This window comes from Acinetobacter sp. S40, from assembly GCF_016624705.1.
Lineage (GTDB): Bacteria > Pseudomonadota > Gammaproteobacteria > Pseudomonadales > Moraxellaceae > Acinetobacter.
In genome coordinates this window covers 346029-403699 of sequence record NZ_JACVTU010000003.1, presented here as the reverse complement: position 1 = coordinate 403699, position 57671 = coordinate 346029, and the positions used below count along the sequence as shown (strand labels likewise).

Genomic DNA, 57671 nt, shown 5'->3' with positions numbered 1-57671 from the left:
GCAAAGTCAATCCGCCGCAATTCATAGAACAATAAACAATTGGTTATTCTATCAGCATTTTCGATAAAAAATTAGGTCTCATCAGCAGGATTTTCAATCTTATATTTGCTGTTATAATGGTTGCACCTCGATTAAGCATAGATTTGTGCAAGTATGAATAAGAAACTTTTAATTTGTGGCGTAATTGCTACGGGTCTGCTTTTAACTGCATGTGTTAAAAAAGAGCCTCCCAAAGAAGAAGAGCAAGAAAAGGTTGAGACCACGACCCAAGAGCAAACTCAGCAACCTACCGAATTTAAATCTCTCGATAGCGCAGAAACTCAGCAGGAAATTCCAGCTCAAGTTGAAGTAGAACGCGAAGAAACGCCGCATACTACAACTGAAGTGCGTCGTGAAATTCCTTCTTCTACTCCTGCTGAAACCAAGAAAGAAGAACCAAAGAAGGAAGAAACTAAAACAGAATCGGTTAAATCAAATACCGAACAAACATCATCAGCTAAAGCAAGTAGTAGCAATAGTAGTGAGCAAAGTGAAGATGATGCTGTTGCCGCTGCAATTGCCGCTGCCACACCTGCTTTGAAGAACTAAATTTCTACACAAAAATGCCCCAATAAACTCGTTTTATTTGGGCATTTATTAAACCTTCTTTTATTATAAAATTCATTTATCTCTTTATTTCTTATTTTCAGGGTTTCGCAGTCTATCATTTCAGGACACTCTGTTTTTAATCATTCAAAAATTATTGACTCTTCATTTATCTAATTATAGCGTTCAAATTAAGTTCCTTTTTAGAACTAAAACCAAAGATGAGTGAAGCACAGAAATGAAAACAGCAAAAAACCGTAGTATTTTCAGTTTTTACATTGTGTTTAATTTTGATTGCTGGTTTTTCAAGCATTTATCAAATTGTGCTGATGAAATGCGACAAGCAACTTACTAAGTTTAAATTATGGAAAATATTTTTTAATTTTGTAGGCAAAGAATATAAGTCACTAATTCCTAAACTTCTTGAATATTCTCGTTTTGACTTTCATCCCCACCAGTCAGATGAAAGAAATTTGATGGCGGCAACCAAACAAAAGCGGGGAATTACGGACAATACAGCACTCTTTTCTTAAGAGCATATAAATAAAGCCCAATCGTCTGGGCTTTATTTATAAATCAGAAAATTAATCATGATCCATTTTTGTCTTTAATCAAAAAATAATTAGACATCAGACGTGCTGCCCATGACGTACTACGCCAACCTTCGTAAAAACCACAATGGCTGCCCTTTTTTGTTGTTATCACTGCAATATTATCCATTTGTTGAATCACCTCTTTATAGGGTTCAAGATTTTTGATCGAACAAACAGGATCATCCTCAGCATTTAAAATGATCAGTGGAATTTTCACATTCTCAAATACATAAATCGGATTGATCGCTTGGCAATAACTTTGATAATCCTGAAAACCAGCCATTTCAAAATATTCTTTTTCAAACTCTTCAAGGTTAGTAGTTGCCAAAACCTTTCCGAGTGAAGCTGTTTGGCTCCACGTATTTTGATAGGGATAAATAAAGTACTTAAACAATTTTTTGGTCATCATTTTGCTATAAAAAGGATGAACATTTTTAAAACCAATTTCTGTGTTATAACCGGGACACATTGCAAAAGCAGCTTTGAATGGCGTATCTGTGCCTTGTTCTCCCAGATAACGTACCAAAAGTCCTGTTCCTGCCGATGAACCTACAGCATATAAATCAGAGTGTGGAAATAAATTCTGGATATGCGTAAGTTGCTCTTTTAAATCATGAGTCGAACCAAAAAGTGAAATCTGTGGTACAGGCATTGGCAAACCTGCATGTCCTCGACGCAGACACAGTGCAATCCGCCAACCTGTATATTCGTTTAAGTCTTTCACCAATTCTCGCATACTTTCAGGAGTTCCTGTAATTGTATGCATAATAACCACGGTTGGAGTTTCTGGCGGCAGATCATAGCCATACCATGCGATAGCAGTTACTCCACCATCCTGCATTTTAAGCTGTTCAATACGATCATACTCAAGTTTGACAGTTTTTTTACGAATAATATCGAAATAAAGCAGATGAACATGAGTATTGCTAAGCCAAGGTGTTGGCCGATATTTCTGCTTTAACTGAGGCAGCTTTTCCAGAACCTCTTTAATTTTTCCTTTCGGATCATAATAGATTTTGGGCTGTTCAGCGCCCAGAACCGAATCAAACAATTCAGAGCCCAAAACCTTTATTCTGTTTAAACTGGGTATGCCCATATCCAATAACGACCTCTGACTATGAGTTAAATATTTGTCGCCTCAATGCGACGACCTATTCGTTCCCCAACGAGAAAAGATCAATAGCTAAAATTCTTTGTTTGAATAGAAACTATTACTAAACATCTCGAAAAATATCACCTAAGAAATTTTAATACCGTATTGAATCAATCAAAAAATATTGACGTCATTTTCTATCTATTAGTTTGGTTGATACTTTGCAAATCTTGCACCCATTTTTTCAGCTAAAGCAGCCAAACCACTCATTGGACGGATCATGACTTCAAAATCGATAATTTTACCTTGCTCATTAAAACGGATCATATCAATACCTTTCAACGATTTTTCGCCTACATTCGCAGCAAATTCAAGTACAACATTTTCTCCATCTTCTGTATAGAACTCACGATGGTAAGTAAAATTTTCAAAAATTTGTACCACATTGGTCAATATAAAATAGACAACATGTTTTCCCTCATAAGGCTTAAAAGCAACAGGTGAGCGAAAAACTACATCTTCAGCCAATAAATCATTTAGATCTGTCAAATTCCCTGATTTGACCATGTCATGCCATTTTTCTAACGATTGTTTTGTAGTTGCAAATGCCATTATATTTTCCTTACTTATTTAATTTATGAAATAAGGGTATCTTCTTTGAGAAAAATACCCCATTTTGTTTATAAAGTTGCAGCTAATTCAGCACCTTGACGAATCGCACGCTTGGCGTCCAACTCCCCTGCTTCTTTGGCTCCACCAATCAAGTGAACATTTTTACCATCAGCTTTTAATTGATCGTACATTGCAGTATAAGACTCCTGACCTGCACAGATCACGACATGATCGACTTCCAAAATCCGGGTTTGACCATCGACCGTAATATGCAAACCTTGATCATCCACTTTGTCATAGCTTGCACCCGCAATCATCTTCACATCACGATGCTTCAAGCCTGTGCGGTGAATCCAGCCAGTGGTTTTACCTAAACCTGCACCGACCGCCGCCGTTTTGCGCTGCAATAAATAGATTTCACGCTCTGACTTTTCAAGTTCAGGCTGTTTTAAACCGCCCACATGCGCATAAGTTGTATCAATACCCCATTCTGCATAGAATTTTTCAGGATTTAAGCTACCACTTTCACCCTCATGACTTAGATATTCAGCCGTATCAAATCCAATACCACCAGCCCCAATAATTGCAACCTTCTGACCGACAGGTACATGCTCTTTTAATACTTGGATATAGCTCAAAACTTTCGGGTGATCGATACCTTCAAATTGTAATTGACGTGGTGTTACGCCCGTTGCAACTACAATTTCATCATAATTGGCTTGGCTTAGCTCGTCATAAGTTACGGTATGATTTAGAACCAGCTCAATATTCGGTTGCAATTCAATTTTACGTTTGAAATAGCGTAAAGTTTCATAGAACTCTTCTTTGCCAGGAATTGTTTTAGCAATATTAAACTGCCCGCCAATTTGATTACTTGAGTCAAATATTTTAACTTGATGACCACGACTTGCAGCATAAGTTGCAAAGCTTAAACCTGCTGGACCAGCACCAATTACCGCAATATTTTTGCTTGCAGTGGTTTCTTTAAAAATCAATTCGGTTTCATAACATGCACGAGGATTAACCAAACATGTTGCAATTTTCATCGAAAAGATATGATCTAAACATGCCTGATTACAACCAATACATGTATTGATTTCATCACTACGACCTTCGCTGGCTTTTAATACAAAATCTGCATCCGCCAACATAGGACGAGCCATAGAAATCATATCTGCCTGACCTTGAGCCAAAACACGTTCTGCCATTTCGGGAGTGTTGATACGGTTAGACGTAATTAATGGAACTGAAACTTCACCTTTTAATTTTTCAGTCACCCATGTAAATGCAGCACGTGGTACTTTGGTTGCAATCGTTGGAATACGTGCCTCGTGCCAGCCAATCCCTGTATTAATAATCGTTGCACCCGCTTTTTCAATGGCTTTAGCAAGTTGAATCACTTCGTCTAGCGTTGAGCCGCCTTCGACCAAGTCCAACATAGATAAACGATAAATAATAATAAAATTTTCACCGACTAAAGCACGAGTACGCTTCACAATCTCAATCGGGAATCGAATACGATTTTCATAACTCCCGCCCCATTCATCATCACGATGATTGGTACGCGCAGCAATGAATTCATTGATCAAATAGCCTTCTGACCCCATGATTTCAACACCATCGTAACCCGCATATTGAGCCAATTTGGCGCAATTGGCAAAGTCATCAATCGTTTGTTGAACTTCACTTGAACTAAGTGCTTTAGGCTTAATTGGGTTAATCGGGGCTTGAATTGCAGATGGAGCGACATTATTTGCCTGATAAGAATAACGTCCAGTGTGCAAAATTTGCATTGCAATTTTACCACCAGCTTCGTGTACAGCTTGGGTAATGACTTTGTGCTTTTCCGCTTCTTCAATCGTATCTAGCTTGGTACCATGAGAAAACACTACACCATCATCATTGGGAGAGACACCGCCAGTCACGATTAATCCAACATCACCTTTTGCGCGTTCAGCATAAAAAGCAGCCATACGTTCATAGCCTTTCGGTGCTTCTTCCAAACCAATATGCATAGATCCCATAAGCACACGGTTTTTTAAAGTCGTAAAACCCAAATCAAGTGGTTTTAATAAATGTGGATAAGCTGACATATTTTCTCCTTTGGCTCGCATCTGCTTGCTTAATGCAACTTGTTGCATAAATATATAATCAAATTTTATTTTTTATGCAACATATTGCATAATCTGATCAGTCACAAAATGTTTTGGATTGCCATGTCACTGTCTCACGTTTTACTCACCAGCTTATTGGAAAAACCAAGTACAGGTTTTGAGTTGGCACGCCGTTTTGATCGTTCCATGGGTTTTTTCTGGAATGCAAGTCATCAGCAAATTTATCGTGAACTTAATAATATGTTAGGGAAAGGCTGGATTTCGACTATCGAAGAAGAAAACGAACAAAGCCGTAAAAAAACGTATCAGGTTGAACAACCCGGACGTATTGAGCTTGCGGACTGGCTGATCCAAAAAAGCGAACCTGCTCAATTACGCGAAGATTTAATGGTCCGACTACGTGCTGAAGCACAATTGGGAGGAAATCAAATCATCTTGGAATTAGAAAGACATCTATCCTTGCATAAAAATAAACTGGAAATTTACCAAAATATGTATGATAAGGACTTCAAAGCGTCTAACAAACCAGATCGAGTGTTATTTATTCACAAAAAAATTCTTGAACTTGGTATAAACTTAGAAAAAGGCTGGATTGACTGGCTAAAAGATGTAATTCCACAACTTAAACAATTTGAAAATACTTAAATCTGGTTTTTCACTACGAGGAATATGACATGCCTTTTTATACCATGCCTGATCAGGAACAATTATTTGTACGTCGTATCGGACGTGGTGAACCTGTTTTAGTTTTATCAGGACTTGGCATGGTGAGCTGGCAATGGTTGCCTTTTATCTTTACCCATTTAAATAAATACGAATTTATTATTCCTGATTGGCGTGGCTTCGGTCATTCTAAAAACTGCGCTATTCCTCAGGATTTAGATGCCATTTCGAGTCACTGGCGTGATATCGAAACCTTAATTGAGCAATTGAATCTTCAAAATTTTATCCTAATGGGTTATTCCATGGGCGCAACAACAGCAATGCATGGGATGCAACATGGCCATTTGGCACAACAATTAAAAGCTTATTTGCATATTGATCAAACACCTAAAATTACCGTTGACGAATCTTGGCAATTTGGCCTTTTTGGCTCTAAGCATGATGCTTTTAAAACCCTATTAACAGATTTAGATGATTTATTAAATGGCTATCCAAATGCGGTTTATCTAAGTGATTTACCTTTTGCAGACCGTCAACAATTAGTCCAACTCTGGGCAGAGTTTATTGAGCTTCAAAGTAGTAACAAGTATAGTTCGATTGTTTTTAAAGTTGCTTTAAATAAACCACCACTACAAAAATATCTACTCCCCATTCAGCGTATTGATTATCTACACTGGTATGTAAAAAACTATTTAAATCATCAGGAAGATTATCGTCAGGCATTAACTCAACTTGAGTGTCCAACTACATTTTTTATTGGTCAAAACTCCACGCTTTATCCTGAAACGGGTCAAACCATTGTAGCGAAAAGTGTTAAAAGATCACGCCCCATTTATTTTAAACGTTCAGGACATACCCCTTTACTAACCGAACCCAAGAAATTTAGTCAGGAAATTCGAAAATTTCTTCATCGGCTTAAAATATCTTAAAAACTGATAAAACAAAATATTTCGTTTGCATTTTTTATTGAAATTTATTTTTCATTACCTAAACCTTTAGCGAATTTTGATTTCAACTATCAAAATGATGTTTTATTATTCAAACAATTTTACATTAAACTAAAGGTGCATGAAAAAATTTAATACATTGTTATTTAAGGATTATTTTTACAACTATTTCTATAATTTTTTCAACTCGCGCCTAAACTGTAACTAATTACTATAGATTGTGACTCTGTAACAGGAGTATTCTTAATAACGGCTTATAATTTTTTTGTTTTTTAGGGCAAAGGCTTTGGTAACAAGGCAAATGATATTAGGAATAAATGGACATAGGATATTTATATGAGCGAAGTCGTTTATACCAAAGAAGAGAAGAAAAAACGTGTATTGGGCATTGTAGGTGCATCCTCTGGTAACTTAGTTGAATGGTTCGATTTTTATATCTATGCTGTATTTGCCATGTATTTCCAGCATGCATTAACAGCACCAGATATGAATTCTACTGCTCAGGGAGTTTATGTATGGGGTGTATTCGCAGCAAGTTTCTTTATGCGACCTATTGGTAGCTGGTTGTTTGGTCGAATTGCTGATAAACATGGTCGTAAACAATCAATGGTTATTTCGATTGCTTTGATGGCCATCAGTTCATTTCTTTTTGCACTCTTACCAACTTATGATCAGGTAGGCATGATTGCCCCATTCCTGTTATTACTGGTTCGACTTTTACAAGGTCTATCGGTAGGCGGTGAATATGGCGCTGTCGCAACCTACATGAGTGAAATTGCACTCAAAGGTCAACGCGGTTTTTATGCATCTTTTCAATATGTCACGCTATCTGGTGGTCAGTTATTAGCCAGCTTGGTCGGGGTAATTTTGCTAGCGTTCATGAGTGAACAACAATTGATGGATGGCGGTTGGCGTATTCCGTTTGTCATTGGTGGTATCGCAGCGATTGTCTCTTTATTAGCTCGAAGCAAACTAGAAGAAACGCTTTCACATGAAGACAGTGAGAAGAAAGAATCTGGTTCATTGCGTGAGCTATTTAAAAAGCACTGGGGAACTTTCTTACTGGTTGTAGGCTATACTTCAGCGGGTTCACTGACTTTTTACGTTCTTACGGTTTATTCAAAAACCTATATCACTAGTTTAGGGATTGATGGAAAGACCGTTGGTTATATGATGACCTGTGCGCTCTTTGTTTACATGATTGCTCAGCCTCTATTTGGTATGATTTCGGATCGAATTGGTCGTCGTGCATCAATGTTAGCCTTTAGTGCAGGCAGTGCTATCCTGATCTACCCGATCATGGTAATTGCGATGCGTCATTTTAGTTATTCACCTGTGATTATAACTTTACTCCTCATCTTCTTAATGATGTTTCTAAGTTTCTACACTTCAATCAGCGGTTTGATTAAGGCTGAAATGTTCCCGCCTCATGTTCGTGCACTCGGTGTAGGTTTCTCATATGCTGTTGCTAATGCGATCTTTGGAGGTTCAGCACCTGCTGTTGCATTACAATTTAAACAAGCAGGCATTGAAAATGAGTTCTTCATATATGTCATTGTCATGTTGATTATCTGTTTCTTCTGTAGTTTTAGACTGCCGAAAGAGCCAGAATATTTACATCACGATAAATAAGTGATTAAACAAATCTTTAAAAGTCCGCCCAATTGGCGGATTTTTTACACCCAACCATACTTGTAGATCAATTCATTTCTTTATACCTTTATATAGCTAAAATATGATCTTAAAACTAAAGGTTAAGTGGGCATGAAAAATTTGGTGATTTTCTCTGGCGCAGGCATGAGTGCAGAAAGTGGCATTAGCACTTTTCGTGACAGCAATGGATTATGGGAAAATTATCAAATCGAGGATGTCGCAACACCTGAAGCATGGCAACGCAATCCAGAACTCGTACAACGATTTTATAATGAACGGCGCCAAAATATTATTTCTGCCGAACCTAATATTGCACATCAATATATTGCAGACCTTGAACAATATTATAATGTCCAAGTTATTACACAAAATATAGACGATTTACATGAACGGGCTGGCTCCAGCAATGTATTACATTTACATGGCAACATTCGTTTAGCTAAAAGCTCGGGCCCTTCGGCTCAATTTACCCAGCAATTTTATCAAATTGAAGGAAGTGAACTCCATCTACAACATGATAAATGCCCTGAAGGTTTTCCATTGCGTCCACATGTAGTCTGGTTTGGTGAAGCGGTTCCCGCCTATGACGATGCAATTCATCTTCTAAACGATGCTGATATTTTTATCGTAATTGGTTCCACTTTAAGTGTATATCCTGTGGCTGGATTAATTCATGAGATCCCATCCTATTGTGAAGCATTTTATATTGATCCTAAAGCAGATTACTCTAGAGTTCCTTCTCAATATTACTTAATCAAAAAAACTGCATCTGAAGGCATGAAACAGCTTTTTGAAAAGTTGATAAAGCACTTATGATGATTTTAAATGACTAACCGTTTATTCTTTCATCAATATAAAATAACAATACCGCTTATATTTTAATCATATTGCTGAACAATTATTCTATTTTTGTTTAATTGATCAGCTATTCTAACAATAAATTCAAGTGAATATTTCTAATTGATTGAAATATAAAAGATATTAAATAATTATTTTAAACAAGATTTTTTTACATAAATTTACATTATATATACTTAAAATTAACAGTTAATGCTTTCGCATCCGTGTTTGAATCAACGCCTTATTTTTAGGCAACCAAATTTTTTTGGACTGGTTGATTACTCGCGTAAATGCACATAAGGATAGGTCCCACACATGAATTCTATCAATCCAACCATTATCACGTTTTTATTCTACATCGTGGCAATGGTCTGTATTGGTCTCTACGCTTACAGAGCTACTAGAGACTTTTCAGATTATATTTTAGGTGGACGAAGCCTCGGAAGTTTCGTTACTGCATTGTCAGCTGGTGCATCAGACATGAGTGGGTGGTTACTCATGGGCTTACCCGGCGCCATTTATTTATCCGGGCTTTCAGAAGCATGGATCGCTATTGGCTTGATTATTGGTGCATGGCTCAACTGGTTATTTGTTGCGGGTCGCCTGCGTGTACATACCGAAGTTCAGTCAAACTCACTGACCCTTCCCGATTATTTTACCAATCGCTTTAATGACACCAAGAAGTTATTACGTGTTTCTTCTGCCCTTATCATTTTGATATTCTTCTCAATTTATTGTGCTTCTGGCATGGTTGCGGGTGCGCGGTTATTTGAAACGATTTTTGGTATGGAATATCACACTGCTTTATGGGTTAGTGCGATTGCTACCATTAGTTACGTCTGTATTGGTGGTTTCCTTGCTATTAGTTGGACAGATACTTTTCAGGCAGGCATGATGTTTTTTGCCTTGATGCTCACTCCTATCTTTGCTTATCTAGCAATAGGTGACGGTCAACAACAATTTACCCAATTGATTGATACTGCTCGCCCTCATGCATTTAATATGCTTTCAGGAGTAAGTTTTATTGCCATTATTTCTGCAACCGCATGGGGTTTAGGTTATTTTGGTCAGCCGCATATTTTGGTGCGTTTTATGGCTGCCGATTCAGTTAAATCGATTCCTGCTGCGCGTCGTATCGGCATGTCGTGGATGATTTTATGTCTGGGTGGCGCGGTTGGTGCGGGCTTCTTTGGTATCGCATTTTTCCAATTGCATCCTGAACTTGCAGGAAATGTGGGCAGAAACTCTGAGCTGGTCTTTATGGAGTTGGCACAGATTTTATTTAATCCGTGGGTAGCGGGAATTATTATGGCAGGTATTTTATCTGCGGTTATGAGTACTTTAAGCTGCCAACTTCTAGTTTGTTCAAGCACATTGACTGAAGATTTTTATAAATCTTTCTTGCGTAAAAATGCCTCTCAAAAAGAATTAGTCTGGGTCGGTCGTTTGATGGTACTGGCAATTTCAGTATTTGCGATCTGGTTAGCCAGTAATCCTGAAAGTAAAGTTTTAGGTTTAGTTGCCTACGCATGGGCAGGTTTTGGTGCGGCTTTTGGTCCTCTGATTATTCTATCTTTGTTCTGGAAACGCATGACTTTAAACGGCGCTTTAACAGGAATGATTGTGGGTGCAGTTGTAGTCATTGGCTGGAAAAACTTATTTGCATCAACCGGTATTTACGAAATTATTCCAGGCTTCGTTTTAGCAACTATTACGATTGTCATTGTTAGCCTGTTAGGTAAACAGCCAGGTAGAGAAGTGACCGATCGTTTTGAAGAAGCTGATCGTATATATCATGAATCAAAATAATTTCTAGAGTTTTTTATTTTAAAATTAGGGACTTTAAGGAGTCCCTTTTTTTATATTTCGCTTTGGTAGTTTAATTTTAGAAGTTTCTTTAACCACTTGCATCACAGGATAACTGCGCGTTTCTTTAACGCCAGGTAATTGCCATAGCGTTTCTCCTGCAAACTTACGATATTCTTCCATGTTGGCGCTACGAACTTTCATTAGAAAATCAAAACCGCCACTGGTCATATGACATTCTACTATTTCAGGATATTCCAATACTGCTTCAATAAATTCATTTAAGCCATTAGAGGTAGTTTTATCCAGCAAAACTTCTACAAATACCAGAAAACTGGCGTTAAGCTTCTCTGGATTTAGCTTTGCCTCATAACCGATTATAAATTCTTCCTTAGTCAGTTTTTGCACTCGCGCCATTACTGCGGTTGCAGAAAGATTAACGGTTTCAGCCAATTTTGTATTAGAAATCTTTCCATCTTCTTGAAGAATATCAAGAATTTTTAAATCTACGCGATCCAGCGACATAAACCACCCTCAAGACAAAATATTTCACTAAAAAATACCGATATTATAGTGAGTTATTCGGTAATTATTTTGTAATGATAAATTATCTAAACCTATCTCACAATATTGGAGTGAGATCGTCACTGGAATTTGACATGAACATGATGGATACCGACCCAAATATGGACACTGCAAAACCTCATTTCGGATATATCACTGAGTTTAAAGAAAAAAGTGAACTGGAAGAGCGAATAAATACTGCATGGCGTCGTCCAGAACCCGAAACCGTCGAAACGCTGCTTAAAGCCGCCTCGATTTCAGACGAACTTGACCATAAAATATATGAACTGGCGTTTGATCTTGCCAATGCTTTACGTGAACGCAAAGTATCTTCCGGCAAAGCGGGTATTGTTCAAGGGTTATTACAAGAGTTTTCGCTTTCTTCTCAGGAAGGCATAGCGCTTATGTGTCTGGCTGAGGCGCTGCTACGTATTCCAGATGCAGCAACACGTGACCTTCTCATTCGAGACAAGATTAATCAGGGTAACTGGAAAGACCATCTCGGTCAAAGCAGCTTGATGTTTGTCAATGCTGCGGCATGGGGTTTAATGTTGACTGGCAAACTTATGGAAACCCCAAAACAAGGTAGCTTATCTGGTTTATTAACATCAATTCTTGCGCGTAGCGGCCGTGGTGTGATCCGCAAAGCGGTTGATGTCGCCATGCGTATGATGGGTGAGCAATTTGTCACAGGTGAAACCATCGAAGAAGCCTTAAATCATGCCAAGTCTCTCGAAAACAAAGGCTTCAGTTACTCGTACGATATGTTAGGCGAAGCGGCTCTAACAGAGCATGATGCCGAACGTTATTTCAATGACTATACTCAGGCGATTCATGCTATTGGACAAGCATCCAATGGCAAAGGTGTTTATGATGGTCCGGGTATTTCCATTAAGCTATCCGCTTTACATCCACGATATCAACGTTCGCAAATTGCCCGTGTTCATGACGAATTGTATGGCAAGGTGTTTGAACTAGCGCAGCTTGCAAAAAAATATGACATTGGCTTAAACATTGATGCCGAAGAAACGGATCGTCTGGAAATTTCACTTGAATTATTAGAACGACTTTGTTTTGAGCCTGCACTTTCAAACTGGAAAGGTATCGGTTTTGTCATTCAGGCTTATCAGAAACGTTGTTTTTACGTGGTGGATTATGTTGTAGATCTGGCTAAACGCAGTCAAAAACGCTTGATGATTCGTCTAGTGAAAGGCGCATATTGGGATAGTGAAATTAAAAAAGCCCAAATCGATGGTATGGATGACTACCCGGTCTTTACCCGTAAAGTACATACCGATTTATCCTATATTGCATGCGCTAAAAAGCTTCTTGCTGCTCCAGAACAGATTTACCCACAATTTGCCACCCATAATGCGCAATCACTTGCGACAATTTATCAATTGGCAGATCCGGAAAAATATTATATAGGGCAATACGAATTTCAATGTTTACACGGCATGGGTGAACCTTTATATGAACAAGTGGTCGGCTCACGTGATGACAAAAAACTGGGTGTTCCATGTCGTATCTATGCGCCTGTAGGAAACCACGAAACTTTACTCGCCTATCTGGTACGTCGTCTGCTGGAAAATGGTGCCAATACTTCATTTGTTAATCGTATTGCAGATCAAAATTTAAAAATTGAAGATCTAATTCAATCACCATTTAAAGACATCTACAGTATCGCTGCCCGTGAAGGTCAGGTTGGCTTAAAACATCCTGCCATTCCTTTGCCTCATGATTTGTACGGCGACTTGCGTCAAAATTCTGTAGGTTTTGATCTTGCCAATGACGCAACATTGTCACAATTAAATGAAACTGCTCAACAGCTTGAAAATAAAGTTTGGGAAAGTAAATCGCTACTTGCTGATAATGTTCATCAGGTTGATGTCAGCCCACAAGCGCTCCTAAATCCCGCAATGCATCAGGACATTGTCGGCTATGTTCAAGAAGCAACCCTAGAGCATGTAGAAGTAGCACTCAACTCAGCCACTCAAGCACAACAGCTCTGGGCAAATACTGCAAAAATTCAACGTGCAGCTGCACTTAAAAAAGCAGCTGATTTGATGGAATCACGGATGCAAGAACTACTGGTTTTGCTCTGCCGTGAAGCAGGAAAAACCTATGCCAATGCCATTGCCGAAGTTCGTGAAGCTGTTGATTTTCTACGTTACTATGCAACTCAGATTGAAAGCCTAAATTCAACGACTCTCATTCAACCTTTGGGCACAGTACTCTGTATTAGTCCGTGGAACTTCCCTTTAGCAATTTTTACAGGCCAAATTGCAGCGGCTTTAGCCGCAGGAAACTGTGTGATTGCCAAACCTGCAGAACAAACACCATTAATTGCAGCACAAGCAGTTCACCTGCTTCATGAAGCAGGTGTTCCAGGCGAGGTATTACAATTATTACCAGGTCGTGGTGAAATTATTGGCGCAAAACTAAGTTCTGATGATCGGATTCAGGGCATTATGTTTACTGGTTCAACCGAAGTTGCAAAAATTTTGCAAAAAGCAGTTGCCAAACGCCTATCACCTTCTGGCCAGTCCATTCCGCTGATTGCTGAAACAGGCGGTCAAAACGCCATGATCGTAGATTCATCTGCATTGACTGAACAAGTCGTAATCGATGTGGTCAACTCGGCTTTTGACAGTGCAGGTCAACGCTGTTCTGCACTGCGCATTTTATGTGTACAGGAAGACAATGCAAAAACACTGGTGACTATGCTTAAAGGCGCGATGCAGCAACTGATCATGGGTAATCCATTTATCCTAAAAACAGATATTGGACCTGTGATTGATGCTGAAGCAAAACAAACGATTGATCAGCATATCCAGAAAATGCGCAGTAAAGGCTATCCAGTACATCAATTGATATTTAATGATGATGCCTCGCAACATACCGAATTCAATCAAGGGACATTTGTTCGACCAACGCTGATTGAACTTCCAAACCTCGATGATCTTGAACGTGAAGTATTTGGCCCTGTTTTGCATGTGATTACTTATAAACACGGCGAAGTCCAGCAATTACTTGAACGCATTAATGCTAAAGGTTATGGCCTGACGATGGGCCTACATACTCGTATCGATGAAACTATCAATACTGTGGTGCAACATGCTGAAGTTGGTAATCTTTACATTAATCGTAATATCGTTGGTGCAGTAGTAGGCGTACAACCCTTTGGCGGTGAAGGTTTATCAGGTACAGGGCCTAAAGCGGGTGGTCCGCTTTATCTTTATCGTTTAATGGCGGATTGTTCAGAAAAAATGTTACAGCTTCCTTTTGGAGTTAAAGCAGAAAAAATTTCTGAGCCATTCCCGCAATTAACCCTATTCCGTGAATTCTTTGCGTGGGTTAAACAACAGTATCCACAACAAAAGTTCCCAAATGTCGTTCCAATAAATGTTGGTCATGCTTTTGACTTACAAGGCCCGACAGGTGAAACAAACCGTTATATGATGTTGCCACGAAAACGTGTTTTGGCACTTGCCAATAATGAATTGGATATGATTCATCAAATACTGGCCATTTTTGCAGTAAACAGTCAAGTCGCCTTATTACAAAACAGTCCGTTCTTACAAAGATTTGGACAGCAATTACCCAAAGCAATTCGTCAGGCAATTATTGAAATCGATCATGTCGAGCACGGGGATTTTGATGCAGTTTTGCATCACGGTTCAACTGAAGAGCTACAAGCTTTACAGATCCAAATTGCCAATCGTAAAGGTGCTATTGTAGGCATTACCCATATGGAAAATGCTGAACAAATGATTCCTTTAGAGCGTTTGGTCATTGAACATGCGATTAGTATTAATACCGCAGCGGCAGGTGGTAATGCCAGTTTAATGACGATGTCAGAATAGCTCATATCTCTATAATCGTTTCAAACTATGCCCTGATTGTTTAATTCAGGGCATTTGTTTTAGGATGATAATTTTCACCATATAAATAACCATGAAATTTTATCAAGCTCAAGATTATCAACCAGAATGTCAAAACCAGTTTCAATATTATCAAGCTTTAATACATGAGAAACTTCCCTTTGCACGTATTGAGCATATTGGCTCATCGTCTATTGTAAATACTGTTTCTAAAGGGGATTTAGATATCTATATTGAAGTTTCTCCTGAATGTTTTAATCACGCCCTTGATATATTAAAGCCATTAGGTTTTATGGAAAAACAAAATACGCTAAGAACTGATGAACTTTGCATGCTCATTGCTACTGACCAAAAACTTGATATAGCCTTACAAGTCGTCACTACTGGTTCAGTATTTGAATTTTTTCTTACATTTAGAGATAGACTCAATGCAAATCCTGTTTTGGTACGCCAATACAATCATTTAAAAGAACGCTGTACAGGTTTAGATGAAGATATCTATCGACAATACAAATCCGCATTTATTGAACACGTCTTACAATCGTATTAAACCTAAGTTTTCTCCCTGTGGATCTGTTTTTTTGCTACTATTTGCGCTTTGATAGATCTTGATATTTTTCTTATTTATGTCTCAAACTTACCAGCAGCAGCTTCAAAGTAAAATCGAACGAATCACTCAGCAATTTGCTGAATTTAATGCGCCTACACTTGAGGTTTTTGAATCTCCTGAACAATATTTTCGTATGCGTGCAGAGTTTCGTATTTGGCATACCGATGAAGATTTGTTCTATGCCATGTTTGAACGTGCTGAAGATGGGAAACAAAAAGAAGTTGTTCGTGTGGATGAGTTTCCAATTGCAGATATAAGCATTAATGAATTGATGCCGAAATTATTGCAGGAATTAAAAGCCAATCCTGTTTTATCACAACGTATTTTTGAGGCTGATTTTCTGGCAAGCTTAAGTGGAGAGATGTTAGTTACCCTTATTTACCATCGAAAACTGGATACTGAGTGGGAAACTGCAGCAAAATCACTTGCTGAAAAATTGAATATTAAAATTATGGGTCGCAGTCGTGGTCAAAAAGTCATTATTGGCGATGACTATGTGGTTGAACAATTAAACGTGCATGGTCGTACTTTTAAATACAAACAAATCGAGAGTAGCTTTACTCAACCCAATGCACACGTCTGCCAAAAAATGCTGACATGGGCATGTGATGTCATTGAAGAATCGAGTCAGGACCTACTTGAATTGTATTGTGGAAATGGAAATTTCACCTTACCTCTGTCATTACATTTTCGTCGAGTACTTGCAACTGAATTGGCTAAAAGTTCAGTGTATGCCGCGCAATGGAATATTGAACAAAACCAGATTCAAAATATTCAAATTGCCCGACTATCAGCTGAGGAATTTACACAGGCGTATCGGGGTGAGCGTGAGTTTAGACGTTTACAGGAAGCCAATATAAATATCCAAAGTTATAACTTCGACACCATTTTTGTGGATCCGCCACGTGCAGGAATTGATGATGAAACCTTAAAACTTTTGACGGGTTTTAAACGGATTCTTTATATTTCTTGTAATCCAGATACGCTCTATGACAACTTAAAAACTTTAAGTAAAACTCATCGCATTATTCGCTTTGCTTTATTTGATCAGTTTCCATTTACTCATCATGTTGAATCTGGTGTCTTGCTTGAATTAATTTAAACAAATTATTGCAATGTAACTTTTAGAATAAAGGGTTTTTTGATAACCCTTTATTCTTTATAAATATTTTGTAATGAAAATATGATATAAATCAAAGATCAAGATCTAAGGGCTGTCATAATTTCGTTAAATCTAAAGATTATCATCGGAAAATTTAGAGTTCATTTGTTGCTTTTATCACTTTAGTTGACTTGTATTTTATTTTATTTTGGCTATATTTCGAGCTATGTTAGGTTGAATGTGAAGGCTCTATGAGTTTTTGGCAAAAGCTGTTTTCGGCAGCAGATGAAATCAATAACGAGCATAAGAATCAGATTGCTTGTGTTGAAAATGATTGTTCATGTAAAACAAACGAGCAGTTAGTCTCTGCGTTAGCAAAAGCAACTGATGAAGATACTATCAAAGGTATAAAGAAAGTACTGGTATCTCGTGGGTACAGCCGCAAAGAGTTAAATGAAATTAATCATCACCCTGTACAGTAAAAATAAAAACCGCCAGTTGGCGGTTTTTTGTTATCGGCACTGTTTAGAATCAAGTAATGCAATCATTGGCCCTAACGGATAACGCTGATCTTCCCGAAAAATTTTAGGAAAATATAAACTGGATATAGAACCATCCAAATATAGCGCATTATCTATATTCAATTTATCCTTAAAAAACTTGGAAAATTGATAAAAATTAACTCGATTTCGTGTAATTACAAAATAAAGACGATTATCTTTTAGCCCAACACCATTACGAATTTTTAACGACTTAGAACTTGCTAAAAACTTCGGATTGATCTTCCCATCAATCACTAACATTGGGCCAGACTGGGTTGCATACTTTGCTTTAAATTGGCTAGATTTAAAGGCTTGAGTGGTTTCAATAACAGCATGTTGATCATTCCACGCAACAACACCATTGGGCTGCATAAAGAAATTTCCGAAACCCTGTTGTTCATTCAGTGCGATGTATTGTTGATTATTTTCAATGTATAGCCCCACTGGAGTGTAATCTGGATGATACATGCCTCCATTCATAGCAAAATCCAATGTTTGACATGCCCTGATTTGCTTTTTAATATTTTCAAATCTTAATAAAGGCTGATGTGCCTGATCATTTAAAAATAATTGAAGCTTAGATAAATTTTTAACTTGTATTACATCAACATCTGCTCCGTCCCGAGTAAATTGAACTCGTTGATAATCAACCCGTTCAGTGGCATAGTTTGATTGAGTAAAGAAAGTGGATAAAACAGGTAAAATAACTCCGGATTTTAAGATTCTTCCCCACTTTGACATTTTGCTACTCTTTTTTTGGCTAAATCAGCGAAGAACAATAACAAGTAAAATATGCTCAGAGTAAGTATTTTTGCACTTTTATAGAACACTTTCACACAATAATGGTTATAATCAGGTCTGTATCATCGTAATACAATACAGTTGTTTACTTTATTGGATCTGGTGAATATGCAGCATTCAATCAAACGTTTTCCCATTGGTTCTCATCTTATTGTGAAGCATTTGGGTTATAGCCATCACGGTATTTACGCAGGTCGTGGACGTGTGATCCATTATTCAGGTTTGGCGCATCTTTTTAAAAAGAAACCCATTGAGATTACTACGCTTGAAAAATTTTCCCACGGCAAAAAAATTCATGTACGTTGTTACCATAATCCAAAATATAAAGGACGTATGATCGTACGGCGTATGCGTTCGCGTATGCATGAAAATTATTATCACTTGATTATTAATAATTGTGAACACTTATGTAGTTGGGCAATTACAGGCGTTGAAAGTAGTCCTCAAGTGGTAAAAATGATGAATCGACTCACGACCTTGGGTTATATCAGCTCTATTATGAGTTATATGAACAGTTTTTATCTAACTATTGCAACTACCTGTTTTGCACTTGTCCTTTATATTAAGAAAAAGCTACGCGATAAAGCTAAAATGCAAATGCCAACTTATTTATTTTATAAACAAGATCATAAAGAATAATAGGCAAATACCAAAACTAAGTTTTTATGATGGATAGCGATTTTCGAGTTATAGAATAAAAAAAGAACGATCAACAATTTAAGAATCAACATTTAATAACCATAAAAAAGCCTCTACAGGTAGAGGCTTGATTGAATTGTGAAACAGAGATCGCCTCTAACTGCGTACAACAAAGTATCATTATTCAAAAAATAGACTTGATCTATTTTGAGTTAAATTTAACCAGATTACACTGCGAGGCCTTGCGAAAAAATAAGGCAATGCTCAAATTATCCTGCGGGAGCCTTGCGAAAAAATAAGGCAATGCTCAAATTATCCTGCGGGGCCTTGCGAAAAAATAAGGCAATGCCTTATTTTTTCTCAGGTTTGAAGCTGTCTTTTAAATCAAGAATACGATTAAAAACAGGCTTTTCAGCACTATGATCATATTGATCGGCTACAAAATAACCTTCGCGCTCAAATTGGAAACGATCTTCAGGTTTTGCCTGAGCCAATGCAGGCTCAATATAAGCTTGAACCACTTTTAAAGATTCAGGATTTAGATTTGCCAAGAAGTCATCATCTGCATCTGGCGCTGCTTCTGTAAACAAACGCTCATAGATACGAACTTCCGCAGGAATCCCCTTCGTTGCAGACACCCAGTGAATCACGCCTTTTACCTTACGACCTTCTGGATTTTTACCTAAAGTAGCGGGGTCAATTGAACATTTCAATTCAATCACTTCACCATTTGCATCTTTAATCACCTCATCACATTTAATCACATACGCATGACGTAAACGCACCTCACCGTCTGGAACCAAACGTTTAAAGCCTTTAGGTGGTACTTCCTCAAAATCTTTACGGTCGATATAAATTTCACGAGTCAATGGAATGACACGTTCTCCCATTTCCACGTTTGGATGACGGGCATGTTTCAAATCCAATTCTTCAGGCAAATTGGTCAAAGTGACTTTGAGTGGATCAAGAACTGCCATGCCACGTGCTGCTGTATTTTCCAAAGACTGACGAATACAGAATTCCAGCATTGCCACATCGACAATCCCATCGGTTTTTGATACTCCTACGCGTCGGCTAAAATCACGCAAACCTTCTGCTGTAAAACCACGGCGGCGCATACCCACCACTGTTGGCATACGTGGATCATCCCAACCATTAACATAACCACCTTCAACCAGACGGCGCAATTTACGCTTAGACGTAATGGTGTAATCAATATTTAAACGTGAAGACTCATATTGACGCGGCACAGCTTGAGAATGAACTTTTTCTACGACCCAATCGTAAAACGGACGGTGATCCTGGAATTCCAGCGTACACAATGAATGTGTAACCCCTTCTATGGCATCTGACAATGGATGCGCATAATCATACATCGGATACATTTTCCATTTATCACCCGTCTGGTGATGTTCAGAATGCAAAACACGATACAAAATTGGGTCGCGCATGTGTACATTATTACTTGCCATATCAATCTTGGCGCGTAACACCGCTTCACCTTCTTTAAATTCACCGTTACGCATTTTTTCAAAACGTTCTAGATTTTCCGCAATTGTTGCATCACGATACGGTGAGTTTTTACCTGGCTCGACAAAATTACCACGATTCAGCTTGATTTCTTCAGGTGTTTGCAAATCGACATATGCATTACCTTGTTCAATCAGTTGAATAGCCCATGCATAAAGTTGGTCAAAATATCCCGATGCGTACCGTGGTTCACCTTGCCATTTAAAACCCAACCATTTAACGTCATTTTCAATACCATCAACATATTCTTGTTCTTCTGCATCTGGGTTGGTATCGTCAAAACGTAGATTGCAATAACCATCAAATTCCTCTGCCACACCAAAATTTAAGCAAATTGCTTTGACATGGCCAATATGCAGATACCCATTTGGCTCAGGTGGAAAACGAGTCACAACTGTTTTAGTTTTGCCACTGGCTAAATCATCAGTAATAACCTGACGCACAAAATCTAAGCCAGCCTGTTGTTCTTGCTGCGCAGAATCGACAGATGCATGAGTATTCGATGTCGGAGAATTGGGCACAGTTGAAACAACATCATTTGGCTTCATATAAATATTTCACTTCTTTACAGTTAAAATTTGACTGAATGAAACGTAATCTTCGTTTTTTATCAAAGAAATTTACGTTTTTTACTTGCTATGTAGTTTACAGTTTGCTTATGCTTCTCTCAACCAAAAAACCCATGGCTTTCATGTCCATGATTAGGAGATTATGTAATGAGTTTTCCTCAAGTCGAATTAAACACCAACAAAGGTCGTATTGTTCTTGAGCTTAACACTGAAAAAGCGCCTAAAACAGTTGCTAACTTCTTGGAATATGTTCGTGATGGTTTCTATGATGGTGTCATTTTCCATCGTGTGATTGATGGTTTTATGATCCAGGGCGGTGGCATGGACGAAAACTTCAAAGAAAAAGCTACTCGTGATTCAATCGAAAATGAAGCAGACAATGGCTTAAGCAATGATGAAGGTACTATTGCTATGGCACGTACCCAAGCACCTCACTCTGCGTCTGCTCAGTTCTTCATTAATGTTAAAAACAACTCATTCCTTAACCATACTGGTAAAACAGCTCAGGGTTGGGGTTATGCTGTGTTTGGTAAAGTTGTTGAAGGTATGGATGTTGTAAGCGAAATTAAAAATGTTCGCACAGGTAACCGCGGTTATCACGCTGATGTTCCTTTAGAAAATGTTGTAATCGAATCTGCTAAAATTATTTCAGAATAATTTTTAACGGAATCTTTTGTGACTTATCTGTTTATTTCAGATTTACATTTGTCACCTGAACACCCTCGATTGATTCGGGGGTTTTTAGATTTACTTTGCCATTATAAAGAGAAACACACCCAACTTTATATTTTGGGTGATTGGTTTAATGCATGGATTGGTGATGACTATAGTGCCCCTTGGCTAGATGAAATTGTTACTGCCTTAAAGCAATTTGATGCTTCAGGTAATCAAATTTATTTTCAGGTGGGTAACCGAGATTTTGCTTTAGGTCAGGTTTTTTTAAAGCAATTTAACGGCGTTTTGCTTCCAGATACTTACACTATCAAAATTGCAGGCCATCAATATCGGCTCGAACATGGGGATGCTTTATGTACTGATGATCTCGCTTATCAACGATTTAAAAAGATTATTCGCAATCCTTATCTGATTGCATTTTTGAAAAAAACCCCGTTGAGTTTTCGGCAAAAGCTTGCCAATGGCTTTCGCAAAAAAAGTCGCGAAAATAAGCAACAAAAATCTTATGAAATCATGGATGTAAATAATCAGGCTGTTTTAAAAGCTTTATCTGATATTGATTATCTGATTCATGGACATACTCACCGTCCTGCAATCCATCCTTTAGAGCAAAAACTTAGAATCGTTTTAGGCGACTGGCGCGAAAAAACAGGTGAAGCCATGATTCTAGAAGTTGATGAAGAAGGCCAACAGCACTTCATAAAATGGCAGATTGATTAAAATATAAAGCATTTGTATTGTTCAGTTGATTTTTATTGAAAAACATTTCATCTCTTTAAATTTCGATTTATGATCATGAGCTATGTATATAACTTACAAATCAGGTTGATGATCATGAACTTATTAGATACTGCCAAAAGCCGCTATACCACTAAAGCTTATGATCCAACAAAAAAAATAAACGGCGAACAGCTTGAACGTTTATTAGAAGTACTGCGTTTAACTCCATCTTCAGTCAATATTCAACCGTGGCATTTTTTAATCGCTGAAAGTGATGAAGCTAAACAACGTATCGCTAAAGCCATGACAGGACGATATGCTTATAATGCCCCAAAAGTTTTAGACTCGTCACATACTATTGTATTTTGTACACGTATCGATGCAACTCCTGAGCATCTTGAACAATTACTTGAGCAAGATGATCTGAATGGTCGTTTTAAGGATGAAAAAGCCAAGCAAGGTCAACGCGAAACCCGTGCAGGTTATGTTGATTTTTATCGTAACGAACAAAAAAATCTATTTGGCTGGATGGAAAATCAAACCTTTATTGCGCTTGGTCAATTACTTCTTGCAGCAGGACTAGAAGGTATTGATGCCACGCCAATGGGTGGTTTTGATGAAGATATCTTAAATGAAGAATTCGGTTTAACTGAAAAAGGCTTTCGTGCCTCAGTAGTCGTTGCCTTGGGTTATCGAAGTGAAACAGACTTTAATGCCAAATTACCAAAATCACGTTTAAGTGATGATGTGATTTTTACTCAGCTTTAATTTTCATCTTTTCCTCATCGGGCTACCTAAAAGTCTGATGAGGTTTACCTACTATTTTTAAAGTCGAAATTCAAAAAATTTTCAATTCATTTGGTCATGTTAAGAAATTTTATCCGTTTAGCTACAGCAACCAAACCTTATTTCGGCTATAAATAAAGGATTCTATTATATCGCTTGAGCTAGGCAAATGACGCCTGCTAAACCTAATATTAAACCTAATACTGTCATCCAGTTTGTTTTTTCCCTAAATAAAATCAAACCACTCAAAATACCAAACACCACCACTAAAATATTCATACCTGCAAAAACAATAGCTGGAGAATCTTTAAGCAACATATGGGCTTTAACGTATAACGCGATATTGGTAAAGTTTAACATCCCCAAAATCAAACCAGCCAGCATGTTCTTGGTCAGCCATGCTTGTTTCAAGACAAAACCGACATAGATAAATGAAAATATAAATGATGCCATAAAAATCAGATTCAGCGTAACTGAAAACTGTAGACCTAAGCTACTCGTGTATTTAAGAAGAATATCGACGAATGCATAACCCACCCATACACCGATTAAGGCGATCATGGCTTTATGGTGATTGGAAGAATTTTGACTTTGCCCTTTTGCCAGAATAATACTTAAAACTGCGGCTAAACCTAAACCAATACCCACAATTTTTAAGGTATTAAAATTTTCATGAAAAATAAAATATGCAGCCAATAGAGACAATACAACTGATAAACGTTGCGCAAGCTCTGTTTTTATAATTCCTGCAAATTGTAATGATTTTGCCAAACACAAAAATATACTGGGTAAAATCAAGCCCAATACAATAATTAACCACCACGGTGTATGCTGTATAGAAAGATGACCAAGGTCAGGTTTGAACCAGATGAAACACATCAAACTGGCACTGACATAATTCCAGACGATCATCTGGATGGGTTCAAAACCTTTTTCTTTAAGCCATTTAAGTAAAATCGAAACAGATACACTACATAATGCTGAAAATATAATGAATTGCATTTTGTTCTCGCGGTTTTATCTTTTTTGTTGATAAAAGAAAAGCCCACTATATGGGCTTTTCCAGAATCTTATAAATAACAGATTAATTATTTATAACGATCAACCATTATTTCTAAAGAAATTGGACGAATTTTATCGGCATTTCCCGCAGTACCAAAAGCTTCATAACGGTCGATACAGATTTGTTTCATGGCATCAACAGTTTTGGCAAAGTATTTACGTGGATCAAATTCAGCTGGATTTTCCGCCATAAAGCGGCGAATCGCACCTGTCGAAGCTAAACGTAAATCGGTATCAATATTGATCTTACGCACACCATGTTTAATCGCTTCAACAAGCTGATCAACTGGTACACCATAAGTTTCACCAATATTACCGCCGTACTCGTTAATGATTTTTAACCATTCCTGAGGTACAGAGCTTGAACCATGCATAACCAAATGCGTATTAGGCAAAGCAGCATGAATTTCTTTAATACGATCAATCGCCAGAATATCGCCTGTAGGGGGACGAGTAAACTTATATGCACCGTGAGAAGTACCCACTGCAATCGCCAAAGCATCAACATTGGTATCTGCAACGAATTGTTGAGCTTCTTCAACTGAAGTTAAAAGCTGAGAATGATCAAGTACCCCTTCTGCACCCACACCATCTTCTTCACCCGCTAAACCCGTTTCAAGACTACCCAAACAGCCAATTTCGCCTTCGACGGATACGCCGCATGCATGCGCCATTTGTACTACACGGCGAGTGACATCAACGTTATAGTCATAATCTGTTGGTGTCTTGCCATCAGCAGCCAATGATCCATCCATCATTACTGAGCTAAAACCCAATTGGATTGAACGCTGACAGACATCAGGGCTTGTACCATGATCCTGATGCATTACCACTGGAATATGTGGCCATTCTTCAACCGCCGCTAAAATAAGATGGCGCAAGAATGGCGCACCCGCATATTTACGAGCGCCAGCCGAAGCCTGCACAATCACGGGTGAATTAGTAGCATCCGCGGCCAACATGATTGCGCGCATTTGTTCTAAGTTGTTTACGTTAAACGCTGGTACGCCATAGTTGTGTTCTGCGGCGTGATCCAAGAGCTGGCGCAATGAAATAAGTGCCATAATATCCTCCCAGGTAGTGCGACATATTCTACCTTGTCATTTGTTTCAAATCAGCAACAAATCACAGGATTTCAAAAAAAATCCCTGCTTTGGCAGGGACTTTTAACAAAAGCCTACATAACTTAGTGTACTTTGTCCTGTTTTGGCTCAACAGCGGCCGCTTCTGCTTCGGTTGCAGGCGTTGCTGGTTCAGCAGGTGCGTTTGCGACAGATTCAGAAATATCAGTATTTTTCTCATCCATTACAGGTTTATCTAATGCATCAATTGCTGCTTGTTGTTCTGGCGTGATTTTTTCCTGAGCTGGTGCAGCCTGACCTTCTTGAGAGGCAGGTGCATCATTTTTTTTAGCACAGGCAGTTAAAGTTAAAGGGACAATCACTAGAGCAGCCAAAGCAAGTTTCAATTTCATCATGTTTTCCTACAACTCTGATTACTGAATGCATTTTAGTTTATTGCAGCTTTGTGACAGTTATATGAATCTAAAATGAAAAACAGGCCAATATTAATTGGCCTGTTTTCAAATTTATGACAAAAATCTTTTAGTGATTATGCACGTTCTAACAATACAGCAACCGCAGGAAGCGTTTTACCTTCTACAAACTCAAGGAATGCACCGCCACCCGTCGAAATATAACCAATTTTATCAGCCACATTGTATTTATCAATTGCAGCCAAAGTATCTCCACCCCCGGCAATAGAGAATCCCTCTGATTCAGCAATCGCCAATGAAAGTGTTTTTGTACCCTCGCCAAATTGGTCAACTTCAAATACACCTACTGGACCGTTCCAAAGGATGGTCTTGGCAGTTTTTAATATTTCAGCAAACACTTTCGCCGTTTCAGGACCGACATCTAAAATCATGTCATTATCAGCAATGTCTTCAACTTTTTTTACGACTGCCTGAGTATTTGCCAATGAACCTAAAAAGTCATCAAAATTGATGTGTGAGGCATCTGCAACCACAACATCTGTTGGAAGTGGCACTGACACTTTAGCCGCGATTGCTTTTGCTGTATCAATTAAATCATTTTCACACAGTGATTTACCGACATTAAAACCAGCAGCTGCCAAGAAAGTATTTGCAATACCACCACCGACAATTAATTGCCCGCAAATATCAGAAAGTGAAGTTAAAACATCAAGTTTTGTTGAAACTTTAGAACCTGCAACAATCGCAACCATTGGCTTTTCAGGTGTTTGAAGTGCACGACCGAGTGCATCCAGCTCAGCCGCAAGTAATGGGCCTGCTGCCGCAACTTTGGCATAACGCGCAACGCCTTCAGTAGATGCTTCAGCACGATGTGCAGTACCAAATGCATCCATCACAAAAACATCGCAAAGCGCAGCATATTTTTGTGCCAGATCTGGACTGTTTTTCTTTTCACCGTGGTTAAAGCGTACATTTTCAAGCAAAACAACCTGACCAGCGTCTACTTCAACTCCATCCAAATAGTCTGTATAAAGTTTCACATCCTGATCCAATGCTTTACTTAAATACGTTGCGACAGGTGCAAGTGATTGTTCTAGTTTTGGTTCACCTTCAACTGGACGACCTAAATGAGAGAACACCATGACCGCCGCACCTTTTTCCAAAGCAGCTTGAATCGTTGGTAATGCAGCACGTAAACGTGCATCGCTGGTAATTTCTCCATTTTTTACCGGAACGTTTAAATCTTCACGAATAAGGACACGTTTGCCTGCTAAATCAAGGTCAGTCATGCGCTGAAAATTCATGTATTGCTCTCTTTATAGATTTAAAAACGCGCCAATTTTAAATGATTACACTAAAAAAAGTTAGTTTTTTTGCAGAAAAGCTGTAGAAAGATAAACTTTTGATTATGATAGTTTCAGCTGTTTTACGATTAAGGCCTATGTCTATTCATCCAGATCCAAAAATTAATCGCTTGAACGTATTGGGCGAACCCTTAGCAAGCTGTTGTTTTGATCCCATTACAGGTTATTTTCGTAATGGGTTTTGTCATACCGCGGTCAATGATCTTGGACAACACACTGTGTGTGCCGAAATGACCTCCGAGTTCCTGAGTTACTCACAAAAAGTCGGAAATGATCTGATTACACCGCTTCCAGAAGTTGGCTTTCCGGGCGTTAAACCTGGTGATTTCTGGTGTATTTGTGTCACTCGCTGGGTAGAAGCCTATCAGGCAGGTTTTGCGCCACCTATTAAACTACAGGCATGTCACCAGTCAGTTTTAAGCTATGTACCTTTAGATGTCCTGATGGAATATGCAGTTTAATGAATCATCCTGATATTATATTGGCATCTAGCAGCCAAACTCGTAAAGCCTTGATGGATCGGCTTGGTATTGCTTATCGCTGTATTTCTCCAGATATTGATGAATCTTTAAAAGGTGAAAGCAATGCCGATGATTTGGCACGGCGTTTGGCTTATGAAAAGTCGCACGTTATTTCAGAAAAGTATCCAGATGCTATTGTTATTGGTTCTGACCAAGTCGCTTGGAGAAGCAATACACCACAGGACTTCATTGGTAAACCCTTAACGACTGAAAATGCCATCGCACAACTGATGTCGAATTCAGATCAAACTGTATGTTTTAGTACGGGCCTTAGCATTCAACATTTACAAAGTGGCTTTGAACAAACCCTGGTTGAACATTATCAAGTTAAATTCCGTACGCTTGAATTTGACGAAATCCAACGCTATGTGTCTATCGAGCAACCTCTACAATGTGCAGGTAGTTTTCGCTGTGAAGGTTTAGGTATTAGTTTGTTTGAGTCCATGTCGGGTCCAGATCAAACTACATTGATGGGTTTACCCATGATTCAGCTCTGTTATGTTCTTCGCCAACTCGGTTTGGTTATTCCTTAATTTTTAATCGTTTTTTTGCATGGTCTTATTGCATCGTTTTTTTAAATAGGCGTTTTATGTCACAAGCTTTAGATGTATTGGGTGGAATCACCGCAGAGCAATTTCTTGCTGAATATTGGCAGAAAAAACCGTTATTGGTTCGTAATGCCATGCCAGAAATTATCAACCTTCTTGAACCTGATGATGTCAAGGAACTGGCTCTAGAAGAAACTATTTCTGCACGTTTGCTCAAGCAGAAGGATAAAGATCCAAATCAATGGAGCGTAAAATCATCTCCGCTCATCAAAGGTGATTTTCAGAAAATGCCAAAACTCTGGACTTTATTGGTTCAGGCGGTAGATCATTACTCTTTTGATCTGGCAGAACTCTGGAAAAAGTTTCCATTTATTCCACAGTGGAGACGCGATGACATTATGGTGTCCTATGCACCTAAAGGTGGATCTGTCGGCAAACATTTTGATTTTTACGATGTTTTCCTTGTTCAAGGCTATGGTCATCGTCGCTGGCATCTTGGACAAATGTGTGATGAATCAACCGAGTTTGTTCCAAATCAACCTTTAAAATTATTGCCCGACATGGATATTCATTTTGATGAAGTCTTGGCTCCAGGCGATTTACTTTATGTTCCCCCTGGTTTGTCACATTACGGTGTTGCTGAAGATGATTGCTTGACCTTTTCTTTTGGTTTTCGTATGCCAAATATTGCCACCATGATGGATCGAGTTAGTGATCATTTTGCAGACAATGCTGAATTGAAAAACCCATTGTTAGATATTGTTCGTGATCAAACTTCCGCGATTGGTGAAATTACAACCAATGAATTGGCTTACCTTAAAACCAAAGTGCTTGAGCAATTACAACATTCAAGTCACTTTGAACATGCATTAATGTCATTAATGTCTGAACCGAAATATCCTGATAATCTACCTGAACCGGATGAAATTGAAATAGAGGATTTACTGGAAATCCTTGATACAGGTTATGAGTTACGCCTAGAACCCGCTTCACGACTTTTATATACCACTGAAGATAAGCAACTCTTATTTTGGGCAAATGGGGAAGAATGCTGTATTTCTGAAGCATTTGAGAACGCATTAAAACAGCTTGCAGATGGTGAAAGTCTAAATTTCGATCAATCTTTTCATCAGCAAGATATTCTTGAGGATATTGCCCAATTACTCAACGAATCTGTTTTGATGTTACTTCCTCCTGAAGAAGAAGCAGAATAAGTTATTTTGGGGCTGCGAGTTTAGAATAATTCTCAGCTCTAACAATTCATTACTTGAGCTCAAGCAGCCTTGTTGGCTAATTTAGATAACAATAAAAAAGGAACATTGTTTTAATGGCCAATTTGACCCAAAGTATTAGACACAAATTTTTAAATACCTTTTTTTCACGTCATTCCATCTGGTTTCTGTGCATTATTATTGCAATCAGCATTAGCTGGTTTCGTATTTCTTACGCACCTTATTACATCTATTACTTTGTTTCAGATACGGTACTAAATGGACTCTGGCTCATTACAGCATTGCTAAGCCTCGTTGGTCTGTATGATATTTTGCAAAGCAAACATTCCATATTAAGAAATTATCCTATCATGGGACATTTTCGTTTTTTCTTTGAAGATTTTCGACCTGAAATTAGACAATACTTTATTGAAGCCGATCAGGATGCTTTACCATTTTCAAGAATGCAACGTAGTTTGGTTTACCAACGTGCAAAAAATGAAAATGCCGATAAACCCTTTGGCTCAATCATCAATGTCTATCAAGACGACTATCGCTTTATGGTGCATTCCATTACCCCATGCCCCCCCGCAGATCCCAAAACATTTCGTATCGAAATAGGTAATCATCAATGCACACAGCCTTATAGCGCATCGATTATGAATATTTCTGCCATGAGTTTTGGTAGTTTGAGTGCCAATGCTATTCGTGCGTTGAATAAAGGTGCCAAAATGGGCAACTTTTATCACGATACCGGTGAAGGAAGTTTAAGTCCTTACCATCTGGAAAATGGTGGCGATATTGTCTGGGAAATTGCCAGTGGTTATTTTGGGTGCCGGACTCTGGATGGAAAGTTTGATCCTGAGAAATTTAAGAAACAGGCTGCACTTCCCCAGATCAGAATGATTGAAATTAAACTTTCTCAAGGCGCAAAACCGGGACATGGTGGAATCTTACCCAAAAATAAAATTACTGAGGAAATTGCTGAAATCCGTGGTGTGCCACGTGACCGTGACTGTGTCTCACCCCCAAAACATTCTGCATTTAACACGCCAATTGAGATGATGCATTTTATTCAACAATTACGTGGACTATCAGGTGGAAAACCCGTGGGTTTTAAACTCTGTATCGGCCAACCATGGCAATTTATGGGGATTGTGAAAGCCATATTAGTCACTAAAATTATTCCTGATTTTATTGTAGTAGATGGTTCTGAAGGTGGTACAGGTGCTGCACCTGTGGAATTTAGTGATTTTATCGGAACGCCTCTACGTGAAGGCTTACAGTTTGTACATAACACATTGATTGGTGCTGGAATACGCGATCAGATTAAACTAGGTGCCAGTGGAAAGATTATTAGTGCTTTTGATATTGCCAGCACGTTTGCTCTTGGTGCAGACTGGGTCAATTCCGCACGTGGTTTTATGTTTGCGGTAGGCTGTATTCAGGCACAAAGTTGCCATACCAATCAGTGTCCAGTGGGAGTCGCCACACAGGATAAAGATCGCCAAAAAGCAATCGATGTGCCCACCAAAGCAGATCGTGTTTTTCATTTTCAGAAAAATACATTACATGCTCTGTCTGAAATGATCGCGGCAGCTGGCTTACAACATCCATCAGAAATTAAGGCACATCATCTGGCTCAACGAATTAATGATCGTGAAATCAAAAATTATGCACAACTACATTTTTTCTTTAAAGGTGGAGAACTTTTAGATTGCCATGAAAAAGATGATGAAAATTTTTATTATCGAATGTGGAATATGGCGATGGCAGAACGATTTTAATTTTAGCCCATTCAATATTTAAAAATCCCAGCTTAAAAACCCAAGCAGATCATTCGCTTGGGTTTTATTATTTAGGCCTGCACACGACTTAAATCATTCATCTCCTAAATCATCAAGAAAATCAACGGTAGGAACAAAAAATAAGGTTCCTGTCTGTGCTGTGCTAAAGTCCAATAAACGGTCTAAATGCCCTTCAGCATTACCCAAAAACATATGTTCTAACATTTGACGTGTTGTACTAAATTTATTGGCATAGCCGATAAAATAGGTTCCATATTCCCCTTTACTTGGATTAGCAAATGGCATATTGGCGCGCATGATTTTCAGTTCATTCCCTTCATCATCATAGGCTTTACTCACATTATTATGTGCTGTTCCCGGTTTTACCTCATCACCTAGCTCAACATCATTAAACTTTTTACGACCAATCACTTTTTCCTGTTCTTCATCGCTTAAGCCACGCCATTTATCCATATCATGAATGTACTTTTGTACAAAAGCATAGCTCCCACCAGTAAATAATGGATCTTCTGTACCAACTAGAGCATATTCTGCGGCAATTTCAGGTTCAGGATTTTCTGTACCATCTACAAAGCCAATAATGGCACGGCCATCAAAATAACGGAAACCATGCACTTCATCGACAGGATGAGTCAAATCTTTTAATTGTTCATGAATAATACTGGCCAATTCAAAACATAAAGCTTGACGGTCTGCGCGAATATGGAAAAATAAATCCCCAGCAGTCGAAACAGCAGTATATTTTGGCCCTTTAATTTCTTTAAAAGTGGTTAACTCGTGGGGTTTAGGCTGCCCTTCAAACAACATATCCCATGCATTTGAACTGAAGCCCAAAACAGCATTAAAATTATCATCTGGATAACGTGCTCTTAAGCTACGCGTCAATGCTGAAAAATTTGCTGAAAAATCGATAACTTTTTCTTTTACACCATCGGTTAAAGAGAGTCCCAATACAATAAATAAAGCGTTTTCACCTGGACGACTAGTAACAGGTTGAACTCGAGTTAATGTCATAAACCTCTGCCTTGTCTGAGCATTTTATTCTGTTACTAATTTAACATATTGTATATAAAAGCTTACTTTAGAATGATTGAAAACTTTATAGCCGTATAAAATACAAACAAAAAAACGGATAAGTCATAAACTTATCCGTATTCTTTTACCCATGAAACTTTAGGCTTGTCCGTATTGTTTCTTTAAATATTTCACAATTTCAGCAGACTCAAATAGCTTAACTCCAGTATTTGGATCCACTAAATAAGGAACTTGCATTTTCCCCTGCATTTCTGGCAGCATTTTTTCACGTTTGCCACCAACCAAAGGTACATATTTTCCTGGCTTTAATCGTAACACTGCTGGCCCCTGATCTTGCCAACGTTCCTTTGGTATATTATGTAAAATGTAAGGAATTTCTAATTCCGTCAACACTGCGCGAACAATACGTGAATAGGGACTAGCCTCAAAACTCCAAAGTTCAAGCAATTGCGCAGGCGCAGCACGATTTACGATCTTCTTATCGACCCAGACTCCACGTGCCATATTTAAAAGTGTTCCTGCGAACTCAGGCACCGGTATTTTAGGATAATGACTATATTTATTAGGCGTTTTTCCAGTTCTACCGTAATTTTTGAAAAGATGATGAATAATTTCCTGAGACTCAAAAAGCTGGTCACCTGTATTTTCATCGATCATAAATGGAAACCGTAATTTCCCACCTTTTTCTTTCACAATTTGACGATACTTTTGACCACCTTTAGGACATGGATAAATTTCAACATCCAGATTGAGCAAAGTCAAAGCCTCTCGTACACGACGACAAAATGGCGATCCTTCAAATTCATAAAGCTTAATTGGTTTTTCTGGTTGAATGGGAAACGGTGTACCAATGACTCCACGCCCCCCTCCGGCAAGACTTGATGTAAGCGATTGCAAGACCTTAATTTGATGAATCACCATAACGTTATCCTGTTATTATAGATTTGTGAGTTGTTCTTTAGCGACTACAATGCCATTGTTATCAGCATAGATAAAATCACCCGATTGAAATGTCACCCCACCAAAGTACAGATTCACATCCACCTCGCCTATGCCTTTACGGTTACTTTTTTGCGGAATTGCAGCCAATGCATGCACGCCCAAATCCAGTTCAGCAAGTGCATCCACATCACGAATACAGCCATAAATCACCACGCCATTCCAGTGATTTTGTACGGCTGACTCAGCAATCATATCGCCCATCAACGCACAGCGCATGGATGCGCCACCATCGACTACCAGAACTTTTCCTGTTCCATCTGTCGCTAATAATTCTTTAACGCGTGAATTATCTTCAAAACATTTTACAGTCACAATTTGTCCACCAAATGTTTTACGTGCACCGTAACTTTTAAAAAAACGTCCATCTAACGAGGGTGTTAGCACCTGAATATCATGTTCAGGATGGTCGTCGAGTAAATCACAGGTTACGAAAGGCACTGTTGTCATGTTGCTCTCCATTATGAGGTCATTTGTATGGCTAAATTATCATAAACTTTAAAAGCTTCCATTTGCGTATTTGCAGCTACGACCATGGTATGAGCCAATTGTTCTGCGGTAACAGGTTTATATAAAAATGGTTTCTTCCAAATATTCTGCAAACTTAAAAATAATTTTTGTGCGGCGCTTTCCAATAATCGCTGCTCTTCTCGCTCACCGATCAACAAAGAAGGATGAAAGATTGAAAGTCTGGTTAATGTCAATGTTTTTAAATAATCTTCGAGTTGCCCCTTGACCCTGTTATAAAACACAATTGAGGAGGAATTTGCGCCTAAAGCACTCACCACCAGTAAATGCGTTTCTTTATCCTGAAGTAAATCAGCAAAATGAGCATTGATTTCATAATCAATCGCGTAAAATTTCTGCTTAGAACCTGCTTTTTTAATGGTTGAACCCAGACAACTAAATGCATGTGTATAGCCACTGACGTCCTGATCATTCAGTAACAAAAAATCTTCAAGTAAAAATTGTTGAACTTTAGAGTAGTTTTTAAATTCATCTAGCTCCTTGCGTACAATAACGGTGATATCTTCAAATTCTGGTGCTGCTTGTAATTGGTTTACAAGCGCTTTTCCCACCAGTCCTGTCGCGCCAATAACGAGGGCTTTATTCTTGATATTTGTCATATTTTAAACAGCCTGAGTATTTTTGCCTTAATTTAGCCTGTTCTTGAGAATTTATCACCATCAAAAGCGTTGCAAAAACGTCTCAAGACTTGACTTAACCGCACCGATTCATCAAAATATGGCACTTGTTTACGGGCTGGTGATAGTTTTAACTATAACCGGTGAAACTTCAGCCCGCCCAGACCAATCAAATTTCAAGGAGTGCAAGAGTGGCAAACTCTGCTCAGGCAAAAAAACGTGCGCGTCAAAACGTTAAAGCGCGTAAACACAACGCAAGCTTGCGTTCTATGGTTCGTACTTACATCAAACGTACTGTAAGCGCAATCGCATCTGGTGATTATGCTGTTGCTACAGAAGCTTATAAAAAAGCTGTTCCTGTAATTGACCGTATGGCTGATAAAGGCATCATCCACAAAAATAAAGCTGCTCGTCACAAGAGCCGCTTAAACGCTCAAGTTAAAGCATTAGCTTCTAACTAAGCAGCAAATAAAGAAAGCCCTACTGGGCTTTTTTTATTGCTCTGGAAATAATAAAAATATTTAACGCTTCTTTTTATGATTGGCTGTGTTCGCTCATTTATAAACGCCGATCAACCTGTATAAAATCACTTACATTCAATTGATGAACTTCACCTCGCCAAATCCATTTAAGCTGGCTATTGATAAAGTCATCTCCTTCAAACCAGACGAATAGACCCTCCATCATGGCAGGCCAATCTTCTTTATCAATCTGACTTCGACCAGAAATAACCGCAACAATAGCAGCAATAATCGTGTCATGACTCACAGCTAGGCTTAACCCCTGCGAAGTATTGGGATGCGTGTTATAGATCAGCTCTAGAACATCAAATACACCAGTAATAGGATGTTTCATACCGGGTAAAGCATTATTGACAAAACTATTAATAAAGCCCAATGCACCCTGTTCACGAAAGTAAGGCGCGGCTTTTTTTATATCCAGAACAAAACTACCCGGCTCAACCAATAAACCCTGTTCAACGATTTCAATCGTATGGGTGTTACTGGTAGGTGTAACCTGATCAGCCCCTTCAATCATAAGCGCAGCGGTATCAATACAACGTTGAATAGGACTAGAAATACAGTGCTGAATGATTCGACCTGTATTTTGGATGAGACAAGCACCCCATTCCTGAGCCAAAACCCGACCAGGCTCAGTTAACTGTAAGTCGTATCCCGCCAAGCCCTGTCCATTCACAATTTCACGAATCGAATGTCGTGTAAAAAGTGTCACAGGAATAGTGCCATCAGGCAATAAATCAATTGCCTGTAACATACTAGGAGGTAATAGCTTAAGTGCCATAAATCATCTTATATTGTCATTTTCATTACCTGCCCACTATACCATGCAGGTAAAAACTCTCAATCTGTAATCTGCAATTGCTTTAGCGCATTTAATGCTAAATCTTTTATTTCTGGCGTGGTAAACGCTAAAAAACCTGCATTTAAAATAGTATCACGCTTATTATATTGAAATGGTTGCCCTTTTAGCGTAATCAGCCCACCACCTATACTTTCCAGTAAACCCTGACCCGCACTGGTGTCCCACTCTGAAGTAGGATGAAATCTAGGATAAAGATCAATCTCCCCTTCAAGCATCATACAAAACTTATAGGCACTTCCTGCTTCACGCCGAACCACGGGATAATCCTGCTCAATAAAGGTTGTCAGCTGCTGATATTTGGTATTTTTACTGCTGTGGCTCAAACCAACCTGTAATTGCGTTATCTCTTGTTTATCAGCAATTTGATAACGCCACCATTGCCCATGATTAAACTGATATTTATAAGGTCGTTCATTCACAAACCCTAGATACATCTGCTGTTCACAAGGTACGATAATGATCGAAAAAATAGTTTTCGTATTTTCAATTAAACTTAAATTAATCGTAAATTCATCTCGCTCATGAATAAATTCTTTGGTTCCATCCAGAGGATCAAGCATCCAGCAAATTGGCCATTCGTGTCGATCAGAATTATCATTTTCTTCGGATAATACTGGATATATAGGCTGAATCTTAGCTAACGCTTTCATTAAAAAACGATTTATCTTTAAATCAGCCTGAGTCACAGGTGAATTATCACTTTTCTGGTGAATATTAAACTCGCTTCCTGCGGTATAACTTTGGTATTCTTCAAAAAGAATTTGACTCGCTTCCTGTAACACAGGTAACAATTGCATGATTAATGCATTCTGTGGCGCATGAGTTTTAATAAACATAGATTATCCCGTTATGCCAAATTGTAATTCTTCGACTTTGCCTATTGTCCTATTTGATATGGACGGTACGCTACTTGACTTAAGTTTTGATGATTTTATCTGGAATCAGTGCCTGCCTATACGCCACGCACAGATAAATCAATGCTCACTGCAACAAAGTCGCGATACCTTATTTCAGTTCTATCAACAACACAATCATACATTATGCTGGTATTCTTCAGATTATTGGACAGCAAAAGTCGGTGTAGATGTTTTAAAATTACAACAAGAATTTCAACATAAAATCCAGCCAAGACCGGGATGTTTTGAGCTCTTAAAAAGCCTTAATAATGAGGGCTATCGTTGCTGGTTAGTCACCAATGCTGATCAGCCAAGCTTAAAACTTAAACTTGAAAATATTGCACTTCGCCCTTATTTTGAAGTCTTAGTCAGTAGTCAACAGTTAGGTTTTGCTAAAGAAGATATTGGTTTTTGGCAAACTCTACAAGACCTACATCCCTTTGACCCTACAAAAGTTATTTTAGTAGATGACACGGCTCAGGTTCTTGAAGGCGCCAAACAGTTTGGAATCGAGAAGCTCATTACTATTACTCAACCTTCAAGCTTAAAACCAGCCCGTGATCTGGCAACACTAAACTATCCAGCTATTCATAGTTTAGTTGAACTTTTTTCTTATTTACCGCAATCTCAAGTTAAGGATGTTGATGTCAAAACAGCTTGAACAAAATACAAATGACTCGATGCGAGTCGATAAATGGCTTTGGGCAGCACGTTTCTTTAAAACGCGCTCCATTGCCAAAGCAGCCATTGAAGGTGGTAAAGTTCACCATGACAACGAACGAGTCAAGGTATCGAAAGAAATTCGCGTTGGTATGGAACTTACTATTCAGCAAGGTTTTGAACGCAAAACTGTAGTGATTAAAGCGCTTTCTGCAACACGAGGCCCTGCTCCAGTAGCACAATTACTTTATGAAGAAACAGAAGTAAGTTTAGCGCGCCGGGAGTTGATTGCATCACAAAGAAAATTGCATAATCTAGCGCGACCTGATCATCGTCCATCTAAAAAAGATCGTCGACAAATCAGTAAGTTTAAACAAGAAAATGATCAACAATTTGACCAATCGTGGTCTTATCATGATGATTAATTGAATGGCTGCTTATACACGTCATATTATGTCGTACTGGCATAATCTTGACATGGAATATTAAAAATAAATCTGTCACTATACACAGGTGGAACGAGGTTAAAATTCGACACATCCACTTTGAATGATAGTGATATACACAGTTTTGAGGTTGTGAGATGGATGATAATAAAAGCAAGGCATTAAATGCAGCTTTGAGCCAGATTGAAAAACAGTTTGGTAAAAATACAGTAATGCGCCTAGGTGACAATACCGTACAGGCGGTTGAAGCAGTCTCTACAGGCTCTTTAACGCTCGATATCGCACTGGGTATTGGTGGTCTACCAAAAGGCCGTATTGTTGAGATTTATGGCCCTGAGTCATCTGGTAAAACAACCATGACTTTACAAGCCATTGCCCAATGCCAAAAAGCTGGCGGCACTTGCGCATTTATCGATGCTGAACACGCACTCGATCCACAATATGCTCGTAAGCTTGGCGTAGACATCGACAATTTATTGGTTTCACAGCCTGACAATGGCGAACAGGCACTTGAAATCGCAGATATGTTGGTTCGTTCAGGTGCAATTGACTTAATTGTAGTCGACTCTGTTGCTGCATTGACCCCTCGTGCTGAGATTGAAGGCGAAATGGGTGATTCACATATGGGCTTGCAAGCTCGTTTAATGAGTCAGGCATTACGTAAAATTACAGGTAATGCCAAACGCTCAAACTGCATGGTAATCTTCATCAACCAGATTCGTATGAAGATTGGTGTGATGTTTGGTAGCCCAGAAACAACCACAGGTGGTAATGCACTGAAGTTCTATGCGTCTGTACGTTTAGATATCCGTCGTGTTGGACAGGTCAAAGAAGGCGATGAAATTGTAGGTTCTGAAACAAAAGTCAAAGTCGTAAAAAACAAAATGGCGCCTCCATTTAAAGAAGCATTGTTCCAGATTATGTATGGTAAAGGCACCAACCAACTGGGTGAAGTAGTCGATTTAGCAGTACAACAGGAAATCGTACAAAAAGCAGGTGCTTGGTATTCTTATAAGGGCAATAAAATTGGTCAAGGTAAAAATAACGTAATTCGTTATTTTGAAGAAAATACTCAAATTGCTCAAGAAATTGAAAAACAAATTCGTGAGCAATTACTGACTAGCACCCCGGTGGCAAATAGCGCCGAACATGAGGATGAAGAACAACCAGACTTTTTAGAAAGCTAATTAAGTCGAGATTGAACGCCCTGCGGGGCGTTTTTCATTTGGGATGACCTATGTATTCAAATTCAAATGACCAACCACAAAAGCCCCTGCTCACAGGCAGTCGTTTACGCTCTTATGCTTTTGCCTTACTTACACGTAAAGAATATGCCAAAGCTGAACTGATCGAAAAACTCAGTCTTTATGCTCAGGATAAAAATGAGGTTCTTGCGCTAGTTGAAGAGTTATCAGAACGTCAGTATCAAAGTGATCAGCGTGTAGCTGAAATGGTAGTATCCAGCCAGATTCGTAAAGGGAAAGGTCCAAACCGAATTAAACAAACACTCAAGCACAAGCAAGTGGATAGCAATTTAGTTTTAGAAGATATTCAAAATATTGACTGGTTACAGCAGGCTTATTTGCTTAAAGTTAAAAAATTTGGAGTTCATGTGGAAAAAGATCCAAAACAAAAAGCCAAGCAAATTCGTTTTTTGCAATATCGAGGATATGATATGGATACAATTCTAAAAGCGATTAGTCGAACGACTGAAGAAGAATAGCTGGTGGTAACCCTACTAGCAAAACCTCGGCACATCATAGATCTGCTACCGTTGCTACCTTCCGGTCCTGGCGGGGTTCACAGAGTACAATTGCGAAGCCACCAGCAGGGCTACCATTGCAAGAACAGAGTATAGAGATTTTTAAATGCGTTGCAAGTGCTATCTCATTTTTTCATACAGTTTTCGTTTCAATTGACTAAATCATCAACAAATTTAAAGATTTGTTCATTTTCCAGCTCCTTATCTGGCCTCTCACACTTAAGCCACAAGAAATTTAATGACTTAATCTCGTTATGAGAATTGATTTATTTGCCCCCCTTTACTTGTCGATAAGTCCGTATCAAAAATGAAAATGCTAAAATATTGTAATTACTTATTGCAATTCTACGGCAGGGTGTTTTTAATGGCATTTGCTTTCAATGTGTTTTTATAGCTGAATGACTCACAAACACATGGCTTGACGTTATATTTAAAATTATGGATTGTGGCTTATGCTAAAAAAGCATTCTTTATTCGCGATTACCCTACTCTGTGGCTCTTCTATTTATGCCAATGTTCCGATTGAATCTCGGGGCTTAAGCCAATCCAACTCTGGATCAATATCAGCGACAAATGATCAACCTGTAGCGACAAATCTGAACTGGCAATTGATGCAAAAGAATCAGCAGTTAGAAAATGATATACGTGTATTGCGTGGCCAGCTTGAAGAACAAGCACATGCAATCGATCAACTCAAAAAAGACTTAGCAAATCGTTATACCGATCTAGATCAACGCTTGGAACTATTAAACCAAAAAGTAGATCCTGATAGTGCTGCAACAGATGAAAATGCGGCAACAGATGCCAATGGTGCGACACCTGCTATTAGCAATAATGCACAAGCACCAGTAAATGCTGATCCCCAACCAACTCCCGCCGAACCAGCAATTCAAAACGATCAACAACCCGCATCAAATTCTCCAAATACTGCACAGACAGCAACAGAGAATAAAGATTCAAATGAACTTGATAAAGCGGCTTATACTGTTGCTTTGGACGCATACAAACAAGGTGGTGCAAAAAAAGCCATTGCACCAATGGAAAATTTTATTAAAAATCATCCAGACAGTATTTACACACCCAATGCTTATTTCTGGCTTGCTGAATTTCATTTGGCAACTGATCCTGTCAATTATGCTCAAGCCAAGAAAAACTATCAAATTGTGGCAGATAAATATCCCACCTCCAGTAAAGCGCCGCGCTCTTTATACCAGCTCTATAGCATCGCAAAAGATGTAGATCGCAAACCTGCTATAGCTACCCAATATAAGAACAAACTTCTTAGTCGCTATCCGCAATCTGAAGAAGCTGGTTTTATCAAAAAATAAATCCCTTTAAAAACAAAAAAGACACATTTGAAATGTGTCTTTTTTATTTGTCAAAGATTAGCAGAATTAACGAATAATACCGCGCTTTGACGACTCAACTGAATCAACCAATAACTGAACTTCTGAAATTTCGGGTAAAATTTCAGTGCGAATTTTTTCAAGTGCCTGTTCAGTCGTAAGACCTGATTTATAGATAACTTTAAAAGATTCACGTAAGCCATTGATCACATTTTTTGACCAACCCTTACGACGCATCCCTTCAACATTCATCCCATATGCGTGTGCAGGATTACCAGAAACCATTACATAAGCCGGTACATCTTTTAAAATTAAAGATGCCCCACCCACCATACTGTAGGAGTCAATTTTACAAAATTGATGAATTCCTGAATTTCCCCCAATAACGACATAATCACCAATATGGACATGTCCTGCCACACCGACATTATTGGCAAAAATATTGTTATCGCCTACCACACAATCATGAGCAATATGAGTATTGACCATTAACAAGTTGTTATGACCAATCTTAGTTAAACTATTATCCTGAATGGTTCCACGATGCAGACTACAGTGTTCACGAATGCGGTTATTATTACCAATTTCCAGCCATGTTTCTTCACCATTATATTTTAAATCTTGGCAAATCTCGCCGACACTGGCGAACTGAAAAATTTCATTATGCTCGCCAATACGTGTAAATCCCCCAATCACAACATGTGAATGAAGTTTTGTACCTGTACCAATGCTTACATTAGGCCCAATTACACAAAAAGGGCCAATCTCGACATCTGGAGCAATTACTGCAGATGAGTCAATAATAGCGGTAGAATGAATTGGATCGTTATTACTCATGCCTGCTCTGTTATCTGGTGCGAAATCATAATTTCAGCGGTTGTTGCTACGATGCCATCAACAGTCGCCGTACAATTATATTTATAAATACCGCGTTTCTGCATGACTAATTCAGATTTTAAAACGAGTTGGTCACCTGCAACAACTTGTTTCTTAAAACGCACTCTCTCTGCACCTGCAAAAAGGAACAAGGAACCTGCTTTGGGCTTCTCATTATTCATGATAAAGCCAAGAACACCTGAAACTTGAGCTAATGCTTCTACAATTAATACACCTGGCATAATTGGATATTCAGGAAAATGTCCTTGCAAAAACTCTTCGTTGATTGAAACATTTTTGTAACCAACGATGGAATTTTCAGTTACTTCAACCACACGGTCAACCAGTAAAAATGGATAACGATGTGGCAGATATTCACGAATGGTTTGAACGTGCATTGGCAATTCAGGGATCGTAAACGCGGGAGTTTTTGACTCAGTCATCATATTTCTATTTACGCAATTTAAAGGTTGATTCAAGAGACTCTATTTGAGCCTGCATATGATCGAGTCGTTTGAGTATTTGGGTCAATGGCACATCTGCTAATTGTCTAAGGCGAACAATTGTTCGTTTCCAATGACTATTTTCAAAAAGTCCTGTTCCTGAAGAATATATACCAGATTCAAAAATACTTTTTGTGACCATTGACATTCCTGTTAATGTCACATTATCAGCGATACTAATGTGTCCTACAAGACCACACGCTCCACCAATGATACAGTTTTTGCCAATCGTAGTACTTCCAGCAATCCCTGTTTTTGCTGCAATAGCAGTATTAGCACCGATGTGTACGTTATGGGCGATTTGCACAAGGTTATCAATAATAACCCCATCTTCTAAAATAGTGTCATCTAAAGCGCCACGATCAATACTGCAATTTGAACCAATCCGAACATCATTTCCAATCTGAACTGAACCTAATTGTACGATTCGATGCCATTTTCCCTGATAAGGGGCAAAGCCAAAACCTTCACCACCGATCACTGTATTAGCATGAATACGAACGCGATCTTTGAGTTTGGTTTCACCTGTTAAAGTCACATGCGAGTCGATAAAACAACCCTTACCAATTTCAACATAATCATCAAGTGTAGAATGGGCAAGAATAGCAGTATTATCACCCACCACACAATTTTTACCAATCACCACATAATGTCCAATATAGGCACTCTCTGAGATTAGAGCCGATGGATGAATTTGTGCTGTGCTTTCAATACCAGTCTGCTCAATTTTTTTCTCAAATACATGAGTGAGTTGAGCAAAAGCCAGATAAGGGTTATTGACGATGATAAAGTTTTTTTGCTGAGCCAATTGATCTTTTAATTCAACAGGAATAATTAAAGCGCCTGCTTGAGAATTTTGTGCGGCTTCTAAATATTTGTCGCCATTCACAAATGAAATCTGACTAGAATTGGCATGTTCAAGACTTGCCAATCCAGTAAAAGTGAGGTCTTTGTTGCCCAAAGGCTCACCTTGAACAAGATGAGCCAAATCTTCCAAACGATAACTGCGTGCTTTCATTGATTATTTAATTGCATTAACCTTTTGAATCATTTTATCAGTTAAATCGTTCTTAGCGTCATAGGCAACTGCAGCATTTTTATTCAAAATAAAGTCTAAATTGTTTTCTTGACGTAATTGTTCAGCAGCTTGTTTGACACGTGTCTCAAAAGTGTTATTCATGGTCTGCAAAGTCCCTTGAACACGGGACTGTAAACCCTGCTGTGTTGAATTAAACTCGCTTAATTTGGTCTGATATTGCTGATTGAGCTTTTGCACATCAGCCTCTTTCATATTACGACCTTCAGTTTCAGCTTTTTGGCGTAAGCCATCCAGTTCTTTACCTAACTGTTCAAGTTTTGTCGTGGTCGGTTTCACCGATTGATTCAAGCTGGCATTTTGTTGCTTAAGATAAGTACTACTATCTACAACTTTTGCCAAATCTACAAAGCCCACGCCCGCAGCCTGCGTTAAGCCAGATATAGCTAAACCGAGACCCAATACAACTGTTGCTAATTTATTCATTTTCACTTCCCTATACAGGAGTATTTTAACAATTAATCACCCGAACAGAGACCGTACTAGAAAGTACGGCCAATTTCAAACTGAATTTCCTTGGTTTCATCACCATCTTTATCATTTAATGGGAATGCGTAACTTAATGATAGAGGACCAATCATGGTAATCCACGTAAAGCCGACACCCACACTATAACGAAGATTGCTTAAATCCAAATTATAATTATCTTTACAATATTTTTCGGCATCAACAGGAGTTGTAGAGCCATTTAAATAAAGATTACCAGTGGCTGTTTTACATTGAGTATCAAAAACTTGACCGCCTTCAGCAAACAGTACAGGACGAACTTGACGTGTCCAATCACCTTTAAATGGTAGTGGTAAGGCAAGTTCAGCACCAAATTGTACTAAGGCATTACCCCCAACTTCCTCTGGATCCCAGTCACGTGTTTTACTTTCATTATAAGTCACACCTGGATATTTAGGACCCAAGGTATTGACATCATAACCTCGCACCGAACCATAACCACCGGCAAAGAAGTTCTTATAGAATGGCAAATCATTACCATAACCCAACTTACCATAACCACGTAATACAAAATCGTGACCTAATGGGAAATAAGCCTGAGTATCATAAGTGACTTTTTGATAATCTACATCACCACCAGGTAAACCAACTTCGAGATTTAAACGATGATACATCCCGGATGTCGGGAAAATTGGACGGTTTAAAGTATTGTACGACCAACCCAGATTTAAGTTATAAGTAAAGAACTCACCTTCAAACTCATTATCGTAAGGGAGCATCTGGCCAGTACATTCGTATTCATTTGTCTCTGAATTCAGCTCATAATCACCATCACAATATGAACCTTGACCTGTCGCTTTACCGCCATTTTTAAGCAAGTAATCACGTACATACGTCGAAACATATGGACCTGTAGTGACTTTGGTATTATCAACACCAATAGATGCACTTAAGTTCTGGTTTTCATCAATTGGATAACCAAAGCTTAAACTACCACCAATACTGTCAGTTACATAGTTACTAACGTTATAGTCATCATTTAGCTTGGTTTTGCGATAGTACACGTTATAACCACGACTTACTCCATCAATCGTAAAGTAAGGATCGGTTACACTCAGGTTATAGTAATCCTGTGTTTCTGAACGAGATAAATCAATTGCAACACGATTACCTGTGCCTAAGAAATTGGTCTGACTCAAACCTGCCTGAAACGTCACACCGCCACTTTGAGAGTACCCCACTGCCAAAGTAGTGGTTCCAGAATGCTGTTCCTCAACATTGACATTCAAATCCACCTGATCGGGCGAATTAGGCACACGAACTGGCTTAACATCAACGGTTTTAAAGAAGCCTGTACGCTCAAGTCTTACCTTGGACAGGTCAATTTTTTCATTACTGGCGAGTGCACCTTCCATTTGACGCATTTCACGACGTAAAACTTCGTCAGAGGTTTTACTATTTCCAGCGAAGTTAATGCGGCGCACAGTAACTTGTTGACCCGGGTTAATATAATAATTCATATCAACCGTACGAGTTTCATTATTAATTTGCGGAACCATGTTCACATCCGCAAAGTAATAACCTGCATTTCCATATTTACGCAATAATAATTGCTTCACCGCATTCACTTTTTCTTGCGAATAAGTGTCACCATCTTTATAAATTTTTAATGCCTGCAATTCTTCAGGCTTATACAGCGCATCACCTAGAAACTTGGTTTCACCAAATTTGAATTGCTGGCCTTCATCCACAGAAACCTCAATAAAGATGTGTTTTTTATCTTCACTGATATTTAATTGTGAGTTATTGATATTGAAGTTGATATAACCTTTATTCAAATATAATGCGCGCAATGCTTCAAGGCTTGCAGCCATTTTTTCACGTGCATAACGGTCATTACGAGTGACGACAGAAGCCCAGCCCGATTCTTTAACTGCAAAAACCTGCTTAATATCATCATCATTAAATACAGTGTTACCAATGATATTAATATCAAAAACCTTTGCAGGCTTACCTTCATAAAACTCGATTGTTAAATCTACACGGTTATTCGGGCGAGCTGTCGTCGTGACCTTAATATCCGCATCATAACGGCCTTGCTGCGTGTATTGTTGCTCAAGTTCTGTTTCAAGAGTTTGTAAAGAAGATTTTTTAAGAACTTCCCCTTCAGCAACACCCATTTTCTTTAAGCCATCCTGTAAGGCTTCTTTAGGGATTAGCTTATTACCTTTAAATTCAATTTTTGAAATAACAGGACGTTCTACAACCTTGAAAACCAAAACATCATTTTGCTTATAAGTTTGAATATCATCAAATAAGCCCGTCGCATAAAGCGTACGAATGGCATCAGCAATGGTTGGATCGTCAACACGATCGCCACTGTTTATCGGCAACATGGTATAAACATTTGCAGGAGTTAAGCGAACTAAACCTTCGACTTTAATATCTCGTGCAATGAAGTCATTCGCTGCATATGCTTGTTGTACTGCCGCCATAGCACTAACAAGTGCCAAAGGCATTAATAAATGTGTGTGCCGCATGCCAGATTTTTCCAGTAAGTTAATTTTTCCATCTAAACGTTATAAACGCATAAAATCATTGAAGAGAGCCAAGAGCATCATACTGCCGAGCAGTACCATACCAATTTTTAAGCCCATCATTTGTATTTGTTCGGAAACAGGTTTACCGCGAATTGCTTCGATAAAATAATAAACCAAATGTCCGCCATCCAACATAGGAATAGGTAATAAATTTAAAATTCCAAGACTTACACTCATAAGTGCCATAAATGAGATAAAAGTTTGCCATCCCATTTCAGCACTTTGTCCTGCAACTTTAGCAATAGTAATAGGACCAGATAAGTTTTCGAGTCCAATTAACCCGCGAAACATTTTCACAATCGAATTTAAAATCATGCCAGAAATTTGCGTGGTTTTATCCACTGCCATAACTAAAGCTTGCGCAGGATTATACTGGATGGTTTGCTTGTATTCGGCGGGGATAGTGACTTTACCCGGATTGCTTTGGACGCCAAGCATTCCCGTCGTATTTCCCATATTGTCACGTTTACCTTGTGGCATGACGTGCAAGTGCACCACTTGCCCACCACGAAGTACATCCATAGTGAGCAATTTTTCAGGAGATTTCTGTACTATATCAACAACATCAAACCAATCATTCATCTTGATACCATCAATTGAAAGGATTTGATCTCCTACCTTCATACCTTGACGAATTGCGGCGCCATCCTCACTTAACTGGTGAATCACAGCAGGCATCGCAGGGCGATAAGGCAAAAATCCAAGTACATCCAGAGCAGATTGGGACTGATCTTTTAGAAAGTCACGAATAGGCAGAGCAACACTTTTTTGAGCACCCTCACGATCCACTGTCATTTGAATCTGGCCAGTTTCACCCGCTCGATCAACCAGTGCAAAGTTTAACTTTTCCCATGTCGGTGTTTGTTTTCCATCGATCGATAGCACTTTATCGCCAGCATGCAAATCCACTTGAGCCGCTGGTGTATTCGGCAGGATTTTGCCAATACGCGTATTTAGCTGTTCTTGAGATGGGATAAATAAAATCCAGAATAATACAATCGCGAATAACAAATTAATGACGGGACCTGCTGCCACAATCGCAATTCTTTTCCAAGGCGGTTGACGGTTAAATGCATAAGGCAAATCAGCTTCTGCTACATTTCCCTCACGCTCATCCAACATTTTGACATAACCACCCAGTGGCAATGCTGAAAGTTGGTATTGAATACCTGATTTTTTAGAGATCCATTTGAATAAAGTCGGACCAAAACCAATCGAATAAACCAAGACCTTGACACCAAGCTTACGCGCAACCCAGTAATGTCCAAATTCATGAATGGCAATAAGTGGTCCAAGCAACAGAATTGCTGCAACGATGATAAAAAGAATATTCATGTTCAGCCTCCTGCGTTAGCCACAAATTGATGCGCAACATCACGGGCTAATCGGTCTGTATCCAAAATGATTTCAATACTCTGTGCCGAACCATTTTGCACGTGATTGAGCGTATGCTCAACCACTTCTGGGATCATGGTAAATTTTATTTTCAAATTCAAAAATGCCTCAACAGCAATTTCATTTGCAGCATTCAAAATGGTAGGAGCTAAACCTCCATCACGCATAGCTTGACGTGCGAGATTTAAAGCTGGAAACTTTTCAACATCCGGCTGCTGAAAGTTAAGATGTGAATGCGTAAATAAATCAAGTGCAGCAACATGTGTATCTAATCGCTCTGGCCATGCTAATGCATGAGCGATTGGCGTACACATATCAGGATTTCCCATTTGTGCCAAAGTTGAACCATCAATATATTGAACCATTGAATGAATAATACTTTGTGGATGAATTACAACTGTAACAAAATGTTCAGATATTGAAAACAAATGACACGCTTCAATAAGTTCCAAACCTTTATTCATTAAAGTGGCAGAATCAACTGAAATTTTTTGACCCATTGACCAATTTGGGTGCTTACAAGCCTGCTGTGGTGTAACCTGATGCAGTTGCTCAAGTGAATGATTTAAGAATGGGCCACCAGAAGCGGTAAGTAAAATTTGCGACACACCCAACTGAGGTTGCCCATTGCGCTGTATATTTAAGTAATTATGTGGCAATGACTGAAAAATCGCATTATGTTCAGAATCAACAGGTAGTAATAATGCTTTGTGATCACGTGCTGCCTGCATCATGATTTCACCAGACATCACTAATGCTTCTTTGTTAGCAAGCAACACCCTTTTACCTGCCTTGATAGCAGCAAGTGTAGGCAAAAGTCCCGCTGCACCAACGATGGCAGCCATTACTATATCAACTTCAGGACTTTCAGCAATCGCTATTAAGCCTTGCTCTCCAGCCAATATTTCAATATCAGAAACGTCTAAAGCAACCAACTCTGCACGAAGTTCATCCACTTTTGATGCAGGCACAACAGCAATTTTAGGCTGATATTGTTTGCATATCTGAGCCAACTCCTTAATGCGACTATAAGCCGTTGCTGCAAAAAGCGTATACTTATCGGGATGACGATCCAATATTTTTAATGTACTTTGACCAATTGAACCCGTCACACCAAATATACAAACAGATTGAGTCATTTATAGATCTACACCAATGAGCTTTAATAAATACATGCCTGCTGCAAAAATTGGAGCTGCTGCCAGTAAAGAGTCAATACGATCCAGCACTCCGCCATGACCCGGTAAAATACGCCCAGAATCTTTTATGCCTGCACGGCGTTTCACCATAGATTCAAATAAATCACCTAAAACTGAGGCAAAAACTGTAACCACAGACAGAATCAGAAATAGCAGATGTTGAGCAAAAGTCAAACTTAGATAATTAACCTGCACCACTACAATAATAATGATGGCTAACCCTACGCCACCAATTAATCCTTCAACAGATTTATTTGGGCTTACTGTAGGGGCAAGTTTATTTTGACCAAATTTGCGTCCAACAAAATAAGCACCAGAATCCGCCCCCCAAACAAGCAGAAACAAATACATCAACCACCATGGAGAACTTTGCCAAACTTCAAAGATCGCTGTAACTGCCGCACTTACGAGTATCACGCCAATAACATAAAGCGTACTGTTATACCAACCATCATATTCAGGATAAGATTTAACCCAAAAGCTACTCACCAGCCATGTCAGAATAGATGCACACCATAACAGAATTGCAATTTCATTATAATAAAGTGCTAATGCAGATAGCAGTGAAACAACAAGCCCATACGCCCATGCATTCGGTTTAAATAACGCCACATCTCTTGGCATTAATTTAAACCATTCGTAGCCAGCCACCCCAGCCGCTACAATCATTAACCCAAACATTGGATAGTGTGAACTGGTAGCAAACATACAAGTGAGTACCACGGCTACCAATACCAATGCGGTAATTATCCGCTCTAACATTTATTAATTCTCAATTTTCTCTTGGTGGATTTGTTCAGAAGTCTTACCAAAACGTCGTTCGCGTCCTGCAAACACATCCAAAGCACGATCAAATTCTTTTACAGAAAACTCCGGCCATAGCGTTTCAGTAAAATAAAATTCGGCATAAGCAGCCTGCCAAAGCAGGAAATTAGACAAGCGATAATCACCACCTGTACGAATAAGCAAATCAACAGCAGGTAAATTGTTTAGACTAATTCGCCGATTAAAAAGCTGAGTATCTATTTGCTCAACATCCAATACCCCTGCTTTTACATCCAGCGCAATTTGTTTTGCAGTTTGCGCAATATCCCACATACCCCCATAACTAATGGCGATAGTTAAAGTCATGCTGTCAAAACTAGCAGTCTGCTGTTCAGCATGCAACATCAATTCTTTTAAATGTGGAGATAAGCGAGATCTGTCACCAATGAATTGCAGGGCAATATTGAATTTTTCCATTCGTGGTAACTGTTCATGAATTGTCTCTTCGAGCAATTTCATCAATAAATCGACTTCAAATTGCGGACGATTCCAGTTTTCACTAGAAAAGGCAAATACGGTTAATGCCTGAATACCTTTACTTCGACAGTGCTCAACAATTGGATCTAGACTGTTCTTTCCTTCACGATGCCCATCTCCTTTTTGCATTTGATTTTTTTTAGCAAAACGGTTGTTGCCATCCATAATGATGGCAACATGTTTTGGAAGATGAAGCTCTTCTGAAGCGGTCATAAAATCAGACCTTCATCAATTCAGCTTCTTTTGCTGCCAAGCGTTTATCAACTTCAGCAACATATTTATCGGTAATTTTCTGAATATCATCACCTGCACGGCGTTCATCATCTTCAGAAATTTCTTTATCTTTTAAAAGTGATTTGATATCGCCCAATACATCACGACGAATATTACGAATTGCAACTTTGGCATTTTCAGCTTCTGAACGTGCAACTTTTTGCATATCACGACGAGTTTCTTCAGTAAGTGCTGGTAAAGGCACACGGATTGCATCTGCTGTGATTGGGTTTAAACCTAAATCACTTTCGCGAATTGCTTTATCGATCGCTGAAACCATCGTACGTTCAAATGGTTGCACAACCAATGTCCGTGAGTCTTCAATACCTACGTTAGCTACCTGATTTAATGGCACATCAGATCCATAGTAAGAAACCATTACACCGTTTAGAATGGATGGATGAGCACGTCCGGTACGAACTTTTGCAAAACCCTGCTCAAGTGACTCAAGGGTTTTTTGCATGCGTTGTTCGCTGTCTTGTTTGAGATCGTTAATCATATGATCTTCCTTACTTATTCATTCAAGGTGTAATTGCTAAATTAGTCGAGTAGTATAAAGAGCTTTCTACGTCACGTACATTATTTCGTAACGTGAGTCCCTTCTTTTTCACCCATCACGACAGATAATAGTGCGCCAGCTTTATTCATATCAAAGACTTGAAGCGGTACGTTATGATCACGGCATAAACAGATTGCGGTTAAATCCATCACACCCAACTTTTCATCCAATACCTGATCGAATGTTAAATGATCATACTTAACCGCATCGTCGTATTTACTTGGATCTTTATTATATACGCCATCAACTTTAGTCGCTTTTAAAATTAGGTTGGCTTCAATTTCGATACCACGCAAACACGCCGCTGTATCTGTAGTAAAAAATGGATTACCCGTACCAGCAACAAATACGCAAACCTCACCCTGACTCAAGTGACGAATGGCATCACGGCTTGAGTAAGATTCAACCACCGTACCAATTGGAAGCGCAGACATAAGACGAGTTTTGATGTTACGACGCACTAGAGCATCACGCAGTGCAAGACCATTCATAACAGTTGCCAACATACCCATTTGGTCACCAGTTACGCGCCCAACCAACCCATCTTTTTGCAGTTGACTACCACGATACAGGTTTCCACCACCAACAACGATACCCACCTGAACGCCCAATCCAACCAGATGAGCAATGGACAATGACATTTGATCAAGCACTTGTGCATCGATCCCCATGTCTTTATTGCCCGACAATGCCTCACCAGAAAGTTTGAGTAGAATACGTGAGTAACGGGGGCTGTTAGAATCCGCCATGGTAAGCTCCAAAAAACAATGTGTAAAAAATAAATTTTGTTCGTTGCAACATAAAAGCATCAAGCTGATTTAATTGTAATCAACTTGGCAAATAAATCGTATTCATCTGCATCGGTAATTTCGACTTCAAGTAAATCACCTGCCTGAATTTTTGATTTATCAATATCTTCGACAAAGACATTACCATCAATTTCAGGCGCATCAGCATAAGAACGCGCTACTGCAACTGGATACTCATCTTCGAGACTATCCACTAAAACAGTCATGGTTTGACCAATGCGCTTTTGCAGTTTAGCCGCAGAAATTGCCTGCTGAACCTGCATAAATCTTTCATAACGCTCCTGCTTGATCTCTTCAGGCACATGATCCGGCAAGTCATTGGCTGTTGCACCCTCAACTGGCGAATAAGTAAAACAACCCACTCGATCAAGCTGCGCTTCTTGCAACCAGTCTAGAAGAATCTGAAAGTCTTCTTCTGTTTCACCAGGAAAGCCAACAACAAATGTAGAACGAATAACCAAATCTGGACATTTTTCACGCCATGTTTTTAGGCGATCAAGCGTATTTTCACTATGGGCTGGTCGCTTCATCAATTTTAAGACGCGCGGACTGGCATGCTGAAAAGGGATATCAAGATAAGGAAGAATTTTGCCTTGTGCCATCAAATCGATTACGGCATCGACATGAGGATAAGGGTAAACATAATGCAAACGCACCCAGATACCAAGTTGACCAAGGGCTTCACACATATCATAAAATTTGGTTTTTACAGGCTGACCATTCCAGAAGTCCAACTTGTATTTGGTATCAACGCCATAAGCTGAGGTATCCTGAGAAATGACCAACACTTCTTTTACACCAGCACGTTTAAGCGCAGCCGCTTCTTCAAGCACTGAACCGACTGGACGGGAAACGAGATCACCACGCATGCTTGGAATGATGCAGAATGTACAGCGATGGTTACAACCTTCAGAAATTTTTAGGTAAGCATAATGCTTAGGTGTCAAACGAATACCTTGTTCAGGCACTAGATCAACAAAAGGATTATGTTGAGGTGGCGCAGGGACATATTCATGTACAGCTTCCATCACATCTTGATAGGCCGCTGCACCCGTGACCTTTAAAACATTAGGATGCATTTGACGAATTTTGTCTTCATCTTTTCCTAAACATCCAGTCACAATGACACGACCATTTTCACTCATGGCTTCGCCAATCGCGTCTAATGATTCTTGTACCGCAGATTCAATAAAACCGCAGGTATTTACTACAACCAAATCAGCACCATCATAATCTGATGCGACCTGATAACCTTCAGTACGTAACTGAGTTAAAATTCGTTCAGAATCTACCAATGCCTTAGGACAACCTAAAGATACAAAACCGACTTTGGGGGACTTCATGAATCTGCACTCCACTAGAATCCGCGTATTGTATGACGTTTCTAGCAATAAAAACAGGTGGAATATGAACAGTTCGTTTAATGCACCAAAATACAACCAATATTTTTATTAAAAACAACTATTGCACCATTATGATTCAATTTAAGATGTTATCTCATAAAGCTTGTTTTTAAATCGATCACAATTCATCTATTTTGCTCATTTTTAATACAGACTTAGAACCAAGGTGTTTTCTACCCAAAGTTGGCGTGTATTTTGCTTAACTTATGTCCCATTACAGGGAAAAACTGGATTAAATGAAAATGTCATTGCGCTATTTTAAGACAGGAAACATTTTCTAATGGATCAAAGAGAGACCATTGACTATCGACTTTTAGTCGATAACTTAACCACTGCGATATTATTGGTCGATAGTGACCTGAATATTTTTTATCTCAATTCTTCATGCGAAGCGTTGTTTGATATTAGTTTACTTCGTGCCTCAGGTTTACCTGTGCTCAATCTTTTGCACTCACCCGATGACACCTTCAACACCCATGAAGCACTTTTAAATACACTTCACTCAGGTCAACACTATACGCGCCGTGAGGCCACCATTAATGTTAATTTTAAAGATATACACGTTGATTATTCTGTTTCAGCCTTAAATACAGGCAAAAATTATCATCCTTTATTATTGATAGAGCTTAATCCAATTGATCGGATGCTCAAAATCTCTAAAGAAGAAAATTTGATTCAACAACATCAAGTGGCACGTCAGTTGATTCGTGGAGTTGCCCATGAAGTTAAAAATCCGTTAGGGGGTATCCGCGGTGCAACTCAATTACTGGCACGTAGTTTAAAAGACCCTAAATATACAGAATTTACCGATGTCATTATTAATGAAGTTGATCGTTTAAGAAATCTTGCAGATACCATGCTTGGTTCGCGTCAGTTGCCAAGTTATGAAGATGTCAATGTGCATGAGCCACTAGAACGAGTACGCTCTCTTATTGTGAATCAAACCAAGAAGAAAATTAAAATTACTCGTGACTATGATTTGTCATTGCCTGATGTCAAAGCAGATCGTGATCAACTCATTCAAGTTATGCTGAATATTAGCGTCAATGCCATTCAGGCAATGACAGAGAATAAAGAGTTTTTTGTTGATCATGAGCCTGAGCTAATCTTAAGAACCCGTATTCAACGCCTTGTAACAATTAATGGTTTATTAAATCGATCTGCTGTACGCATTGATATTGAAGATAATGGTCCAGGCGTACCACAAGAGATTTTAGAGTCCGTTTTTTATCCTTTAGTTACAGGACGAGCCAAAGGAACAGGACTTGGTTTAAGTATTGCACAAAATATTATGCATCAACATAACGGAATGATCGAATGTCAGTCCGTCGCTGGAAAAACAACATTTAGCTTATATTTACCTTGGGAGTCAGACCGTGTCGCGAAATAAAATATGGGTAATTGATGATGACCGCGCCATGCGCTGGGTATTAGAAAAAACATTCAAAGAAGAAGGCTTTGATGTAACTAGTTTTGAAGAAGCTCAAACCGCTTTGGATCAACTTTCCAGCGATGCGCCAGAAGTGATTCTGACCGACATCCGTATGCCAGGTATCGATGGTCTCACCTTTTTAGGTAAAGTAAAAAATAATTATCCTGATTTACCCGTCATTATTATGACAGCACATTCAGATCTGGAATCAGCAGTATCAAGCTATCAGACTGGTGCTTTTGAATATTTACCTAAACCTTTTGATATTGATGAAGCCTTAGCACTGGTTCATCGGGCAATTTTGCATGTCAATAAATTACAGCAACAAGAAGCTGCAAAAACAACGGCTCCAGTTCAATCAACTGAAATTATTGGTGAATCCCCTGCCATGCAGGAAGTTTTCCGTGCCATTGGACGATTATCACAATCACACATTACGGTATTAATTAACGGTGAATCTGGTACAGGTAAAGAGCTGGTCGCTCATGCGCTACACAAACATTCACCACGTAGCAGTAAACCTTTTATTGCACTAAATATGGCTGCGATTCCGAAAGACTTGATTGAAACAGAGCTTTTTGGCCATGAAAAAGGGGCTTTTACAGGAGCCAATACTCAACGTCAGGGCCGTTTTGAACAAGCCAATGGTGGCACACTATTTTTAGATGAAATTGGTGATATGCCTTTTGAAACCCAAACCCGATTGCTACGTGTGTTAGCCGATGGTGAGTTTTATCGTGTAGGCGGACATATTCCTGTACGAGTTGATGTGCGTATTGTCGCAGCGACCCATCAATATCTAGAAAAATTGGTGAATGAAGGGCGCTTCCGGGAAGACTTATATCATCGTTTAAATGTTATTCGCATTCACATTCCAAAACTTGCACACCGTAGCGAAGACATTCCGATGCTGGCACAACACTTTTTAGCCCGTGCAGGCAAAGAATTAGGAGTTAGCCCCAAAATTCTACGTCCAGAAACCACAGATTATATGCAGCAATTACCGTGGCCTGGGAATGTTCGTCAACTTGAAAATACCTGCCGCTGGTTAACTGTCATGATCACGGGTCGCGATGTTTATCCAGAAGATCTACCTTCCGAGCTGAAACAAATTCCTATTCAAAAATCGGGGGAACAAACATCAACACCAACGGGCGTTGATCGCATTTCATTACATCATTGGGATGAATTACTAGGCCAATGGGCAATTCAAAAATTAAAAAATGGTGAAATGAAAATTCTGGATATGGCCACCCCCATGTTTGAGCGAACCTTAATTAATGCAGCCCTACAACAAACCCGTGGCCGTAAACGCCATGCAGCCGAACTATTGGGTTGGGGACGTAACACGCTTACACGTAAGCTCAAAGAGCTAGGTATTGCCGCTGAAGATGATACCGAAGAAGAAGCAGAAATATAAACCGCTTTATTAAAATACAATCAAGGGCAGCTAAATAGCTGCCCTTGATTGTGCGAGAAAATATTTCATCAAGCAACTTTAGGATACTGAATCGATTTACCCGCAACTAATTCTGTAACTGCATTACCATTGAAATCAAGTTCAAGAATATGATTTTCAGCAGAAATACGGTATTTTGAGATAAGGGGCTGTGATCCATATGCTGTTTCAATCACATATTCATCCACAATATTCATAATACCTTCTAGGTTGGTACTGGTTGAGGCAAAATCATGCTCGAATAAATCATAAATTTCATTTAAGTTGAATGTATCACGTAAAAGAGCAGGATGTTTTTTTACCTCATTCTCCAAAAAAGATACAAGTCTATGCGCAAAAAAATAATAATTTGGTTTATGAGTATATTCTAAATTCATCTTCTTCCACTCCTGAGAACATCATTCATTTTTATGTCACCATTTAGTTTTAAGAATTTAAGCTTAATTTTTTCTTAACAAAAATGATTTAAAATACAAATTCTCACAATGCGAAAAACCAATACATTTAAACCAACTATTTTAGTTGGATTAAAATCATTAGAAAACAGCAAGATAATTTTTCTCTTACACATTTGTAATGTAAGGAATAAATTAGGCTCGTTACAATTAAGCAATAAATCTCAAAAGCGATTGTCCAAAATGAAAAATAGTTTTTTTGATATGGTGATTTTAGGCAGCGCAAATGTTGATTATATTTTAAACGTTAAGGATTTTCCCACCTCTGGACAGACGATTACAGGAACAAATTATAAAATTGCTTTTGGTGGAAAAGGCGCTAATCAGGCAGTGGCTGCTGGACGCAGTGGAGCTAATGTTGCTTTTATTGCCCGTGTCGGGGATGACGAGGCAGGCAACCATATTAAAACTCAACTAGAAAAAGATCATGTCAATACACAGGCAGTTCAAAGCACAACCAACCAAAATACTGGAGTCGCATTAATCTTTGTAGATCAGCATGCAGATAATTTCATTGGTATTCATGCTGGAGCCAACGCCGCCTTAAATGTTGAATATGTTAAACAATTTTCAAACCTAATTCAAAATGCCAAGTTATTATTATTGCAGCTTGAAACACCTTTGGACAGCATCATGACTGCTGCAAATATTGCCCATGACGCTGGAGTAAAAATTATTTTAAACCCTGCGCCAGCGCAGCCATTATCCCCAGACCTTTTAAAAATTATCGATTTCATCACTCCGAATGAAACTGAAGCAGAAATTTTAACAGGCATTAAAATTCAGAATCTGAGTGATGTGCAAAAGGCAGCGCAAATTCTTCATGGGTATGGCATAAAAACAGTGGTGATCAC

General features: G+C 38.8%; 56 protein-coding genes, 1 other RNA gene and 1 pseudogene (1 of these 58 only partly in view). 28 read left to right on the top strand and 30 right to left on the bottom strand.

The features are described 5' to 3' along the window. Window positions 1-153: 153 nt before the first annotated feature. Both IAE19_RS06950 and IAE19_RS06945 read left to right on the top strand, forming a co-directional pair. A complete protein-coding gene (locus tag IAE19_RS06950; protein WP_200460201.1) occupies window positions 154-588 on the top strand; it encodes an internalin in 435 nt (144 codons plus the stop codon). A 266-nt stretch (window positions 589-854) separates the two neighbouring features. Continuing rightward, window positions 855-1118: pseudogene (locus IAE19_RS06945) on the top strand (metal-dependent hydrolase); the annotation flags it as partial. Between the two features lie 55 nt (window positions 1119-1173). On the opposite strand, the gene IAE19_RS06940 reads toward IAE19_RS06945, so the two are convergent. From IAE19_RS06940 to IAE19_RS06930, 3 genes are all read right to left on the bottom strand, one after another. After that, window positions 1174-2274 carry a YheT family hydrolase gene (locus IAE19_RS06940; protein ID WP_200460199.1) on the bottom strand — a complete coding sequence of 367 codons (1101 nt, stop codon included), beginning with the start codon at window positions 2272-2274 and terminating at the stop codon, window positions 1174-1176. Between the two features lie 201 nt (window positions 2275-2475). Then, the gene (locus tag IAE19_RS06935; protein ID WP_200460198.1) at window positions 2476-2883 is read right to left on the bottom strand and encodes a nuclear transport factor 2 family protein; all 408 of its coding nucleotides are present in this window, start codon (window positions 2881-2883) and stop codon (window positions 2476-2478) included. A 68-nt stretch (window positions 2884-2951) separates the two neighbouring features. After that, complete coding sequence (locus IAE19_RS06930) at window positions 2952-4976, bottom strand: NADPH-dependent 2,4-dienoyl-CoA reductase (protein ID WP_200460197.1); 2025 nt, start codon at window positions 4974-4976, stop codon at window positions 2952-2954. Between the two features lie 123 nt (window positions 4977-5099). On the opposite strand from IAE19_RS06930, the gene IAE19_RS06925 reads away from it, so the two are divergent. The 5 genes from IAE19_RS06925 (at window position 5100) to putP (ending at window position 10909) form a co-directional block, all read left to right on the top strand. After that, the gene (locus tag IAE19_RS06925) at window positions 5100-5642 is read left to right on the top strand and encodes a PadR family transcriptional regulator (protein WP_200460196.1); all 543 of its coding nucleotides are present in this window, start codon (window positions 5100-5102) and stop codon (window positions 5640-5642) included. Between the two features lie 29 nt (window positions 5643-5671). Beyond that, on the top strand, window positions 5672-6589 hold the full coding sequence (locus IAE19_RS06920; RefSeq protein WP_200460195.1) for an alpha/beta fold hydrolase: 918 nt from the start codon (window positions 5672-5674) through the stop codon (window positions 6587-6589). A 354-nt stretch (window positions 6590-6943) separates the two neighbouring features. Beyond that, window positions 6944-8239 carry an MFS transporter gene (locus IAE19_RS06915; protein ID WP_200460194.1) on the top strand — a complete coding sequence of 432 codons (1296 nt, stop codon included), beginning with the start codon at window positions 6944-6946 and terminating at the stop codon, window positions 8237-8239. Between the two features lie 132 nt (window positions 8240-8371). Beyond that, window positions 8372-9076, top strand: coding sequence for an SIR2 family NAD-dependent protein deacylase (locus IAE19_RS06910; RefSeq protein ID WP_200460193.1), 705 nt, complete (start codon window positions 8372-8374; stop codon window positions 9074-9076). 339 nt (window positions 9077-9415) lie between these two features. Beyond that, window positions 9416-10909: a sodium/proline symporter PutP gene (putP, locus tag IAE19_RS06905; protein ID WP_200460192.1), complete on the top strand. Its 1494-nt coding sequence runs from the start codon at window positions 9416-9418 to the stop codon at window positions 10907-10909. Between the two features lie 33 nt (window positions 10910-10942). On the opposite strand, the gene IAE19_RS06900 is transcribed toward putP, so the two are convergent. After that, complete coding sequence (locus IAE19_RS06900) at window positions 10943-11431, bottom strand: Lrp/AsnC ligand binding domain-containing protein (protein ID WP_200460191.1); 489 nt, start codon at window positions 11429-11431, stop codon at window positions 10943-10945. A 134-nt stretch (window positions 11432-11565) separates the two neighbouring features. Here IAE19_RS06900 and putA point away from each other — a divergent pair, with 134 nt between their 5' ends. From putA to IAE19_RS06880, 4 genes are all read left to right on the top strand, one after another. Next, window positions 11566-15336, top strand: a complete 3771-nt coding sequence (putA, locus tag IAE19_RS06895; protein ID WP_200460190.1) for a trifunctional transcriptional regulator/proline dehydrogenase/L-glutamate gamma-semialdehyde dehydrogenase — start codon at window positions 11566-11568, stop codon at window positions 15334-15336. A gap of 91 nt (window positions 15337-15427) precedes the next feature. Next, window positions 15428-15904 carry a GrpB family protein gene (locus tag IAE19_RS06890; RefSeq protein ID WP_200460189.1) on the top strand — a complete coding sequence of 159 codons (477 nt, stop codon included), beginning with the start codon at window positions 15428-15430 and terminating at the stop codon, window positions 15902-15904. A 76-nt stretch (window positions 15905-15980) separates the two neighbouring features. Then, window positions 15981-17066: a tRNA (uridine(54)-C5)-methyltransferase TrmA gene (gene trmA, locus IAE19_RS06885; protein ID WP_200460188.1), complete on the top strand. Its 1086-nt coding sequence runs from the start codon at window positions 15981-15983 to the stop codon at window positions 17064-17066. 251 nt (window positions 17067-17317) lie between these two features. Continuing rightward, complete coding sequence (locus tag IAE19_RS06880) at window positions 17318-17548, top strand: hypothetical protein (RefSeq protein WP_200460187.1); 231 nt, start codon at window positions 17318-17320, stop codon at window positions 17546-17548. 30 nt (window positions 17549-17578) lie between these two features. Here IAE19_RS06880 and IAE19_RS06875 read toward each other — a convergent pair whose 3' ends face one another. After that, a complete protein-coding gene (locus IAE19_RS06875) occupies window positions 17579-18349 on the bottom strand; it encodes a phosphodiester glycosidase family protein (protein WP_200460186.1) in 771 nt (256 codons plus the stop codon). 168 nt (window positions 18350-18517) lie between these two features. On the opposite strand from IAE19_RS06875, the gene IAE19_RS06870 reads away from it, so the two are divergent. Beyond that, complete coding sequence (locus IAE19_RS06870) at window positions 18518-19048, top strand: lecithin retinol acyltransferase family protein (protein WP_200460185.1); 531 nt, start codon at window positions 18518-18520, stop codon at window positions 19046-19048. Window positions 19049-19398: 350 nt separating this feature from the next. Here the strand turns inward: IAE19_RS06870 and IAE19_RS06865 are convergent, their stop codons facing one another. Next, window positions 19399-21126: a glutamine--tRNA ligase/YqeY domain fusion protein gene (locus tag IAE19_RS06865; RefSeq protein ID WP_200460184.1), complete on the bottom strand. Its 1728-nt coding sequence runs from the start codon at window positions 21124-21126 to the stop codon at window positions 19399-19401. Between the two features lie 168 nt (window positions 21127-21294). On the opposite strand from IAE19_RS06865, the gene IAE19_RS06860 reads away from it, so the two are divergent. The 3 genes from IAE19_RS06860 to nfsB all read left to right on the top strand — a co-directional run bounded on the left by IAE19_RS06860 (window position 21295) and on the right by nfsB (window position 23310). Next, a complete protein-coding gene (locus IAE19_RS06860; protein ID WP_200460183.1) occupies window positions 21295-21804 on the top strand; it encodes a peptidylprolyl isomerase in 510 nt (169 codons plus the stop codon). Between the two features lie 18 nt (window positions 21805-21822). After that, complete coding sequence (locus tag IAE19_RS06855) at window positions 21823-22542, top strand: UDP-2,3-diacylglucosamine diphosphatase (protein WP_200460182.1); 720 nt, start codon at window positions 21823-21825, stop codon at window positions 22540-22542. A gap of 114 nt (window positions 22543-22656) precedes the next feature. Beyond that, window positions 22657-23310 carry an oxygen-insensitive NAD(P)H nitroreductase gene (gene nfsB / locus IAE19_RS06850; protein ID WP_200460181.1) on the top strand — a complete coding sequence of 218 codons (654 nt, stop codon included), beginning with the start codon at window positions 22657-22659 and terminating at the stop codon, window positions 23308-23310. Window positions 23311-23475: 165 nt separating this feature from the next. On the opposite strand, the gene IAE19_RS06845 is transcribed toward nfsB, so the two are convergent. The 4 genes from IAE19_RS06845 to IAE19_RS06830 form a co-directional block, all read right to left on the bottom strand. Continuing rightward, window positions 23476-24330 carry a DMT family transporter gene (locus IAE19_RS06845; RefSeq protein ID WP_200460180.1) on the bottom strand — a complete coding sequence of 285 codons (855 nt, stop codon included), beginning with the start codon at window positions 24328-24330 and terminating at the stop codon, window positions 23476-23478. 86 nt (window positions 24331-24416) lie between these two features. Further along, window positions 24417-25454 (bottom strand): class II fructose-bisphosphate aldolase, encoded by a 1038-nt coding sequence (gene fba / locus IAE19_RS06840; RefSeq protein ID WP_200460179.1) that lies wholly within the window; start codon window positions 25452-25454, stop codon window positions 24417-24419. Window positions 25455-25576: 122 nt separating this feature from the next. Next, complete coding sequence (locus IAE19_RS06835) at window positions 25577-25864, bottom strand: hypothetical protein (protein ID WP_200460289.1); 288 nt, start codon at window positions 25862-25864, stop codon at window positions 25577-25579. 137 nt (window positions 25865-26001) lie between these two features. Continuing rightward, window positions 26002-27189: a phosphoglycerate kinase gene (locus tag IAE19_RS06830; RefSeq protein ID WP_200460178.1), complete on the bottom strand. Its 1188-nt coding sequence runs from the start codon at window positions 27187-27189 to the stop codon at window positions 26002-26004. Between the two features lie 137 nt (window positions 27190-27326). Between IAE19_RS06830 and IAE19_RS06825 the strand changes: the two genes are divergently transcribed. The 4 genes from IAE19_RS06825 to IAE19_RS06810 all read left to right on the top strand — a co-directional run bounded on the left by IAE19_RS06825 (window position 27327) and on the right by IAE19_RS06810 (window position 31316). Continuing rightward, window positions 27327-27710 (top strand): DUF2237 family protein, encoded by a 384-nt coding sequence (locus tag IAE19_RS06825; protein ID WP_200460177.1) that lies wholly within the window; start codon window positions 27327-27329, stop codon window positions 27708-27710. Next, window positions 27710-28303 carry a Maf family protein gene (locus tag IAE19_RS06820; RefSeq protein ID WP_200460176.1) on the top strand — a complete coding sequence of 198 codons (594 nt, stop codon included), beginning with the start codon at window positions 27710-27712 and terminating at the stop codon, window positions 28301-28303. Before IAE19_RS06825 ends, IAE19_RS06820 begins: the two co-directional genes overlap by 1 nt. 56 nt (window positions 28304-28359) lie before the next feature. Further along, window positions 28360-29532, top strand: a complete 1173-nt coding sequence (locus IAE19_RS06815; RefSeq protein ID WP_200460175.1) for a cupin domain-containing protein — start codon at window positions 28360-28362, stop codon at window positions 29530-29532. Window positions 29533-29645: 113 nt separating this feature from the next. After that, on the top strand, window positions 29646-31316 hold the full coding sequence (locus tag IAE19_RS06810) for an FMN-binding glutamate synthase family protein (protein WP_200460174.1): 1671 nt from the start codon (window positions 29646-29648) through the stop codon (window positions 31314-31316). Window positions 31317-31409: 93 nt separating this feature from the next. On the opposite strand, the gene IAE19_RS06805 is transcribed toward IAE19_RS06810, so the two are convergent. From IAE19_RS06805 to IAE19_RS06790, 4 genes are all read right to left on the bottom strand, one after another. Then, window positions 31410-32351 (bottom strand): Dyp-type peroxidase, encoded by a 942-nt coding sequence (locus IAE19_RS06805; protein WP_200460173.1) that lies wholly within the window; start codon window positions 32349-32351, stop codon window positions 31410-31412. A 159-nt stretch (window positions 32352-32510) separates the two neighbouring features. Then, a complete protein-coding gene (locus tag IAE19_RS06800) occupies window positions 32511-33293 on the bottom strand; it encodes a glutathione S-transferase N-terminal domain-containing protein (RefSeq protein WP_200460172.1) in 783 nt (260 codons plus the stop codon). A 15-nt stretch (window positions 33294-33308) separates the two neighbouring features. Continuing rightward, window positions 33309-33821 carry a ribonuclease E activity regulator RraA gene (gene rraA / locus IAE19_RS06795; protein ID WP_200460171.1) on the bottom strand — a complete coding sequence of 171 codons (513 nt, stop codon included), beginning with the start codon at window positions 33819-33821 and terminating at the stop codon, window positions 33309-33311. 11 nt (window positions 33822-33832) lie between these two features. Next, window positions 33833-34498, bottom strand: coding sequence for a nucleoside-diphosphate sugar epimerase (locus IAE19_RS06790; RefSeq protein ID WP_200460170.1), 666 nt, complete (start codon window positions 34496-34498; stop codon window positions 33833-33835). A 209-nt stretch (window positions 34499-34707) separates the two neighbouring features. Between IAE19_RS06790 and rpsT the strand changes: the two genes are divergently transcribed. Next, window positions 34708-34977: a 30S ribosomal protein S20 gene (rpsT, locus tag IAE19_RS06785; protein WP_004987979.1), complete on the top strand. Its 270-nt coding sequence runs from the start codon at window positions 34708-34710 to the stop codon at window positions 34975-34977. A gap of 97 nt (window positions 34978-35074) precedes the next feature. On the opposite strand, the gene IAE19_RS06780 is transcribed toward rpsT, so the two are convergent. Next, a complete protein-coding gene (locus IAE19_RS06780; RefSeq protein WP_200460169.1) occupies window positions 35075-35818 on the bottom strand; it encodes a phosphoglycerate mutase family protein in 744 nt (247 codons plus the stop codon). A gap of 59 nt (window positions 35819-35877) precedes the next feature. Continuing rightward, entirely contained in the window at window positions 35878-36735 is an 858-nt protein-coding gene (locus tag IAE19_RS06775; protein WP_200460168.1) for a 3'(2'),5'-bisphosphate nucleotidase CysQ, read from the bottom strand. A gap of 13 nt (window positions 36736-36748) precedes the next feature. On the opposite strand from IAE19_RS06775, the gene IAE19_RS06770 reads away from it, so the two are divergent. The 4 genes from IAE19_RS06770 to IAE19_RS06755 all read left to right on the top strand — a co-directional run bounded on the left by IAE19_RS06770 (window position 36749) and on the right by IAE19_RS06755 (window position 39624). Next, window positions 36749-37456, top strand: a complete 708-nt coding sequence (locus IAE19_RS06770; protein ID WP_200460167.1) for an HAD-IA family hydrolase — start codon at window positions 36749-36751, stop codon at window positions 37454-37456. Further along, complete coding sequence (locus tag IAE19_RS06765; RefSeq protein WP_200460166.1) at window positions 37440-37880, top strand: RNA-binding S4 domain-containing protein; 441 nt, start codon at window positions 37440-37442, stop codon at window positions 37878-37880. The genes IAE19_RS06770 and IAE19_RS06765 overlap by 17 nt, the downstream gene beginning before the upstream one ends. A 158-nt stretch (window positions 37881-38038) precedes the next feature. After that, a complete protein-coding gene (gene recA / locus IAE19_RS06760; RefSeq protein WP_200460165.1) occupies window positions 38039-39088 on the top strand; it encodes a recombinase RecA in 1050 nt (349 codons plus the stop codon). 50 nt (window positions 39089-39138) lie between these two features. Further along, window positions 39139-39624 (top strand): regulatory protein RecX, encoded by a 486-nt coding sequence (locus tag IAE19_RS06755; RefSeq protein ID WP_200460164.1) that lies wholly within the window; start codon window positions 39139-39141, stop codon window positions 39622-39624. Window positions 39625-39634: 10 nt separating this feature from the next. Here IAE19_RS06755 and ffs read toward each other — a convergent pair. Beyond that, window positions 39635-39731, bottom strand: an RNA gene (gene ffs / locus IAE19_RS06750) — signal recognition particle sRNA small type. Between the two features lie 384 nt (window positions 39732-40115). Between ffs and IAE19_RS06745 the strand changes: the two genes are divergently transcribed. After that, a complete protein-coding gene (locus IAE19_RS06745) occupies window positions 40116-40991 on the top strand; it encodes a YbgF trimerization domain-containing protein (protein ID WP_200460163.1) in 876 nt (291 codons plus the stop codon). A 66-nt stretch (window positions 40992-41057) separates the two neighbouring features. Here IAE19_RS06745 and lpxA read toward each other — a convergent pair whose 3' ends face one another. The 12 genes from lpxA to rimO all read right to left on the bottom strand — a co-directional run bounded on the left by lpxA (window position 41058) and on the right by rimO (window position 53411). Next, the gene (lpxA, locus tag IAE19_RS06740) at window positions 41058-41846 is read right to left on the bottom strand and encodes an acyl-ACP--UDP-N-acetylglucosamine O-acyltransferase (protein WP_200460162.1); all 789 of its coding nucleotides are present in this window, start codon (window positions 41844-41846) and stop codon (window positions 41058-41060) included. Next, window positions 41843-42328 carry a 3-hydroxyacyl-ACP dehydratase FabZ gene (gene fabZ / locus IAE19_RS06735; protein WP_200460161.1) on the bottom strand — a complete coding sequence of 162 codons (486 nt, stop codon included), beginning with the start codon at window positions 42326-42328 and terminating at the stop codon, window positions 41843-41845. The genes lpxA and fabZ overlap by 4 nt, the downstream gene beginning before the upstream one ends. Window positions 42329-42335: 7 nt before the next feature. Beyond that, window positions 42336-43406 carry a UDP-3-O-(3-hydroxymyristoyl)glucosamine N-acyltransferase gene (lpxD, locus tag IAE19_RS06730; protein WP_200460160.1) on the bottom strand — a complete coding sequence of 357 codons (1071 nt, stop codon included), beginning with the start codon at window positions 43404-43406 and terminating at the stop codon, window positions 42336-42338. A 3-nt stretch (window positions 43407-43409) separates the two neighbouring features. Further along, entirely contained in the window at window positions 43410-43910 is a 501-nt protein-coding gene (locus IAE19_RS06725) for an OmpH family outer membrane protein (RefSeq protein WP_200460159.1), read from the bottom strand. 56 nt (window positions 43911-43966) lie between these two features. Next, the gene (bamA, locus tag IAE19_RS06720; protein ID WP_200460158.1) at window positions 43967-46471 is read right to left on the bottom strand and encodes an outer membrane protein assembly factor BamA; all 2505 of its coding nucleotides are present in this window, start codon (window positions 46469-46471) and stop codon (window positions 43967-43969) included. Window positions 46472-46510: 39 nt separating this feature from the next. Continuing rightward, entirely contained in the window at window positions 46511-47866 is a 1356-nt protein-coding gene (gene rseP, locus IAE19_RS06715) for an RIP metalloprotease RseP (protein ID WP_200460157.1), read from the bottom strand. Between the two features lie 2 nt (window positions 47867-47868). Beyond that, window positions 47869-49065, bottom strand: coding sequence for a 1-deoxy-D-xylulose-5-phosphate reductoisomerase (ispC, locus tag IAE19_RS06710; protein WP_200460156.1), 1197 nt, complete (start codon window positions 49063-49065; stop codon window positions 47869-47871). After that, the gene (locus IAE19_RS06705) at window positions 49066-49887 is read right to left on the bottom strand and encodes a phosphatidate cytidylyltransferase (RefSeq protein ID WP_200460155.1); all 822 of its coding nucleotides are present in this window, start codon (window positions 49885-49887) and stop codon (window positions 49066-49068) included. A gap of 3 nt (window positions 49888-49890) precedes the next feature. Further along, window positions 49891-50640: a polyprenyl diphosphate synthase gene (uppS, locus tag IAE19_RS06700; protein ID WP_200460154.1), complete on the bottom strand. Its 750-nt coding sequence runs from the start codon at window positions 50638-50640 to the stop codon at window positions 49891-49893. 4 nt (window positions 50641-50644) lie between these two features. Then, window positions 50645-51199, bottom strand: coding sequence for a ribosome recycling factor (gene frr, locus IAE19_RS06695; protein WP_200460153.1), 555 nt, complete (start codon window positions 51197-51199; stop codon window positions 50645-50647). An 80-nt stretch (window positions 51200-51279) separates the two neighbouring features. Further along, window positions 51280-52008 carry a UMP kinase gene (gene pyrH / locus IAE19_RS06690; protein WP_200460152.1) on the bottom strand — a complete coding sequence of 243 codons (729 nt, stop codon included), beginning with the start codon at window positions 52006-52008 and terminating at the stop codon, window positions 51280-51282. A 59-nt stretch (window positions 52009-52067) separates the two neighbouring features. Next, window positions 52068-53411, bottom strand: coding sequence for a 30S ribosomal protein S12 methylthiotransferase RimO (gene rimO / locus IAE19_RS06685; RefSeq protein ID WP_200460151.1), 1344 nt, complete (start codon window positions 53409-53411; stop codon window positions 52068-52070). 340 nt (window positions 53412-53751) lie between these two features. On the opposite strand from rimO, the gene glnL reads away from it, so the two are divergent. Beyond that, window positions 53752-54861 carry a nitrogen regulation protein NR(II) gene (gene glnL, locus IAE19_RS06680; protein WP_200460150.1) on the top strand — a complete coding sequence of 370 codons (1110 nt, stop codon included), beginning with the start codon at window positions 53752-53754 and terminating at the stop codon, window positions 54859-54861. Further along, window positions 54848-56323, top strand: coding sequence for a nitrogen regulation protein NR(I) (gene glnG, locus IAE19_RS06675; protein ID WP_200460149.1), 1476 nt, complete (start codon window positions 54848-54850; stop codon window positions 56321-56323). The genes glnL and glnG overlap by 14 nt, the downstream gene beginning before the upstream one ends. 68 nt (window positions 56324-56391) lie before the next feature. Here the strand turns inward: glnG and IAE19_RS06670 are convergent, their stop codons facing one another. Beyond that, entirely contained in the window at window positions 56392-56739 is a 348-nt protein-coding gene (locus IAE19_RS06670) for a hypothetical protein (protein ID WP_200460148.1), read from the bottom strand. A 261-nt stretch (window positions 56740-57000) separates the two neighbouring features. Between IAE19_RS06670 and rbsK the strand changes: the two genes are divergently transcribed. Further along, window positions 57001-57671: the 5' portion of a ribokinase gene (gene rbsK / locus IAE19_RS06665; RefSeq protein ID WP_200460147.1), read on the top strand. The gene runs 268 nt beyond the window's last position; only the first 671 of its 939 coding nucleotides appear in the window; its start codon is at window positions 57001-57003; the stop codon falls past the right edge of the window.

Bases quoted from the DNA above. Each gene is read 5' to 3' on its own strand.
- IAE19_RS06950 (WP_200460201.1), top strand. From the start codon at position 154: ATGAATAAGAAACTTTTAATTTGTGGCGTAATTGCTACGGGTCTGCTT.
- IAE19_RS06940 (WP_200460199.1), bottom strand. From the start codon at position 2,274: ATGGGCATACCCAGTTTAAACAGAATAAAGGTTTTGGGCTCTGAATTG.
- IAE19_RS06935 (WP_200460198.1), bottom strand. From the start codon at position 2,883: ATGGCATTTGCAACTACAAAACAATCGTTAGAAAAATGGCATGACATG.
- IAE19_RS06930 (WP_200460197.1), bottom strand. From the start codon at position 4,976: ATGTCAGCTTATCCACATTTATTAAAACCACTTGATTTGGGTTTTACG.
- IAE19_RS06925 (WP_200460196.1), top strand. From the start codon at position 5,100: ATGTCACTGTCTCACGTTTTACTCACCAGCTTATTGGAAAAACCAAGT.
- IAE19_RS06920 (WP_200460195.1), top strand. From the start codon at position 5,672: ATGCCTTTTTATACCATGCCTGATCAGGAACAATTATTTGTACGTCGT.
- IAE19_RS06915 (WP_200460194.1), top strand. From the start codon at position 6,944: ATGAGCGAAGTCGTTTATACCAAAGAAGAGAAGAAAAAACGTGTATTG.
- IAE19_RS06910 (WP_200460193.1), top strand. From the start codon at position 8,372: ATGAAAAATTTGGTGATTTTCTCTGGCGCAGGCATGAGTGCAGAAAGT.
- putP (WP_200460192.1), top strand. From the start codon at position 9,416: ATGAATTCTATCAATCCAACCATTATCACGTTTTTATTCTACATCGTG.
- IAE19_RS06900 (WP_200460191.1), bottom strand. From the start codon at position 11,431: ATGTCGCTGGATCGCGTAGATTTAAAAATTCTTGATATTCTTCAAGAA.
- putA (WP_200460190.1), top strand. From the start codon at position 11,566: ATGAACATGATGGATACCGACCCAAATATGGACACTGCAAAACCTCAT.
- IAE19_RS06890 (WP_200460189.1), top strand. From the start codon at position 15,428: ATGAAATTTTATCAAGCTCAAGATTATCAACCAGAATGTCAAAACCAG.
- trmA (WP_200460188.1), top strand. From the start codon at position 15,981: ATGTCTCAAACTTACCAGCAGCAGCTTCAAAGTAAAATCGAACGAATC.
- IAE19_RS06880 (WP_200460187.1), top strand. From the start codon at position 17,318: ATGAGTTTTTGGCAAAAGCTGTTTTCGGCAGCAGATGAAATCAATAAC.
- IAE19_RS06875 (WP_200460186.1), bottom strand. From the start codon at position 18,349: ATGTCAAAGTGGGGAAGAATCTTAAAATCCGGAGTTATTTTACCTGTT.
- IAE19_RS06870 (WP_200460185.1), top strand. From the start codon at position 18,518: ATGCAGCATTCAATCAAACGTTTTCCCATTGGTTCTCATCTTATTGTG.
- IAE19_RS06865 (WP_200460184.1), bottom strand. From the start codon at position 21,126: ATGAAGCCAAATGATGTTGTTTCAACTGTGCCCAATTCTCCGACATCG.
- IAE19_RS06860 (WP_200460183.1), top strand. From the start codon at position 21,295: ATGAGTTTTCCTCAAGTCGAATTAAACACCAACAAAGGTCGTATTGTT.
- nfsB (WP_200460181.1), top strand. From the start codon at position 22,657: ATGAACTTATTAGATACTGCCAAAAGCCGCTATACCACTAAAGCTTAT.
- IAE19_RS06845 (WP_200460180.1), bottom strand. From the start codon at position 24,330: ATGCAATTCATTATATTTTCAGCATTATGTAGTGTATCTGTTTCGATT.
- fba (WP_200460179.1), bottom strand. From the start codon at position 25,454: ATGGCACTTATTTCATTGCGCCAGCTCTTGGATCACGCCGCAGAACAC.
- IAE19_RS06835 (WP_200460289.1), bottom strand. From the start codon at position 25,864: ATGAAATTGAAACTTGCTTTGGCTGCTCTAGTGATTGTCCCTTTAACT.
- IAE19_RS06830 (WP_200460178.1), bottom strand. From the start codon at position 27,189: ATGAATTTTCAGCGCATGACTGACCTTGATTTAGCAGGCAAACGTGTC.
- IAE19_RS06825 (WP_200460177.1), top strand. From the start codon at position 27,327: ATGTCTATTCATCCAGATCCAAAAATTAATCGCTTGAACGTATTGGGC.
- IAE19_RS06820 (WP_200460176.1), top strand. From the start codon at position 27,710: ATGAATCATCCTGATATTATATTGGCATCTAGCAGCCAAACTCGTAAA.
- IAE19_RS06815 (WP_200460175.1), top strand. From the start codon at position 28,360: ATGTCACAAGCTTTAGATGTATTGGGTGGAATCACCGCAGAGCAATTT.
- IAE19_RS06810 (WP_200460174.1), top strand. From the start codon at position 29,646: ATGGCCAATTTGACCCAAAGTATTAGACACAAATTTTTAAATACCTTT.
- IAE19_RS06805 (WP_200460173.1), bottom strand. From the start codon at position 32,351: ATGACATTAACTCGAGTTCAACCTGTTACTAGTCGTCCAGGTGAAAAC.
- IAE19_RS06800 (WP_200460172.1), bottom strand. From the start codon at position 33,293: ATGGTGATTCATCAAATTAAGGTCTTGCAATCGCTTACATCAAGTCTT.
- rraA (WP_200460171.1), bottom strand. From the start codon at position 33,821: ATGACAACAGTGCCTTTCGTAACCTGTGATTTACTCGACGACCATCCT.
- IAE19_RS06790 (WP_200460170.1), bottom strand. From the start codon at position 34,498: ATGACAAATATCAAGAATAAAGCCCTCGTTATTGGCGCGACAGGACTG.
- IAE19_RS06780 (WP_200460169.1), bottom strand. From the start codon at position 35,818: ATGGCACTTAAGCTATTACCTCCTAGTATGTTACAGGCAATTGATTTA.
- IAE19_RS06775 (WP_200460168.1), bottom strand. From the start codon at position 36,735: ATGTTTATTAAAACTCATGCGCCACAGAATGCATTAATCATGCAATTG.
- IAE19_RS06770 (WP_200460167.1), top strand. From the start codon at position 36,749: ATGCCAAATTGTAATTCTTCGACTTTGCCTATTGTCCTATTTGATATG.
- IAE19_RS06765 (WP_200460166.1), top strand. From the start codon at position 37,440: ATGTCAAAACAGCTTGAACAAAATACAAATGACTCGATGCGAGTCGAT.
- recA (WP_200460165.1), top strand. From the start codon at position 38,039: ATGGATGATAATAAAAGCAAGGCATTAAATGCAGCTTTGAGCCAGATT.
- IAE19_RS06755 (WP_200460164.1), top strand. From the start codon at position 39,139: ATGTATTCAAATTCAAATGACCAACCACAAAAGCCCCTGCTCACAGGC.
- IAE19_RS06745 (WP_200460163.1), top strand. From the start codon at position 40,116: ATGCTAAAAAAGCATTCTTTATTCGCGATTACCCTACTCTGTGGCTCT.
- lpxA (WP_200460162.1), bottom strand. From the start codon at position 41,846: ATGAGTAATAACGATCCAATTCATTCTACCGCTATTATTGACTCATCT.
- fabZ (WP_200460161.1), bottom strand. From the start codon at position 42,328: ATGACTGAGTCAAAAACTCCCGCGTTTACGATCCCTGAATTGCCAATG.
- lpxD (WP_200460160.1), bottom strand. From the start codon at position 43,406: ATGAAAGCACGCAGTTATCGTTTGGAAGATTTGGCTCATCTTGTTCAA.
- IAE19_RS06725 (WP_200460159.1), bottom strand. From the start codon at position 43,910: ATGAATAAATTAGCAACAGTTGTATTGGGTCTCGGTTTAGCTATATCT.
- bamA (WP_200460158.1), bottom strand. From the start codon at position 46,471: ATGCGGCACACACATTTATTAATGCCTTTGGCACTTGTTAGTGCTATG.
- rseP (WP_200460157.1), bottom strand. From the start codon at position 47,866: ATGAATATTCTTTTTATCATCGTTGCAGCAATTCTGTTGCTTGGACCA.
- ispC (WP_200460156.1), bottom strand. From the start codon at position 49,065: ATGACTCAATCTGTTTGTATATTTGGTGTGACGGGTTCAATTGGTCAA.
- IAE19_RS06705 (WP_200460155.1), bottom strand. From the start codon at position 49,887: ATGTTAGAGCGGATAATTACCGCATTGGTATTGGTAGCCGTGGTACTC.
- uppS (WP_200460154.1), bottom strand. From the start codon at position 50,640: ATGACCGCTTCAGAAGAGCTTCATCTTCCAAAACATGTTGCCATCATT.
- frr (WP_200460153.1), bottom strand. From the start codon at position 51,199: ATGATTAACGATCTCAAACAAGACAGCGAACAACGCATGCAAAAAACC.
- pyrH (WP_200460152.1), bottom strand. From the start codon at position 52,008: ATGGCGGATTCTAACAGCCCCCGTTACTCACGTATTCTACTCAAACTT.
- rimO (WP_200460151.1), bottom strand. From the start codon at position 53,411: ATGAAGTCCCCCAAAGTCGGTTTTGTATCTTTAGGTTGTCCTAAGGCA.
- glnL (WP_200460150.1), top strand. From the start codon at position 53,752: ATGGATCAAAGAGAGACCATTGACTATCGACTTTTAGTCGATAACTTA.
- IAE19_RS06670 (WP_200460148.1), bottom strand. From the start codon at position 56,739: ATGAATTTAGAATATACTCATAAACCAAATTATTATTTTTTTGCGCAT.